Source organism: Rubrobacter sp. M3-4 (assembly GCF_059772285.1).
Genome location: NZ_JCBAJP010000011.1, coordinates 55,739 through 102,194 on the forward strand (window position 1 = coordinate 55,739; position 46,456 = coordinate 102,194).

The 46,456-nt window shown below is 68.3% G+C and carries 45 protein-coding genes (1 of these 45 only partly in view); 25 read left to right on the forward strand and 20 right to left on the reverse strand.

The annotated features are described in order from the left end of the window. Together nagA and AC6EKW_RS12130 are read left to right on the forward strand one after the other, a co-directional pair. Positions 1-30, forward strand: partial view of an N-acetylglucosamine-6-phosphate deacetylase gene (gene nagA, locus AC6EKW_RS12125; protein WP_273888331.1) — the 3' end only. It extends 1,179 nt beyond the left edge of the window; the window shows 30 of its 1,209 coding nt (coding positions 1,180-1,209); its start codon lies off the left edge, out of view; its stop codon occupies positions 28-30. Then, positions 27-557, forward strand: a complete 531-nt coding sequence (locus tag AC6EKW_RS12130; RefSeq protein ID WP_273888332.1) for a macro domain-containing protein — start codon at positions 27-29, stop codon at positions 555-557. Before nagA ends, AC6EKW_RS12130 begins: the two co-directional genes overlap by 4 nt. A 127-nt stretch (positions 558-684) precedes the next feature. Here the strand turns inward: AC6EKW_RS12130 and AC6EKW_RS12135 are convergent, their stop codons facing one another. From AC6EKW_RS12135 to AC6EKW_RS12155, 5 genes are all read right to left on the reverse strand, one after another. Continuing rightward, complete coding sequence (locus AC6EKW_RS12135; RefSeq protein WP_273888333.1) at positions 685-1,863, reverse strand: CaiB/BaiF CoA transferase family protein; 1,179 nt, start codon at positions 1,861-1,863, stop codon at positions 685-687. A gap of 1 nt (position 1,864) precedes the next feature. Next, positions 1,865-3,010 (reverse strand): acyl-CoA dehydrogenase family protein, encoded by a 1,146-nt coding sequence (locus tag AC6EKW_RS12140; RefSeq protein WP_498514516.1) that lies wholly within the window; start codon positions 3,008-3,010, stop codon positions 1,865-1,867. Next, complete coding sequence (locus tag AC6EKW_RS12145; protein WP_498514537.1) at positions 3,007-4,371, reverse strand: MmgE/PrpD family protein; 1,365 nt, start codon at positions 4,369-4,371, stop codon at positions 3,007-3,009. Before AC6EKW_RS12145 ends, AC6EKW_RS12140 begins: the two co-directional genes overlap by 4 nt. 14 nt (positions 4,372-4,385) lie before the next feature. After that, complete coding sequence (locus AC6EKW_RS12150; protein ID WP_273889258.1) at positions 4,386-4,898, reverse strand: MaoC family dehydratase; 513 nt, start codon at positions 4,896-4,898, stop codon at positions 4,386-4,388. Positions 4,899-4,970: 72 nt separating this feature from the next. Beyond that, positions 4,971-5,711 (reverse strand): GntR family transcriptional regulator, encoded by a 741-nt coding sequence (locus tag AC6EKW_RS12155; RefSeq protein WP_498514517.1) that lies wholly within the window; start codon positions 5,709-5,711, stop codon positions 4,971-4,973. A gap of 161 nt (positions 5,712-5,872) precedes the next feature. Here AC6EKW_RS12155 and AC6EKW_RS12160 point away from each other — a divergent pair, with 161 nt between their 5' ends. From AC6EKW_RS12160 to AC6EKW_RS12170, 3 genes are all read left to right on the forward strand, one after another. Next, positions 5,873-6,727 (forward strand): thermonuclease family protein, encoded by an 855-nt coding sequence (locus AC6EKW_RS12160; RefSeq protein ID WP_498514518.1) that lies wholly within the window; start codon positions 5,873-5,875, stop codon positions 6,725-6,727. Between the two features lie 244 nt (positions 6,728-6,971). Next, the gene (locus AC6EKW_RS12165) at positions 6,972-8,351 is read left to right on the forward strand and encodes an MFS transporter (protein WP_273889255.1); all 1,380 of its coding nucleotides are present in this window, start codon (positions 6,972-6,974) and stop codon (positions 8,349-8,351) included. Positions 8,352-8,418: 67 nt separating this feature from the next. Next, complete coding sequence (locus AC6EKW_RS12170) at positions 8,419-9,165, forward strand: SDR family NAD(P)-dependent oxidoreductase (RefSeq protein ID WP_273889254.1); 747 nt, start codon at positions 8,419-8,421, stop codon at positions 9,163-9,165. On the opposite strand, the gene AC6EKW_RS12175 is transcribed toward AC6EKW_RS12170, so the two are convergent. Further along, positions 9,162-10,148: an asparaginase gene (locus AC6EKW_RS12175; RefSeq protein WP_273889253.1), complete on the reverse strand. Its 987-nt coding sequence runs from the start codon at positions 10,146-10,148 to the stop codon at positions 9,162-9,164. The genes AC6EKW_RS12170 and AC6EKW_RS12175 overlap by 4 nt on opposite strands. A gap of 145 nt (positions 10,149-10,293) precedes the next feature. Here AC6EKW_RS12175 and AC6EKW_RS12180 point away from each other — a divergent pair, with 145 nt between their 5' ends. The 9 genes from AC6EKW_RS12180 to msrB are packed head-to-tail and all read left to right on the forward strand — an operon-like array spanning position 10,294 to position 18,524. Then, the gene (locus AC6EKW_RS12180; protein ID WP_498514519.1) at positions 10,294-11,232 is read left to right on the forward strand and encodes a polysaccharide deacetylase family protein; all 939 of its coding nucleotides are present in this window, start codon (positions 10,294-10,296) and stop codon (positions 11,230-11,232) included. A 19-nt stretch (positions 11,233-11,251) separates the two neighbouring features. Next, positions 11,252-11,599 carry a hypothetical protein gene (locus AC6EKW_RS12185; RefSeq protein ID WP_273889251.1) on the forward strand — a complete coding sequence of 116 codons (348 nt, stop codon included), beginning with the start codon at positions 11,252-11,254 and terminating at the stop codon, positions 11,597-11,599. Between the two features lie 3 nt (positions 11,600-11,602). Then, positions 11,603-12,607 (forward strand): CobW family GTP-binding protein, encoded by a 1,005-nt coding sequence (locus AC6EKW_RS12190; protein ID WP_273889250.1) that lies wholly within the window; start codon positions 11,603-11,605, stop codon positions 12,605-12,607. Between the two features lie 3 nt (positions 12,608-12,610). Beyond that, entirely contained in the window at positions 12,611-13,309 is a 699-nt protein-coding gene (locus AC6EKW_RS12195) for a cyclase family protein (protein ID WP_273889249.1), read from the forward strand. 8 nt (positions 13,310-13,317) lie between these two features. Then, positions 13,318-14,721: an amidase gene (locus AC6EKW_RS12200; protein ID WP_273889248.1), complete on the forward strand. Its 1,404-nt coding sequence runs from the start codon at positions 13,318-13,320 to the stop codon at positions 14,719-14,721. A gap of 15 nt (positions 14,722-14,736) precedes the next feature. Continuing rightward, on the forward strand, positions 14,737-15,996 hold the full coding sequence (locus tag AC6EKW_RS12205) for a Zn-dependent hydrolase (RefSeq protein WP_273889247.1): 1,260 nt from the start codon (positions 14,737-14,739) through the stop codon (positions 15,994-15,996). Between the two features lie 37 nt (positions 15,997-16,033). Then, on the forward strand, positions 16,034-17,461 hold the full coding sequence (gene hydA, locus AC6EKW_RS12210) for a dihydropyrimidinase (RefSeq protein ID WP_273889246.1): 1,428 nt from the start codon (positions 16,034-16,036) through the stop codon (positions 17,459-17,461). Between the two features lie 5 nt (positions 17,462-17,466). Further along, positions 17,467-18,120, forward strand: a complete 654-nt coding sequence (locus tag AC6EKW_RS12215) for an isochorismatase family protein (protein WP_498514520.1) — start codon at positions 17,467-17,469, stop codon at positions 18,118-18,120. Further along, positions 18,117-18,524 (forward strand): peptide-methionine (R)-S-oxide reductase MsrB, encoded by a 408-nt coding sequence (gene msrB, locus AC6EKW_RS12220; protein WP_273889244.1) that lies wholly within the window; start codon positions 18,117-18,119, stop codon positions 18,522-18,524. Before AC6EKW_RS12215 ends, msrB begins: the two co-directional genes overlap by 4 nt. Positions 18,525-18,589: 65 nt before the next feature. Here the strand turns inward: msrB and AC6EKW_RS12225 are convergent, their stop codons facing one another. From AC6EKW_RS12225 to AC6EKW_RS12235, 3 genes are all read right to left on the reverse strand, one after another. After that, positions 18,590-19,078, reverse strand: coding sequence for a hypothetical protein (locus tag AC6EKW_RS12225; RefSeq protein WP_273889243.1), 489 nt, complete (start codon positions 19,076-19,078; stop codon positions 18,590-18,592). 136 nt (positions 19,079-19,214) lie between these two features. Next, positions 19,215-19,760: a Fe-S-containing hydro-lyase gene (locus tag AC6EKW_RS12230; protein ID WP_498514521.1), complete on the reverse strand. Its 546-nt coding sequence runs from the start codon at positions 19,758-19,760 to the stop codon at positions 19,215-19,217. A gap of 8 nt (positions 19,761-19,768) precedes the next feature. Further along, a complete protein-coding gene (locus AC6EKW_RS12235) occupies positions 19,769-20,611 on the reverse strand; it encodes a fumarate hydratase (RefSeq protein ID WP_498514522.1) in 843 nt (280 codons plus the stop codon). Between the two features lie 155 nt (positions 20,612-20,766). On the opposite strand from AC6EKW_RS12235, the gene pckA reads away from it, so the two are divergent. Further along, positions 20,767-22,362: a phosphoenolpyruvate carboxykinase (ATP) gene (pckA, locus tag AC6EKW_RS12240; RefSeq protein ID WP_498514523.1), complete on the forward strand. Its 1,596-nt coding sequence runs from the start codon at positions 20,767-20,769 to the stop codon at positions 22,360-22,362. Here pckA and AC6EKW_RS12245 read toward each other — a convergent pair. The 5 genes from AC6EKW_RS12245 to AC6EKW_RS12265 form a co-directional block, all read right to left on the reverse strand. Beyond that, positions 22,359-22,859, reverse strand: a complete 501-nt coding sequence (locus AC6EKW_RS12245) for a VOC family protein (RefSeq protein ID WP_498514524.1) — start codon at positions 22,857-22,859, stop codon at positions 22,359-22,361. The genes pckA and AC6EKW_RS12245 overlap by 4 nt on opposite strands. 73 nt (positions 22,860-22,932) lie before the next feature. Next, positions 22,933-23,535 (reverse strand): hypothetical protein, encoded by a 603-nt coding sequence (locus tag AC6EKW_RS12250; protein ID WP_498514525.1) that lies wholly within the window; start codon positions 23,533-23,535, stop codon positions 22,933-22,935. A gap of 99 nt (positions 23,536-23,634) precedes the next feature. Then, positions 23,635-25,395 (reverse strand): ABC transporter ATP-binding protein, encoded by a 1,761-nt coding sequence (locus tag AC6EKW_RS12255; protein ID WP_498514538.1) that lies wholly within the window; start codon positions 25,393-25,395, stop codon positions 23,635-23,637. Next, complete coding sequence (locus tag AC6EKW_RS12260; RefSeq protein WP_498514526.1) at positions 25,395-27,149, reverse strand: ABC transporter ATP-binding protein; 1,755 nt, start codon at positions 27,147-27,149, stop codon at positions 25,395-25,397. The genes AC6EKW_RS12255 and AC6EKW_RS12260 overlap by 1 nt, the downstream gene beginning before the upstream one ends. A gap of 116 nt (positions 27,150-27,265) precedes the next feature. After that, the gene (locus AC6EKW_RS12265; protein ID WP_498514527.1) at positions 27,266-28,159 is read right to left on the reverse strand and encodes a LysR family transcriptional regulator; all 894 of its coding nucleotides are present in this window, start codon (positions 28,157-28,159) and stop codon (positions 27,266-27,268) included. A gap of 130 nt (positions 28,160-28,289) precedes the next feature. On the opposite strand from AC6EKW_RS12265, the gene AC6EKW_RS12270 reads away from it, so the two are divergent. From AC6EKW_RS12270 to AC6EKW_RS12280, 3 genes are read left to right on the forward strand one after another with little or no spacing between them, the layout of a single operon-like run. Next, positions 28,290-29,699: a cytochrome ubiquinol oxidase subunit I gene (locus AC6EKW_RS12270; protein ID WP_273889235.1), complete on the forward strand. Its 1,410-nt coding sequence runs from the start codon at positions 28,290-28,292 to the stop codon at positions 29,697-29,699. 1 nt (position 29,700) lies between these two features. Continuing rightward, positions 29,701-30,735: a cytochrome d ubiquinol oxidase subunit II gene (gene cydB / locus AC6EKW_RS12275; protein WP_273889234.1), complete on the forward strand. Its 1,035-nt coding sequence runs from the start codon at positions 29,701-29,703 to the stop codon at positions 30,733-30,735. Positions 30,736-30,740: 5 nt separating this feature from the next. After that, positions 30,741-31,274: a hypothetical protein gene (locus AC6EKW_RS12280; RefSeq protein WP_273889233.1), complete on the forward strand. Its 534-nt coding sequence runs from the start codon at positions 30,741-30,743 to the stop codon at positions 31,272-31,274. On the opposite strand, the gene AC6EKW_RS12285 is transcribed toward AC6EKW_RS12280, so the two are convergent. Continuing rightward, a complete protein-coding gene (locus AC6EKW_RS12285) occupies positions 31,271-32,173 on the reverse strand; it encodes a DMT family transporter (protein ID WP_273889232.1) in 903 nt (300 codons plus the stop codon). The genes AC6EKW_RS12280 and AC6EKW_RS12285 overlap by 4 nt on opposite strands. Before the next feature lie 12 nt (positions 32,174-32,185). Next, positions 32,186-33,160 carry an aldo/keto reductase gene (locus AC6EKW_RS12290; RefSeq protein WP_498514528.1) on the reverse strand — a complete coding sequence of 325 codons (975 nt, stop codon included), beginning with the start codon at positions 33,158-33,160 and terminating at the stop codon, positions 32,186-32,188. Positions 33,161-33,371: 211 nt separating this feature from the next. Between AC6EKW_RS12290 and AC6EKW_RS12295 the strand changes: the two genes are divergently transcribed. From AC6EKW_RS12295 to AC6EKW_RS12320, 6 genes are all read left to right on the forward strand, one after another. Next, on the forward strand, positions 33,372-34,652 hold the full coding sequence (locus tag AC6EKW_RS12295) for a nickel pincer cofactor-dependent isomerase, group 22 (protein WP_273889230.1): 1,281 nt from the start codon (positions 33,372-33,374) through the stop codon (positions 34,650-34,652). Between the two features lie 159 nt (positions 34,653-34,811). After that, positions 34,812-36,131, forward strand: a complete 1,320-nt coding sequence (aroA, locus tag AC6EKW_RS12300) for a 3-phosphoshikimate 1-carboxyvinyltransferase (protein WP_273889229.1) — start codon at positions 34,812-34,814, stop codon at positions 36,129-36,131. Positions 36,132-36,144: 13 nt separating this feature from the next. Next, entirely contained in the window at positions 36,145-37,752 is a 1,608-nt protein-coding gene (locus AC6EKW_RS12305; protein ID WP_498514529.1) for an AMP-binding protein, read from the forward strand. After that, complete coding sequence (locus AC6EKW_RS12310) at positions 37,749-38,885, forward strand: acyl-CoA dehydrogenase family protein (protein ID WP_498514530.1); 1,137 nt, start codon at positions 37,749-37,751, stop codon at positions 38,883-38,885. The genes AC6EKW_RS12305 and AC6EKW_RS12310 overlap by 4 nt, the downstream gene beginning before the upstream one ends. After that, positions 38,885-39,676, forward strand: coding sequence for an SDR family oxidoreductase (locus AC6EKW_RS12315; RefSeq protein ID WP_498514531.1), 792 nt, complete (start codon positions 38,885-38,887; stop codon positions 39,674-39,676). Before AC6EKW_RS12310 ends, AC6EKW_RS12315 begins: the two co-directional genes overlap by 1 nt. Positions 39,677-39,720: 44 nt before the next feature. Next, on the forward strand, positions 39,721-41,586 hold the full coding sequence (locus tag AC6EKW_RS12320; RefSeq protein ID WP_498514532.1) for an MFS transporter: 1,866 nt from the start codon (positions 39,721-39,723) through the stop codon (positions 41,584-41,586). A gap of 6 nt (positions 41,587-41,592) precedes the next feature. Here the strand turns inward: AC6EKW_RS12320 and egtD are convergent, their stop codons facing one another. From egtD to AC6EKW_RS12340, 4 genes are read right to left on the reverse strand one after another with little or no spacing between them, the layout of a single operon-like run. Beyond that, positions 41,593-42,570, reverse strand: coding sequence for an L-histidine N(alpha)-methyltransferase (egtD, locus tag AC6EKW_RS12325; RefSeq protein ID WP_498514533.1), 978 nt, complete (start codon positions 42,568-42,570; stop codon positions 41,593-41,595). Then, on the reverse strand, positions 42,567-43,355 hold the full coding sequence (egtC, locus tag AC6EKW_RS12330; protein WP_498514534.1) for an ergothioneine biosynthesis protein EgtC: 789 nt from the start codon (positions 43,353-43,355) through the stop codon (positions 42,567-42,569). Before egtC ends, egtD begins: the two co-directional genes overlap by 4 nt. 2 nt (positions 43,356-43,357) lie before the next feature. Next, positions 43,358-44,668 (reverse strand): ergothioneine biosynthesis protein EgtB, encoded by a 1,311-nt coding sequence (egtB, locus tag AC6EKW_RS12335; protein ID WP_498514535.1) that lies wholly within the window; start codon positions 44,666-44,668, stop codon positions 43,358-43,360. Positions 44,669-44,697: 29 nt separating this feature from the next. Further along, positions 44,698-45,654 carry a zinc-dependent alcohol dehydrogenase family protein gene (locus AC6EKW_RS12340; protein ID WP_273889221.1) on the reverse strand — a complete coding sequence of 319 codons (957 nt, stop codon included), beginning with the start codon at positions 45,652-45,654 and terminating at the stop codon, positions 44,698-44,700. Between the two features lie 113 nt (positions 45,655-45,767). Between AC6EKW_RS12340 and AC6EKW_RS12345 the strand changes: the two genes are divergently transcribed. Continuing rightward, positions 45,768-46,310 (forward strand): hypothetical protein, encoded by a 543-nt coding sequence (locus tag AC6EKW_RS12345; protein ID WP_273889220.1) that lies wholly within the window; start codon positions 45,768-45,770, stop codon positions 46,308-46,310. Positions 46,311-46,456: the final 146 nt, after the last annotated feature.

Consider the following 46,456-nt stretch of genomic DNA (forward strand, 5'->3'; position numbering starts at 1 on the left):
CTCGGGAACGGAGGAGGTGAGGGATTTTGAAACGCGAGGTCGACGGCGTGACGATAGAGTGCGTCCGGGGAGATATCACGCGGCAGCCGGACGTGGAGGCCATAGTGAACGCGGCCAACGCCCGGCTCACCACCGGTGGCGGGGTGGCCGGGGCGATCCACCGCGCCGCCGGCCCGGGCCTCGAGGAAGAATGCCGCCCCCTCGCCCCGATAAGCCCCGGCGAGGCGGTCATCACCGGCGGCCACGACCTCCCCAACGCCCACGTCATCCACACTCTGGGCCCGGTCTACGGCTCGGACCACCCGGAGGCTGAGCTTCTCGCGAACTGCTACCGCAACGCTTTACGCCTCGCCGACGAGCACGGCGTCACTTCCATAGCCTTCCCCGCCATCTCGACCGGCGTCTTCGGCTACCCGGTCGAGGAGGCGGCCCGGGTGGCCATCGGGACCGTGCTCGATGAGGCCCCCAGGCTCCAGAACGTACGCCTCATACGCTTCGTCCTCTTTGGCGAGCGGGACCTCGAGGTCCACGAGCGAATTCTCGCCGCGGGAGGTTGAGCGCCAGGGCCATTGTGCCGGCGGCAGAGACCGGGAGATCCATTCGCGGTCCGAGCATGGACACGCTCACCGCCCTCCCGGGCGCCTCACGGGGGGCGCCCCCGCTCCTCTCCTCACGGTGTGTTGCTCAGAGCGCGCCCTCGCGGCGCAACGCTTCCACCTCATCCTCGTCGTAACCGAGCTCCTCGAGGATGGCCTCGGTGTGCTCCCCGACCTCCGGGATCGGACCCATCACCGGCTCCTCTGCGTTCGGGACGGCGGGCGGCAGGAGAGCGTCGAGCGCCCCGACCGGGGAGTCGACCTTCCGCCAGCGCTTCCGGGCCTCGTGCTGCGGGTGGTCGAGAAACTCCCGCACGCTGCGCAGCCGGGCGTTGGCTATCTTGGCGGCGTCGAGCCTCCCTATGACCTCCTCGGAGGAGAGGGCGCCGAAGACCCGTCCGATCTCCTCATGCAGCTCGTCTCTGTTCTCCACCCTCCTGGGGTTCGAGGAGAACCGGGGATCTCCGGCGAGCTCCGGGCGTTGCAGCACCTCCCGGCAGAAGCGCTCCCACTCCCTCTCGTTCTGGATCCCCAGGAACACCGTCCTGCCGTCGCCGCAGGGGAACGGTCCGTAGGGGGCGATGGCGGCATGGCTCGCCCCGGTGCGCGGCGGCTGCTCCTCAGAGTACATCGTGTAGTATGCGGGGAAACCCATCCACTCGGAGAGGGCCTCGAAGAGCGAAACCTCTATATGCGAGCCCTCCCCGGTGCGCTCCCGCTTCAACAGCGCGGTGAGGATCCCGCTGAAGGCGTACATCCCGGCGGCTATGTCCGCGACGGAGATGCCGACCTTCGAGGGGGTCTCGGGCGTGCCGGTCACCGAGACGAGGCCGGTCTCGCACTGCACCAGCAGGTCGTAGGCCTTCTTCTCGCGGTAAGGGCCGCTCTCCCCGTAGCCGGAGACGGAGCAGGTGACGAGATGGGGCTGCTCCCTTCTGAGCTGCTTCGCGCCGAAGCCGAGCCGCCCGGCGGCGCCGGGGGCCAGGTTCTGCACGAAGACGTCGGCGCGGGAGATCAGACGCCGCAAGACCTCCTTTGACCCTTCCTTCTTGAGGTCCAGCGCGATCGACTCCTTCGAGCGGTTGAGCCAGACGAAGTGGCTCGAGAGCCCGCGGGCCTTCTCGTCGTAGTGGCGGGCGAAGTCCCCCACCCCGGGACGTTCGACCTTTATGACCCTCGCGCCGAGGTCGGCGAGCTGGCGGGTGGCGAAGGGGGCGGCGACCGCCTGCTCCAAAGAGACGACCGTCATGCCTTCGAGCGGCAGCATCCTAGAACGACCTCGGCAGCCCGAGCACGTGCTCGGCGACGTAGGAGAGGATGAGGTTGGTGGAGATGGGGGCGATCTGGAAGAGCCGGGTCTCGCGGAACTTCCGCTCGACGTGGTATGCGGTGTCGAAGCCGTAGCCCCCGAAGGTCTGCAGCGCGACGTTCGCGGCCTCCCAGGCAGCGTCGGCCGCGAGCAGGAGCGACATGTTGGCCTCGGCCCCGCAGGGCTCTCCCCGGTCGAAGAGCTCCGCGGCCCTAAAGCGCATCAGGTCCGCCGCCTCCACGTCGACGTGGGCGCGGGCTATGGGGAACTGCACCCCCTGGTTTTCGCCGATGGGCCGCCCGAAGACCACGCGCTCTTTCGCCCTCCCGGTGGCCTTCTCGACGAACCAGCGGCCGTTGCCGATGCACTCGGCGGAGATCAGGATACGCTCGGCGTTCATCCCGTCGAGGATGTAGCGGAAGCCTTTGCCCTCCTCGCCGAGGAGGTTCTGCGCCGGGACCTCGAGGTCTTCGAAGACGAGCTCGTTGGTCTCGTTGTTGATCATCACCCGGCGGGGCTTCACGGTGAGGCCGTTGCCCACGGCTTCGCGCAGGTCCACGAGGAAGACCGAGAGCCCCTCGGACTTCTTCCTCACCTGCTCGCGCGGGGTGGTGCGGGCGAGGAGGACCATCATGTCCGAGTGCTGGACGCGGGAGATGTAGATCTTGCGCCCGTTTATGACGTAGCGGTCGCCTTCTTTGCGGGCGAAGGTCTCTATGGAGGTGGTGTCGGTGCCGGCCCCGGGCTCGGTGACCCCGAAGGCCTGAAGCCGGATCTCCCCGGAAGCTATCTTCGGCAGGTACTCCCTCTTCTGCTCCTCGGAGCCGTGCCGGAGCAGCGTCCCCATCACGTACATCTGGGCGTGGGCGGGCTGGGCGTTGCCCCCGCTCCGGTTGACCTCCTCCAGGATCACGGAGGCCTCGGCGAGCGTCGTCCCGAGCCCCCCGTACTCCTCGGGGATGAGCGCCGCGAGCAGCCTGCTCTCGGTCATCGCCCGCACGAACTCCTCGGGGTACTCGCGCCGCTCGTCCAGCTCGCGCCAGTACTCTTCGCCGAAGCGCGCGCAGACCTCTCGCACGCTCTGCCGCAGCTTCTCGTGGCTCAAGATCTCACCTCCCCGGCTCCTTCGGCGAGCAGCGGGCCCACCCCGTCTTCTTCGTGCAGGTTCCAGGCGAAGCGGACGAGCCGCCCCGCCGCCTCTTCTCTCGCCCCGCCGTGGGCGGCGAGGCGGCGCACCTTCTCCTCTATCTCCGCGCGGCTCAGGGGGTTGCCGGGATCGCCCTTGGGTACGTCGACGCGCGAGGTGACCTCCCGCCCGTCCTTCGTCCTTATGTCCACCAGCCCGATCCAACGCCCCGGATAGGCCTCGTCGACCTCGGGGTCGAAGACCATCTCCACCCGGCGGGCGAAGCTCAAAACCTCCTCGTCGTGCAGCGACTCCTCGGTGAAGTCCTCGAGCCCCGCGCGGCCCCTCAGCGCGACGAGCGCGAGCACGAAGCCCATCGAGAACTTGGCCTGGTGCACGCTCGCGGGCTCGACGACGTCCCCGAGGACCTCTATCGCCCCGGCGTGCACCCTCGCCCGCACCGCCTCTATGTCCTCCGCGGCGAGCCCGTGCTCCCGCATCCCGGCGAGCAGGGCGTCGGCCGCCGGGTGCGAGTGCCGGCAGGAGGCGTAATGCTTGAACGAGGTCTCGAGCACGGCCCACCGCTCCCCGAGGTCCGCCGTGAGCCTCCCCGCGTCGGCGTCGGAGGACATCCCGGCGGCCATTCCCTTCTCCCCCTCCAGGATGCCCCGCGCACCCCGGAGACCCTCCCGCGCGAGGTACGCCGAGAGGAGCCCGCTGCTCGCGGCCCGGGCGGTGTGCAGCTGCTTGGAGTCGGCCCCCTCGGAGAGGAACTGCCAGAGCCCCGCCGCCTGGGTCCCGGCCGAGCCCAGGGCGTCGGCCATCTCCGCCTCGTCCGCCCCGAGAACGTGCGCCGCGGCGGCCGCCGCCGCGAGCGTCCCGGCCGTGCCCGTGGTGTGGAAGACCCTGTAGTGCGAGCGGCCGAGGAACTCCCCGACCCGCACCCCGGCCTCGTACCCGGCGACGGCGGCCGTGATGAGTTCCCTCCCCGATGCTCCCTCCTCCTGCGCCGCCGCGAGCGCCGCCGGGAAGACGACCGCCCCCGGATGCAGCACGGAGGCGTTGTGTACGTCGTCCTGCTCGACGGCGTGCGAGGAGGCGGCGTTCACCAGCGCCGCGAAGAGGGGAGAGGTGCGCCACCCGAATGCCAGAACCTCACACGACCCCTCCCGCGGCCCCAGCGCCCGCGCCACGCGCTCTATCGCCCCGACCGGCCGCTCCCGCCCCCCGGCGAGCGCCGAGCCCGCCCAGTCCAGGAAGAGCTCCTCGCTCCGGAGCACGGCCTCCTCCGGGAGATCCTCGTACCGGAGCCCCGCGAGGAAGGAGGCGAGCTCCTCCATCCTCCACCCGCCTTTCACCCCTCCCCCCTTTCCTGCGGGCGCGGGCGCACCCTCTTCGGCCCCCGCCCCCGCTTGTAGACCATGATGGTCCTCCTGAACTCGATGACGACGGTCCCATCCTGCTTATACCCCTCCGTCCTCACCTCCACGATCCCCACATCGGGGCGGCTGCGCGACTCCCGCTTGGAGAGCACCTCCGAGCGCGAGTAGATCGTATCCCCCTCGAAGACCGGCGCCGGAAGCCTAACCTCGTCCCACCCCAGATTGGCGAACACGTTCTGCGAGACGTCGGTGACGCTCTGCCCCGTCACCAGCGCCAGCGTGAAGGTGGAGTCAACAAGGGGCCTCCCGAACTCGGTCTGCGCCGCGTAGTGCGCGTCGAAGTGGATGGGGGCCGTGTTCTGCGTCAAAAGGGTGAACCAGATGTTGTCCGTCTGCGTCACCGTCCGGCCCAGGGGGTGCTCGTAGACGTCCCCCACCTCGAAGTCCTCGTAGAAACGTCCCCTCCAGCCCTCTTTCACTGCCATGCGAACACCCTCCCGCAGACGCCATTTTTCTCTCAATTATGTACGTACAAATGTCGTGTGTCAAACGGCGGGTCAGTGGACGCCGCCGCGGCGCAGTTCGAGGCGGTAGGAGTAGCGGCTGGGGTTGTAGTAGGAGATGGCGAGTTCTACGGGGGTACCGTCCTCCAGGTAGTAGAGGCGTTCGACGTAGAGGAGGGGCTCACCTGGGCTGCGGTCGATGTGGCGGGAGACGTGATGGGGGGTGGGGATGGCGGTGAGCTCCTGGCTGGCTCCTACGATGGGTGAGGGGAGCACGCTCTCCACGGTCCCGATGACGGTTCCGGGGCCGTCTTTGGGGAGCTTCTTCTTCTGCAGGCGTTCTCCGGCGTCGGGGGTGAGGTAGACGTGGGTGAGGACGAAGGGGTTGCCCTCGTAGAGGCGACGGACGGTGAGGGTGGCGACCTCGTCCGTGGAGAGCTCGAGGCGGGTTGCGTGCTCCTCGTCGTGGATGATCTCGACCGGGTTCAGCACCTCCATCTCGGTGCCGGTCCAGGACATCATCTCCTCCAGGGTGCCGATGGAGCGCAGATACTTGCCGCGTCTGGAGAGGCTGGTGACGAAGGTGCCCCGTCCGGGGACGCGGTAGACGAGGCCGTCGGCGACCAGCGACTGGAAGGCCTGGCGCACGGTGTGGCGGCTGACGCCGTAGCGTTCGCAGAGCTCGGCTTCGGTAGGCATCTGGGTACCCTCTTCGAACTCACCGCTCTCTATCGCCTCCCGCAGCTCATCCGACAGCCTGCGATAGGTGGCGGGCTTGCGTCGCTGGCCTTCCATGTACGATCTCCCTTCGTACGCCTCTGGGAATGCTAGTATGCTCTCGCACTACCGAGTATAGTTTTGCAAATCGTCCCGCGCCAAAGCTGCGGTCCCAGCGTGTCTCGGATGCAGGAACCCTCGGCCCGGGGATGGACCTTTTGTCGGGAGAACTGGAAGAGATGGGGAAGAAAAGGGTACTTCGTCCGTTCAACCGTCCGGCGGCCTGGTTCCTGCTCCCCGTTCTGCTCGTCCTGGCCGGCTGCGGCGGGGATGGGGGGCTGGATGTGGGGGGAGTGCCGTCATCCACCGCCTCCACCACTTCCGCGGGCGTCCGGGTCGTCGTGAGCCGGGTGGTCGACGGCGACACCCTGGAGATCTCTCCCCCGGTGGGAGGTGAGAGCACCGTGCGGATCATAGGAGCCGACACCCCCGAGGACGTGCGTCCCGGCTATCCCGTCCAGCCCCTCGCGATCCGGGCGGCCTCCTTCACCCGCTCGAGGCTGGAGGGCCGCCGGGTGCGCCTGACCTTCGACGAGGAGCGAAAGGACCGCTACGGCAGGTTGCTCGCCTACGTGTGGGTGGACCGGAAGACCATGCTGGAGGACGAACTGTTGCGGAGGGGACTCGCCCAGCTTCTCATCATCCCGCCCAACGACCGCTACGCCGCACGGTTCGCGGCGGACCAGCGGCAGGCCAGGCGCGCGCACCGCGGGATCTGGGGCCTCCCCCGCGCCGAACGCTGCCGGGAGACCAACCGGGGTAACGGGATAGGCGAGGGCTCCCCCGGTTGTGGCCCCGGCCCCGACTCCAGAGGCTCCGCCGGAAGATCCCCGGGCGTGGCCCCCTCATCCGAGGAGTCCTGTCCCCGGAGCTACCCGGTGAAGGGCAACATCACCCGTGACGGACAGAAGATCTACCACCTCCCCAAAGGCGACCCCTACTACCAGGCCACCCACCCCGAGCGCTGCTTCGCCTCCGCCCGGCAGGCACGCGCCGCCGGATACCGGCCTCCGATCCTCCCACACAACAGGTGAGCCGGCTGGACGCACCGTCCACGGGTCTAAACATCCCGCCCCGCCGCCACGGGAATTTTCTTCCCTCGGCCGAAGTGTAAAGGACCGGATATTTTCTATGGTGTTCCCGGCATGGATCCCGACCCGCACATGTCGGACTTGACACAAATATTGTGCGTACATATCATATTAGTACGGACAAATGCAGGCGAGGCCGGGCCCGGCTTTAGGATCGTCTGCCAGGGCGAAAGGAGAAGGAGGAGAGATGGCGACTGGTGAGTCAGAAGTCTCCCGTGGGACCGGGGATGGGAGGATCGATGATGCTCCGCGCATAGAGACGAACCTTCCGCAGCGGGCGCTGGTCTACTCTTCGATCGTAGCGTTTCTCGCGTGGGTGTTTTCGGTCTACGACTACACGCTCTTTGGGACGCTTCTGCCGAAGATGGCGCAGGATCTCGGGTGGTCGACGGCGACGAGCACGGCGATAGCCACCTGGGTTGCGGTGGCGGTGTTTCTGGTTTCGCTTTCGGTAGGGCCGATGCTCGACCGGCTGGGGCGCAAACCTTCGCTCATCCTCACGACGGTGGGGGCGGCGATAAGCTCCGGGCTGACCTCGCTGGCTTTCGCCGCGTGGTACGTGATCGTCGTGCGGGCGTTCTCCGGGCTTGGGTACTCGGAGCAGGCGGTGAACGCAGCCTACCTCAACGAGATCTACGGGAGCCGCAGGCGGCGGGGGCTCATCTACAGCATGGTGCAGGGCGGATGGCCGATCGGGGTTCTGGTCGGTGCTGCGCTGGCGGCTGTCCTGGTTCCCAGCGTCGGCTGGCGCGGGACGTTTTTGGTCGCGACCGCCCCGGCGATCATAATCGCCGTTTTGGGGCTCAAGCTCCGGGAGTCTCCGCGGTTCCAGGCCATGAAACACGCGAGGAAGCTCGAGCAGGAGGGGCGGCACGAGGAGGCGGTACGCTTCGGCAGGCAGTACGGCATCGACGTACGCCACAGCGACCGCAACACCTACCGTCAGATCTTCGAGCCCGGCATAAGGAAGCACACGATCTTCCTGGCGCTGGCGTTCCTGACCAACTGGATCGGGATCCAGGTCCTGGTCGTTCTGGGGACCACGATCCTCACCCAGGGCAAGGGGGTCTCCTTCAGCAGCGCCCTGATCTTCCTCGTCGTCTCCAACGCGGCGGCATATATTGGATACCTCTCCCACGGGTTCGTCGGCGACATCGTCGGACGCCGCCGGACGATCGCGATAGGCTGGCTCATCGCCGGGGTGGCCTACTCGGCGATGCTCTTCGGCCCGAGCAGCGGTGCGTTCGTTCTCGCCACCTACACGATAGGGCTTTTCTTCATCATCGGGCCGTATGCGGCCTTGCTGTTCTACATGGGTGAGTCCTTCCCCACCAGGATGCGCGGTACGGGGACCACGGTAGTGAACGCCATGGGGCCGATCGGCGCGATCGTCGGCTCGGCGCTTTTGACGGCCTTCCTCGAAGCCGGGCTGAGCGTGACCACCGCCGCGTTCCTCTCCGGGGCTCTGGCGGTCATAGTCTCCGGGTTCCTGATGTTCGGCACCCGCGAGGTCAAGGACGCGACCCAGGCCGAGCTCGAGCTCCTCGAGGAACCCTCTTCGGTCTGAGGGTTTTCGGCAAGCCGGTTTTGGGGGCCGCCTCCCGCAGGCGGCCCTCGTCTGAAAGGAGGTGCCGTTGACAGCGAACCGCATCAGGGTCGCCCTCGTCACCGGGGCGGGGAGCGGGATCGGACGCGCCGTGGCGCTTCGGCTGGCGGAGGAGGGCTACGCCGTGGCCGTAAACGATCTGAAGCCCGATACCGCGGAAGGTGCCGCCTCGGCGATACGCGAAGCCGGGGGCGCCGCCGAGGCCGTCCCCGGCGACGTCTCCGACCCCGAGAGCGTCCACGCCTTCTTCGAGAGGGCGCGCGAAGTTTTCGGTGCGCCGGAGGTCCTGGTCAACAACGCGGGGTTTTTGCAGCAGAAGCCCTTCGTCGAACTCACCATCGAGGACTTCGACCGCATGATCTCCGTGCACCTGCGGGGGACTTTCCTGTGCATAAAGGAGGCGTTGCCCGAGATGCTCTCCCGCGGGCGCGGGGTGATCGTCAACGTGGCCTCCCAGCTCGGACAGATCGGGGGCATCGAGCTGTGTCACTACAGCGCCGCGAAGGCGGGGATCATCGGGCTGACCAAGGCGCTCGCCCGCGAGGTCTCTGCACGAGGAGTGCGGGTTAACGCCGTCGCCCCCGGCCCCATCAACACCGAGCTCGTGCAAGGCCTCTCCGAGGAGTGGCGCCGCGCCAAGGCCGCGGAGCTCCCGCTGGGGCGCTTCGGCGAGCCGGAGGAGGTCGCGGAGACGGTCGCGTTTCTGGTCTCGGATAGGGCTTCGCTCTACGTGGGACAGACGCTCGGTCCCAATTCGGGCGACGTGATGCTCTAGATGTACCACCCCTCGAAGGCGGCTTCTATCTCGTCCGGCCCCTCTCCCCGGCGCAACAGGATGGTGAGCAGGAGCCTGGCCTTGAGCCCGTCGAGCACCCCACCCCAGATGAGCCCGCGCGAGAGCAAATCCATCTCGGAGCCGGAAAACCCGTACGTGTTCCGGAGCACGTCGCCGCTCCCGGTGCGGGAGGTGAGGACGACCGGCATCTCGGAGGCGAGCCGCTCGACCTCCGCGACCATCCTAGACGGGACGTGCCCGCCGCCGAAGGCCTCGATGACGAGCCCGGCGTACCCGGCCTCCCTCACCGCCGAAAGCAGCCTCCCGTCGTCGCCGACGGCGAGCTTGAGCAGCGCGACCTGCTGCCCGGCTCCCGCCGGAGGGGGCTCCACCGTGTGCCGAGCCGGAATCCGCCAGGCGATCCTCACCACGCCCTCCGAGAGCCAGCCCAGAGGCCCCGCCACCGGTGACTGGAAGGTCGAGGGGCTCTGGGTGTGCGTCTTCCTGACGAAACGGGCGGCGTGGATCTCGTCGTTCATCACCACCAGCGCCCCAAGCCCCCTCACCTCATCGCTGGCCGCGACGCGCACCGCACCGAGCAGGTTCGCCGGACCGTCGGCCCCTGGGAGGGTGGGGTTGCGCATCGCCCCGGTTATGACCACGGGCGCATCCCCCTCGACGAGCAGGTCCATCGCGAAGGCGGTCTCCTCGATCGAGTCGGTCCCCTGCGTGATCACCACCCCGTGCGCCCCCCCGGCGATCCTCCGCCGCGCCTCCTCGGCCACCTCGATGAGATCCTCTACGGTAAGGTCCGAGCTCGGCATCTGCCTCAGCGATTCCGCCTCGACCTCCGCCACCCCGGAGATCTGCGGTACGCTCTCCACCAGATCCTTCCCCGTCAGCCTCGGTACCACCCCGGGCCCCGAACCCCGTACGGAAGAGATCGTCCCACCCAGCGAGAGAACCGCTACCTTCGGGAGCATCCTTTCCCTCCTTGATTTCGACGATATTTGTACGTACAATACTAACGCCATGGCCGGGGCTGGTGCAAGGCTCTGGGGGCGGGCGCCGCCGGTCGTGGTGTGGTAAGGGGTGTTTTGGGTGATCGTTTCGAGGAAAGGAGGAAAGGTGCCGGAGAAAGAGATCTTCTGCTCCATCGGGGTGGACATAGACGCGGTGGCCGGGTGGCTCGGCTCCTACGGGGGTGAGGACTCTCCGGACGACATCTCGCGCGGGATGTTCGCGGGGGAGATAGGCGTACCGCGGTTGCTCAAGCTCTTCGAGCGGTATGGGATGAGGACCACGTGGTTCATCCCCGGGCATTCGATCGAGACCTTCCCGGATCAGGTGAAGATGGTGGTCGATGCGGGGCACGAGGTCGGGAGCCACGGCTACTCGCACGAGAACCCGGTGGCGATGACGCCGCAGCAGGAGCGGGAGGTGCTCGAGTACTGCATCGGGCTCATCGAGAAGGTGACCGGGCGTCGTCCGGTCGGGAACGTCGCCCCGTGGTGGGAGGTCTCCAACGCGACCAACGAGCTGTTGCTCGAGTTCGGGTACAAGTACGACCACTCGCTTCAGCATAGGGACTTCACCCCCTACTACGCCCGGGTCGGCGACACGTGGACCAAGATCGACTACTCCAGGCCCGCCCGGGAATGGATGAAGCCGCTCGAGCGCGGGGAAGAGATAGACCTGGTCAAGATCGGGGGCAACTGGTACCTGGACGACCTGCCGCCGATGATGTTCATCAAGGCCTCTCCCAATAGCCACGGCTTCGTCAACCCGCGCGACATAGAGCAGCTCTGGCGGGATCAGTTCGACTGGGTCTACCGGGAGATGGACTACGCGACCTACTGCCTGACGATCCACCCGGACGTCAGCGGAAGGCCGCAGGTGTTGCTGATGCTCGAGCGCCTCATCGACTACATAAACGGGCATCCCGGGACGAAGTGGGTGACGATGGAGGAGATCGCCGACGACTTCGTCAGGCGCTTCCCGCGCAACCAGCCCAACCACGACCCGGGGCTGAACATGTACGGGATCGACACGCCGGCGACGAAGTAGCGGGCGGGGGGAGCACCTCGTGTGTGTGCTGTGCGGGCAGGACTTCGTCGGGCGGCTCCACTGGACCGACAGGCACGTCACCGACCGGGCGCTCGCGGCCGGTCCGGGTTCCGACCCGGGCGAGCACCAGCGGGACCGGCGCCGGGACAGGGCCCACAGGGTGGCACTGCTCAACGGGGTGCTCCCCCATTACGGCCTGAAGGTCGAGGACTGGAGCGGGAGCAAGTACCTGCTGCGTGACCGCAAGGGCAGATCGGAGCTGGTGCAGGACTTGGGCGCTCTGTGGCCCGCGGCGCAGAGGCTCTCGGGCAGGGTGCCGGACCCGCTCGATGCGGCGCTGCTCGAGAGCCTGAAAGAAGGGGGGTAGACGGTGGCGATCCCGGTGACGGTCGTGACCGGCTTTCTCGGGAGCGGCAAGACCACGCTGCTCTCGCGTGTGCTGCGGGAGCCGGAGCTCGAGAACACCGCCGTCATCGTCAACGAGTTCGGCGAGGTCGGGCTCGACCACCACCTGCTCAGGCCCGTCGCCGAGAGGACGCTCCTTCTGGGGAGCGGGTGCGTCTGCTGCAGCGAGCGCGAGGATCTGGTGGCGGCGCTCGGGGAGCTTCTGGACCTTTACCAGCGGGGTGAGATCCCCGCGCTCGACCGCGTGGTCATAGAGACGACCGGGCTCGCCGACCCCGCTCCCATCCTCCACACCGTCTTCTCCCACCCCGTGCTCTCCCACCACTTCACGGTCGACCTCGTCATAACCACCGTGGACGCGGTGAACGGCGCGATGCAGCTCTCCGGGAGCCCCGAGGCGACGAAGCAGGTCGCCGCGGCGGACGAGATCGTCATCACCAAGACCGACCTCGCCGGTCCGGGGGCGAAGGAGGAGCTCGAGGCGCGCATCGGGGCGATAAACCCCTCGGTGCGCATCGTCGAGGCATCCTTCGGAGAGGTGGACGTGAGGGAGCTCCTCTCCCCCGTGGTGCGGGTGGGGGAGCGGGATCTCCCGCGGCTGCAGGAGCACGACACCGCCTCGACCCACACCGTCTCGGTCACCTTCGACGGGCCGGTGGACTGGACGGCCTTCGGGATCTGGCTGTCGATGCTCCTGCACGCCCGCGGCGAGAGCGTGCTGCGGGTCAAGGGGCTCCTGGACACGGGGGGGCCGGGGCCCGTCGTCCTGAACGGCGTCCAGCACGTCATCCACCCGCCGCAGCACCTCGACCGCTGGCCGGATAGGGACCACCGCTCGCGCGTCGTCTTCATCACCCGCGACATACCGGAGGAGAGCCTCCTCGCCTCGCTCGGGGGTTTCTCCGGGCTGCTCGGCGCTGCGGCGGTGCCGCTCGGTAACGCCCATCCGCCGGTGGAGCAGAAAGGATGAGAGATGCAGAGGATAGTTGATCTCACGCTCGAGATCACCGACAACATGCCGGCGCACAAGCTCTTCCAGAGCCCGGTGGTGCTGCCGGCGCTCACCCACGAGAAGACCAAGGACTTCGGTCTCGGGGTTCCCGAGGACAGGATGACCTTCGCGACGAACTACCTGGGGATGCTCGACCACGTCGGCACCCACGTCGACGCCTTCTACCACGTCAACCCTCGGGGGGACTCCGTGGACGAGATGCCGCTGGAGCTCTTCTTCGGCAAGGCGGTTTGCTTCGACCTCACCCACATCCCCGACCTCGGTAGGATAGACGTCGGGGATCTCGAGGCCGCCGAGGAGAAGAGCGGCGTCAGGGTGGATGGGCACATCGTGCTGTTGAACACCGGGCTGCACCGACGCTACTACCCTGACCGCAAGATCGTCTGGAGCAACCCGGGGTTGACCGCGGAGGCGACGCACTGGCTCGCAGACCGGGGATCGAAAGCCCACGGTGTGGAAGGGCCCTCGACCGACGTCCCGAGCGACGACCTGTTCCCGAGCCACCGGGTCTGCCGCGACCGCGGCATCTTTCACTACGAGTGGCTGGTGAACCTGGAGGAGCTCGTCGGGAAAGGCGAGTTCACTTTTTACGGGGTGCCCCTCAAGATCGAGGGCGGAAGCGGCTCTCCGGTCCGGGCCTTCGCGGTGCTCGAGGAGTAGGAGGGACGGTGGTCGAGACCGCCTACGCGACCGCGTTCGATCTGCGCGGGGCCATCGTACGCCGGGAGGTCTCCGCGGTCGAGGTCGTGAGCGCGACCCTCGAGCGCCTGGAGAAGCTCGAGCCTCACCTCAACGCCTTCGTTACCCTCACCCCGGAGCTCGCGCTCGAGGCGGCGCGGGAGGCGGACGCGGCGCTCGCGCGGGGGGAGGAGCCGGGTGCGCTGCACGGGCTCCCGCTCTCGGTGAAGGACCTCATCGACGTGGGCGGTGTGAGGACGACCTTCGGCTCGCGGCTGATGGCGGGGAACATCGCCGCGGCCGACGCTCCCTCGGTCGAGCGGGTCCGGGCCGCGGGGGCGTGCATCATCGGGAAGAGTACGACCACCGAGTTCGGCTGCAAGGCAGGAGGCGGGGACAGCCCGCTCACCGGGGTGACCCGCAACGCCTGGGACCTGGAGAGGACCACCGGGGGATCGAGCGCCGGGGCGGCGACCAGCGTCGCGGCCGGGCTCACGCCGTTCGCGCTCGGGACCGACGGCGGCGGCTCCACCCGCATCCCCGCCTCCCTCTGCGGCGTCTTCGGGATCAAGGGACAGTTCGGGCGGGTGCCGTTCTTCCCGACGAGCGCCACCCCGACGCTCGCCCACGTCGGGGTCCTCTCGCGCACGGTGCGCGACGGGGCGCTCCTGCTCGGTGTGATCTCCGGCTTCGATGCCCGCGATCCTGCGAGCGTGGCCGGACCCGTCCCGGATTTTCTCGCCGCCTGCGAGGAGCCGGTCGAGGGGATGCGGGTGGCGTGGAGTCCGACGCTCGGCTACGCTAGGCCCGAGCCGGAGGTGGTTGAACTTGCGGAGAGAGCGGCGCTCTCCTTCGAGGAGCTGGGCTGCTCGGTCGAGCTGGTCGAGGAGGTCATGAAGGACCCGGTCGACCTCTGGAGCGCCGAGTTCTACGCCGGGGTGGGGACCAGGCTCAAGGACGCGCTGCATGGTTCACCGGATCTCATGGACCCGGCTGTGGTCGAGGTCCTGGAGCCCGCCCTAGATCAGACGATAGACGAATACTACGCGAAGGTCTTCGAGCGCTATGCTCTGCGGGAGGAGGTGCGCCGCTTCTTCGAATCCTTCGACCTGCTCCTCACGCCGACCCTGCCCGTGGCTGCCTTCGGTGCCGGCGTGGACATACCCCCACAGGTGTTCGACCGCAACGTCGTATCGTGGGTCTATTACACCTACCCGTTCAACCTCACCGGCAACCCGGCGGCCTCGGTGCCCTGCGGGTTTACCGCGGAGGGGCTTCCGGTCGGGTTGCAGGTCGTCGGGGCGACCCACCGGGAGACCGACGTCCTGCGGGCCGCGGCGGCCTTCGAAGAGGCGCATCCGTGGGCGCGGAGGAGGCCGGATCTCCCGCTATGACCTGAGGAGGTAGCTTTGAGCGACGCTTGGATCTCCATAGACCGCGAGAGGAGCGCCCGCAGGATGGAGCGCGACATCGAGACGCTCGCCGGGCCGGATTACACCCGCTCGCGTAAGGCGATACGCCGCTACGCCTACACCCCGGAGTACCGCAACACCCTCGACTACTTCATCAAGGAATTGGAGGCCGTGGGTTTCGGGTGCACCGAGGACCCCGTCGGGAACCTCGTCGCCCGCAACCGTCCCGCCGGGGAGAGGGTCTTCGGAATAGGCTCGCACTGCGACTCCAACCGCAACGGCGGCAAGTACGACGGGACGATGGGGGTCGTGGCGGCGCTCGAGGTCTGCCGGCTGAACGAGGAGCTCGGCCTGAACCTCCCCCTGCAGGTGATCTCGTTCCTCGAGGAAGAGGGCTCGGGGTTCGGGCAGATGGTACTGGGCAGCCGCATCGTCGCCGGGCGGGTGAGCGAGGAGGAGCTCAAAAGCTTCCGGGCGATAGACGACGGGCGCACCTTCTTCGAGCACGCAAAAGAAGCCGGCTACGAGCCGGAGCGGTGGCGGGAGTGCGCCCGCATCCTCGACGACCTCGTCGGGTGGATCGAACTGCACATAGAGCAGGCCCGGGTGCTCGAGGACACCGGGAACCGCCTCGGGATCGTCGACGCGATAGCCGGCTACGTCCACGCGGACATCACCGTCCGCGGGCGCAGCGACCACGCCGGGGCCACTCCGATGTACCTCCGCAGCGACGCCGGGCTCGTCATGGCCGAGTGCATGCTCGAGCTGGAGCGCCTCGCCAGGGAGGCGCCGGGCGGCACGGTCGGGACCGTGGGCGAGGTGGAGCTGGAACCGAACCTGATCAACGCGGTCCCCGGCCGGGCCCGCTTCTCTCTAGACATCCGGGGGGTGGACGAGGAGGCCTTCCGCGGCGTGGCGCGCCGCCTGCGAGACTTCGCCGCGGAATCCGCGCGGCGGCGCGGGGCCACATCCGATTACTCGGAGCGTCAGAGCCTGTCGGTGACCCCGCTGGATGAGCGGGTGGTCGGGGCGCTCGAGGAGGCCGCCCGGGCGAGCGGCGAGCCGTACCTGCGCATGCCCTCCGGGGCCGCCCACGACACCATGTGCGTCGCGGAGCGGGTGCCGGCCGCCATGGTCTTCGTCCCCTGCGAGGAGGGGGTGAGCCACTCTCCCGAGGAGAAGGCCGACCCGGCGGACGCCGCGCTCGGGGCCGAGGTCATGCTCAACGCGATAAGGAGGCTCGTCGCCGCGGGATAGGGTATCTTGGAGGAAGCGTAACGATGGAAGGAGGAGCATGTCGATCCTGATAAAAGGTGGCCGCATCATCACCGCAGCCGACGACTACGTGGGGGACATCTTCATCGAGGACGATACGGTCTCCCTCATCGGGCGCTCGCTCGACGTGCGGGCGGAGAAGGTCATAGACGCGAGCGGCAAGTACGTCATCCCCGGCTGTATCGACCCGCACACCCACATGGAGATGCCCTTCGGCGGGACCGTGAGCTGCGACGATTTCACCTCCGGCACGATCTCGGCGGCCTTCGGCGGGACGACGACGATCGTCGACTTCTGCCTGCAGCAGGCCGGGCAGACGCTCCCGGAGGCGCTCGAAACCTGGCACGAGAAGATAGAGCGCGCAAAGCCGGTCATCGACGTCGGCTTCCACCTCGCCGTCACCGATCTCCAGGAAAAGGGTACGCTCGAGGACCTCGCGAAGGCCCCCGAAGAGGGCGTCACCAGCTACAAGCTCTTCATGGCGTACAAGGGCGCGATCATGGTGGACGACGAGACGCTCTTTAAGGTGATGCAGGTGGCCTCCGAGACGGGCGCTCTCGTCATGGTGCACGCCGAGCACGGCGACTCGATAGACGTGCTCGTCAAGCAGGCGCTCGCCGAGGGGAAGACCGAGCCCAAATGGCACGCCGCGACCCGCCCCCCGATAACCGAGGGCGAGGCGACCAACCGCGCCATCCAGCTCGCCCACCTCGCCGACGCCCCGCTCTACGTCGTCCACGTCTCGTGCAGGGAGGCCATAGAACCGGTGGCCCGCGCCCGGGAGGCCGACTGGCGGGCCTGGGGTGAGACCTGCACCCAGTACCTCTTCATCGACGAGAGCTACCTGGACAAGCCAGACTTCGAGGGCGCCAAGTACGTCTACACCCCGCCGCCGCGCCCCAAGGAGAACCAGGAGCACCTCTGGCACGCGCTCTCCACGGGCGTGCTCTCTGTGATCTCGACCGACCACTGCCCGTTCAAGTTCGACGGCCAGAAGACCCTCGGCAAAGACGACTTCTCCAAGATCCCCAACGGAGGCCCCGGCGTCGAGGATCGGCTGATGATGATCCACAACTTCGGCGTGCGGGAGGGACGCATCTCGCTCAACAGGATGGTCGAGCTGCTCTCGACCGCCCCGGCGCGCTTCTTCGGGCTCTACCCGCGCAAGGGGACCATAGCCGTGGGTTCCGACGCGGACATCGTCGTCTTCGACCCGAACAGGAAGAAGACCATCTCCGCCTCGACCCACCACTCGAACATCGACTACAACCTCTACGAGGGCACCGAGGTCACCGGGGTTCCGGAGACGGTCCTGCTGCGGGGGCAGGTCCTGGTGGAGAACGACGAACTGGTCGCGAGCCCCGGCGCCGGGCGCTTCGTGAAGCGGGCACGCTTCGGCGAGGAGCTTCCCGGGGCGGCCGGAGAGCGGCCCATCCAGGTGGGGTGATCCGGATGACCGACGAGCAGACCCGCCGCGTCTACGAGCGGGCCCGGATGGGCGGGCGGCTGGGGCTGGGGGAGCGCCCGGCCGTCCTGGTCGTGGACTTCAGCTGCGGCTTCACCGACCCCGAGTGTCCCCTCGGGGCGGACATGACCGCCGAGGTGGAGGCCACGCGGCGCCTGCTCGACGCCGCCCGCGGGCGCGGCCTCCCCGTCATCTTCACCACCATCGGCTTCGAGGAGAACCTCGTCGACGGTGCACTCTGGGTCAGGAAGGTCCCTTCTCTGGGTGAGTTGCGGCTCGGGAGCCGCTGGGTCGAGCTGGACCCCCGCCTCGGGCGCCGCGAGGACGAGACCCTCATCGTCAAGAAGGGGGCGTCGGCCTTCTTCGGGACGAACCTCGCCGCCATCCTGACCTCCCTCGGGGTGGACTCGGTGGTGCTCTGCGGCGCGACGACGAGCGGCTGCGTGCGGGCGACGGCGGTCGACCTCCTGCAGCACGGTTATCCGGCGCTCGTGCCGCGCGAATGCGTCGGCGACCGGGCCGCCCCGCCCCACGAGGCCAACCTCTTCGACATCCAGGCCAAGTACGCCGACGTGGTCTCTCTGGAGGAGGCGCTCTCGTTCCTGGAGCGCGCCGGAGGTGGTGCTAGAATCGGGGTATGAGCGAGAAAACAGGGAAGACCGACGAACAGTTGCGCCGGGAGCTCTCCCCGGAGGAGTACGCGGTGACCCGCCAGAAGGCGACCGAGCCGCCCTTCACCGGGCGCTACTGGGACAACCATGAGGAAGGGGTCTACCGCTGCGTGGTCTGCGGCACGCCCCTCTTCAGCTCGGAGACCAAGTACGACTCCGGGACCGGTTGGCCGAGCTTCTGGGCCCCGATCGACGAGAAGAACATCGGAACCGAGGTCGACGACAGCCTCTTCATGCGCCGCATCGAGGTCCACTGTGCGAACTGCGGGGCGCACCAGGGTCACCTCTTCGACGACGGCCCCGCCCCCACGGGCAAGCGCTACTGCATAAACTCGGCCGCGCTGCGCTTCGAGCCGAAGGGCGAGTCCGGGTAGTCCGGGGATCGCTTCTCGGCGGAAGGGGGGCGGGCAAAGCCCGCCCCCCTTCCGTATCTCTTTCGTCAGTGGCTCTTCGAGGTCTGAGAGACCGAGAGGCTGCCGTCCCTGTAGGTGATCTCGAGCGTACCGTTCGGGGAGTTCATCCGCTGGGTGGCGTGGCTTCCTGGGGCTTCGAAGGTGACCTCCAGGGTGCCGCCGGTGCTTTGCCTGTGGATCTGGCACTCAAGCTGGCGTCCGCCGAGTTCGTAGGTGTAGACGGCGGGCGTCTTGCCTTCGAGGGTCTCCGTCCTGCTCCCTACGGTGCAGCGTCCCGAGAACGCCACCCCCGGGGTTCCGGAGAGCCTCAGGGTCGCCTGCTGACCGCTGGTCCCACCCGTGGAGGAGCCCTGCCTTACAGAGGATGCTCCCGACGAGACGCCCGCGGTGAAACCGCCCGTGGCCCCCGCGGAGGCCGAGGTCCCGCCGGTGGAGGCCCCTCCACCGGCAGAGCAGCCCGCGAGCAGCGCGCTGAGCAGCAGTACCACGGCCGAAAGGATGCTCTCCGATCTCAATGCTCCATCTCCCTGCGTCTCGAACCAGAGAGGCCGGGCCTGAAGGGAGGGGGGATGATGGGTGGCGGCCCGGCCTGCTCTGTCACAACTCTACGCACCGGGAGCCTCAGGGTTTCAACCCGCGCAACTTTTTTCTTCAGCGCCTGCGCCACCGCTCCCGGCCCTCGCGGTAGAGGTCGCCGCCGTGGAGGTCGTTTATCACCACGGCGGGGAAGTCTTCGACGAGGAGGCGGCGGACCGCTTCGGCCCCGAGGTCTTCGTAGGCGACGACCTCCGCCTCCCTCACGCACTTCGCCAGGAGCGCCGCCGTGCCCTCCACCGCCCCGAAGTACACGCAGCCGTGTCTGCGCATCGCCTCCACGACCTCCCGCGAGCGTACGCCCTTGCCGACCATCCCGCGCAGGCCCCGCTCTATCAGCAGCGGCGCGTAGGGGTCCATCCGGGAGGCGGTCGTCGGCCCGGCGGGGCCTATCGGATGGCCGGGCTTCGCCGGGGCCGGGCCGGTGTAATAGACGACCTGTCCCTCCGGGTCGAACGGCAGGGGCTCTCCGCGCTCCAGCGCCTGTTTCATCCGGGCGTGGGCGGCGTCGCGGGCGGTGTAGAGCACCCCGTGCAGGCGCACCACGTCCCCCGAACGCAGCGGCTCGACGTCCTCCCGCGAGAGCGGAATCCTGAGTTCCATCGTCCCGCTCACAGCTCGAACGAGAGGGTCCGGTGGGAGTGGCAGTCCAGGTTCACCGCCACGGGGAAGGCGGCGATGTGGGTCGGGGCGCTCTCGATGTGCACCGCGAGCGCCGTCTCGGTACCGCCGTAGCCGGCAGGGCCTATTCCGGTCGCGTTGATCTCCTCGAGGATCTCACGCTCCAGCCCTGCCATCGCCGGGTCCGGGTTCGGCTCGCCCGAGCGTCGGGTGAGCGCCTTCTTGGCCAGGAGCGCCGCGCGTTCGAACGGTCCCCCGATCCCCACCCCGACCGTCACCGGCGGGCTCGCGTTCGGCCCGGCCCGCTCGACCGTCTCCACCACGAAGCGCTTCATCCCCTCGACCCCCTCGGCCGGCGTAAGCATCCTGAGGGCACTCATGTTGTCGCATCCGGCACCTTTTATCAGGACGGTGAAGCGGAGCGCCTCCCCCGGCACGATCTCGTAGTAGACGGTCGCCGGGGTGTTGTCGCCGGTGTTGATCCTCTCCACCGGGCTCTTCACGATCGACTTTCTCAGGTACCCCTCCCGGTAGCCCCTCCGGACGCCCTCGTCTATCGCCTCCGGGAGGCTCCCGCCGGTGAAGTGCACCTCCTGCCCGACCTCGACGAAGAAGACCGCATACCCGGTGTCCTGACAGAAGGCGACCCGTTCCTCCCGGGCCACCCGCGCGTTCTCGAGCAGCTTCTCGAGCACCTCCCGGCCCTGGGGCGAGCGCTCCCGCTCGAGCGCCCGGCGCAGCGCCGCGAGGTGATCCACCCCGAGCGAGACGTTCGCCTCGATGCAGGCGTCGCGTACCGCGGCGGTCACCTCCTCGACCCTTACCTCGCGCAAAGCTCTCCCTCCTCGCAGAGAAGTGAACCCGTTTACCACCGGCCGGTCTTGTGTGCGAGCCGGTTGAGTATGCCAAATGTTAAACTTCCGGGGCAGGTCTTTGCGCTTCCGCAGAGGGTGTGGGGCGCACTCAGAGGGTGAGAGGGAGAGCATCTATGGACATGCTGGTACGCAAGGCGACGCTCGAACGCTTCGGGGTCGAGAAACCCGGGACGCTGCACGAGAACCTGCCTCCCGCGCGGCTCATCGAGGCCGCCGTGAGGAGGCGCGAGGGGATGCTTTCCGGTTCCGGGGCCCTGGTCGCCAGGACCGGCAAGCGCACCGGGCGTTCGCCGAAGGACAAGTTCATCGTGCGCGACGAGAACACCGAGTCGCGGGTGGCGTGGGGACCGAACCAGCCCTTCGACCCCGAAGACTTCGAGCGGTTGCTCAAGAAGGCCGCGGCGTACGTGGATGGGCTGGAGGAGGTCTGGATCGCCGACGTCTACGCCGGCGCCGACCCCCGCTACCGCCTCAACGTGCAGGTGATAGCCGAGCAGGCCTGGCAGGCTCTCTTCGCCTACCAGCTCTTCCGTCGGCCGACGCTCGAAGAGCTCGACGACTTCGAGCCCGACTGGACGGTCATCTCGCTCCCCGGGTTCCTCGCCGAACCCGAGGAGGACGGCACCAACTCCGAGACCTTCGTCGGGCTGGATTTCACCCGCAGGGTCGTCCTGATCCTCGGTACCGGCTACGCCGGGGAGATCAAGAAGAGCATCTTCAGCGTCCTCAACTACGTCCTGCCGGTCGAGCACGGGGTCCTGCCGATGCACTGCTCGGCGAACATGGGCGACGAGGGGGACGTGGCGCTCTTCTTCGGCCTCTCCGGGACCGGCAAGACCACCCTCTCCGCCGACCCCGAGCGGCACCTCATCGGCGACGACGAGCACGGCTGGTCCGACCGGGGGATCTTCAATTTCGAGGGCGGCTGCTACGCCAAGACCATAGACCTCTCCCCCGAGAAGGAACCCCAGATCTTCGGCGCGATACGCTTCGGAACCATCCTGGAGAACGTCGTCGTGGACCGCAGGACCCGCAAGGAGGACTACTCCGACGCCTCGATCACCGAGAACACCCGCGCCGCCTACCCGCTCGAGTACATAGAAGGTGTCGTCCCGGACGGGATGGGCGGACACCCGAAGGCCATCCTCTTCCTGACGGCCGACGCCTTCGGCGTCCTCCCCCCGATAAGCATCCTCTCCCCGGAGCAGGCCGCCTACTACTTCCTCAGCGGCTACACCGCCAAGCTCGCCGGGACCGAGGCGGACATGGAATCCGAGGTCGAGGCAACCTTCTCCGAGTGCTTCGGTGCCCCCTTCCTGCCGCTCCCGGCGACGACCTACGCCGAGATGCTCTCCGGCAGGATCAGAGAACACGGCTCGCGCTGCTATCTGGTCAACACCGGCTGGTCCGGCGGACCCTACGGGGTCGGAAGCCGCGTCGAGCTCGCCTACACCCGCAGGATGGTCCGCGCCGCGGTCTCCGGGGAGCTCGACGGCGTCTCCACCCACACCCATCCGGTCTTCGGGCTGGAGGTGCCGGAGCGGGTACCGGACGTGCCCGCCTCGATCCTGGACCCGCGCGAGACCTGGGCCGACAAAGAGGCCTACGACCGGCAGGCGAAGAAGCTCGCCACGCTCTTCGAGAAGAACTTCGAGAAGTTCGGCGAGGCGGTCCCCCGCGAGGTGCGCGAGGCAGGCCCCAGGGCCTAGCCGGTCACCGGGGACTCCAGCTCGGCGAGGAGCCCGTCGAAATCCAGGGGACGCCTGGTGAAGGTGGGTCTCCCGCCGAGCCTCGGCCACTCTCCCGGGTCCCGGTCCCAGGCGAGCTCGATGCCGTTGTGGTCCGGATCGTGGAGGTAGATCGCCTCGTGGGTGCCGTGGTCCGAGGCCCCGTCGATCGGCCAGCCGGCATCCAGAAGCCGCTTCAGGGCCCGGGCCAGGTCCCTGCGCTCCGGATAGTTTATGGCGAAGTGGTAGAGCCCCGTGGAACCGGGCGGGGGCGGTGAGCCGCCCCTGCTCTCCCAGACGTTGAGCCCGATGTGGTGGTGGTAGCCACCCGCCGAGAGGAACGCCGCCTCCTCCCCGAAGCGCGTCACCAGCTCGAAGCCCAGCAGGTCGCGGTAGAAGCCGATGGCACGGTCGAGGTCGGAGACCTTGAGGTGTACGTGACCGATCCTGGTCCCCGCGGGGACGGATTCGTGGGGCATGGCCGGCTCCTTCCCGTTATCTGGACTACGGTCCATTATACTCCGGGGGCGTTCGAGGTTACCGAAAGAGCACTCAACGGCGGCGGGATAGAGGGACCAGAGAGTTCATCTCGGCCAGGAGCTTGTCTCCGTTGTCTGGTCGGTAGACACCTGCACCGTTCGAGGCCAGCAGGCATCCGGAGAGTCTGATGTCTACGATGACCCTCCGCGAGCCTCCGGGGTAGGAAAAGGCGGCGAGCGCCGTGTCGGGCCTGCGCTCCGCCGGGCACGAGAGGGACCGGTTTTTCTTTACCGGAGCGAAGGAGTCGAGGAGTCTCTGCAGGTGTTCGATCTCGACCTGTGAACTGGTCGCCATGGAGCTCGCCAGGGGAGGAGGGACCGGCTTGTGATCCTGTTCAGGAGGTGCCACCACGTAGCGGCAGACCCTGAGATGGTTGGCTCCTGGCGGCACCAGCTCCTTGGATAGACCGGGGCCTTCGTTCTCAAACGCTTTCGCTCCACTTACTATCGCTATCGGTACGGACTTCGGACACCTCTTATCCATCGCCAGCCTGACGTTGGTCAGAGAGGATTTGGTCGCGCTGCGGTGACCGGATGGGGTGCGTACCGGCGAGCAGGAGGGCACCAGGAGGGCCACGGTCATAAATCCAGTCAGCACGCAAAATAACCTGGACATCTACGGGCCCCCTTTCGATGGTCCCGGGCTATGGTGATTTTTGTAACACCTCCTGCCCGGAACGTCTTGCCCTGCAGGCTGCGGGCCGCGCCGGGGATCTCAGGCGGCGGCGAACTGGGACTCGTAGAGCCGGCGGTAGGCGGAGGGGCGGGAGATGAGCTCCTCGTGGGTTCCCTGCTCCACGACGCGCCCGCCGCTCACGACGATGATCCTGTCGGCCCCGCGCACGGTCGAGAGTCGGTGGGCTATGACGACCGAGGTACGCCCGGCGAGGAGCCTCGCGAGGGCTCTCTCGATGCGGGCCTCGGTCGCCAGATCCACGCTCGAGGTCGCCTCGTCCAGGAGCAGGATGCGCGGGTTCGCCAGAAGTGCCCGGGCGAAGGCGATGAGCTGGCGCTCGCCGACCGAGAGCCTGCCGCCGCGCTCGCGCACCTCTGTCTCGTAGCCCTCCGGGAAAGCGCGGATGAAGTCGTCCGCTCCCACGGCCTTCGCCGCCGCGACGACCTCCGCGTGGGTGGCGTCCGGGCGTCCGTAGCGGATGTTCTCCTCGATGGTGCCGGTGAACAAAAACGTGTCCTGCAGGACAACGCCCATGTGCGAGCGCAGCGAGGAACCGCGGATCTTTCGCAGATCGGTGCCGTCTATGCGCACCGTCCCCGAGGTCGGGTCGTAGAGGCGGGAGAGGAGCTTGGCTATCGTGCTCTTGCCGGCGCCGGTCTCGCCGACGATCGCGAGCGTCTCGCCGGGTTCGATGCGGAAGCTCACGTCTTTGAGCACCGGTTCGCCGTCCGGGTAGGAGAAGCTCACGCGGTCGAACTCCACCCGCCCCTCCAGACGTACGATCTCCCTCGCCTCTGGGCTGTCCGCGCGGTCCGGCTCGGTGTCGAGCACCGAGAAGACCTTCTCGAGCGAGGCCATCGTGCTCTGCAGGTCCGAGTAGAGCTGCGAGAGACCCTGGATGGGCTGGAAGAACATGTTGATGAGCCCGATGAACGCGACCAGGTGACCGACGGTCATCGCGCCGGAGATCACCCGGAAGCCGCCGTAGAGCAGGACTATCGCGAGCGCGAGGGCGCCCATGAGCTCCACGGCCGGGAAGTAGACCGAGGAGAGTCGGGTCGAGCGGACGTTGGCCCGGCGGTAGGCCAGGTTCCTGGGTTCGAAGTCGGCGAGGGCGCGCCGCTCCCGGGTGAACGCCTGCACGACGCGCATCCCGGAGACGTTCTCCTGCAGGAAGGCCGCGACCTCGGCTATCGCCTCGCGGGCCCGGCGGAACGCCTGCATGCTCGAGCGGCGGTAGAAGACGGTTGCCGTGGCCATGAGCGGGCTTATGGACATCACGGCGAGCGCGAGCCTCCAGTCCAGGACGAAGGTCGCGACCAGCACGCCCACGAGGGTGAGGGTGTTCTTGATCAGGTTCTGCACCCCGTCGTTGAGGAGGTTGGTGAAGTTCTCGATGTCGTTGGTGAGCCGCGAGATGATCCAGCCGGCCCGCTGTTCGGAGAAGTACTGCAGCGAGAGCGACTGCAGGTGTCCGAAGAGCGTGTTCCTGAGGTCGAGGATGACGTGCTGGCCGACCCAGCCCATCCCGTAGGTCTGCACGTATCCCATCGCCCACGAGGCGGCGCTCACCCCCAGGTAGAGGGCGGCCGTCGCGTAGATCACGCCCATGCTGGCATGCCCGCTCTTGGCCCCGAGTCCGTAGTCTATCGCGTAGCCGACGATGAGCGGCCCGGCGAGGTCCGCCCCGGCCGAGAGCGCGGTGATGGACGCGAGCGCGAGGAGACGCCCCTTGTAGGGCCGGGCGAAGGCGAGCAACCGGAAGAGCGGGAAGCCGAGCAGGTAGCGCTTCAGCCTCATCACGCCGAGGCCCTCTCCGCGTCGGAGCCGTACATCCTCGCGTAGATCCCGCCCCGTCCGAGCAGCTCCTCGTGGGTTCCGCTCTCGGCGATGCGCCCGCCCTCTACGACGAGTATCCGGTCGGCGAGCAGGATCGTCGAGAGCCGGTGGGCGACGACGAACGTCGTCAGCCCCGCCGCCTCCCTCAAGGTGTCGCGCAGGGCCTCCTGGATCTGACGCTCCGTCTCGGCGTCCACGCTCGAGGTGGCATCGTCCAGGATGAGGATGCGCGGGTGCTTGACGAGCGCGCGGGCTATCGCGACGCGCTGCTTCTGGCCGCCGGAGAGCGTGATGCCCCACTCCCCGACCCGGGTGTCGTAGCCTTCGGGGAAGCGGGAGATCTGGTCGTGCACCCCGGCCGCCTTCGCGGCGGCCACGATCTCTTCGTCGGTCGCCTCCGGGTTGCCGAAGGCGATGTTCTCTCGCACGCTCTCGGAGAACAGGAACGTCTCCTGCGGCACGATCCCGACGGCCCGCCGCAGCTGCGTGAGGTCCAGCTTCCTCACGTCGATCCCGCCGACGAGGACCTCGCCCTCCCCGGGGTCGTAGAAGCGGGGGATGAGCGAGAGGAGCGTGCTCTTGCCCGCGCCCGTGGCCCCGACGAGCGCGACCGTCTCGCCCGGCTCGACCTTCAGGGCGACCCCGCGCAGCACGGGGGTGCCGCCGGCGTAGGAGAAGCCGACGTCGTGCATCTCGACGGAGAGCGGTCCGCTCTCGGGCAGGGGCCTGGGATGCTCAGGGCTCTCTATCTCCGGCGTGACGTCGAGCACCTCGAAGACCCGCTCCGAGGCGGCGAGCGCCCGCTGGCCCTGGTCCACGACCATCCCGAAGCTCTGCATCGGGGAGACGAGCTGCATCAGGAAGAGCTGGAAGAGGACGAAGTCCCCTAAAGATATGCTGCCCGCGGCGTACGCGCGTCCGCCGAAGAAGATCAGGAGCACTACCGAGACCGCCGGAAGGAAGCTCATCCCCGGGATGTAGAAGGCCCGCAATCCCCTCGCGGCCATCGTCTCGCTGAAGACGCCCTCCGCCCGCTCGCCGAAGCGCTCCCGCTCGAAGGGCTCGCGGGCGAAGCTCTTGACCACCCGGATGCCGGAGACGTTCTCCTGCACGGCCGCGGTCACGCCGGCGAGGCGCCGCTGCACGGAGCGGAAGATCGGGTGTACCCGGCTCGCGAACCGCCAGGCCGCGAGCGCCAGGACCGGCATCGGGAGCAGCGCCACCGCGGCGAGGGCGGGCTCGAGGTAGAAGAGCACCGACGCCACCACGACCAGCGTGACCGCGCTGATGAAAAGCTGGAACATCCCCCAGCCGACGAAGAACCTTATGACGCGCAGGTCGTTGGTGGCCCGGGAGACGAGCTCCCCGGTCGGGGCGTGATCGTAGAGGCCGTGCGAGAAGCCGACCATCTTCTCGAAGAGCGCCCGCCGCATGCGGTACTCGACCGCGTGCCCTACGTAGTTCGTCGAGTACCTCCGGGTGCCGTTGAAGAGGAATCGCAGGACGGCGAGCGCCACGAGCTCCCCGGCCAGCTTCCAGAGCGCCCCCGGATCGCCGCTCCCGGAGCCGTGCGGCAGCGCCCGGTCTATCCCGACCTTGACCAGCCACGAGATGGCGAGCGTGCTCACCGTGTAGCCGACCGCGCAGAAGATCCCGAGGAGCAGGAGCAACCTGAGCCCCCGGGTGAACGACATCAGCCTGAAGAACGTCTTCAAAAACGCCGCCTCTTCTTTGCGTTTACAAACGTGCGCTGCAAAACGTTGCGAGGATCGTCCTCCGCGATCAAAGCCAGTACAAGTCTATACCCGCTGGCGGTGGCTACAACGGTGGCTCAGAGCACCGGACGCCCGCTCACCTCGGAGACGACGTTGAGGAATCCTCTGAGCACGGCTCCCGGTGCTCTCTTCGCCGACCAGATCACGGACACCTCCGCCTCGAGTCCCGCCTCCGCGAGGGGCCTGTACTCTATGCCCCTCCCGCGCAGCCTCTGCAGCGAGACGGGGACGAGGGAGAGCCCGAGCCCGCCCGCCACCAGGTTCGCTACCGTGTGCAGGTGGGTGGCCTCCTGCACGACACGAGGTCTGAAGCCCGCCCGTCCACACCCGGCCATTATCCGGTCGTGGAGCATCGGCGCCACCGCCCTCGGGAACAGCACGAAGGGTTCTCGCTCCAGGCTGGCCAGCGTGACCTCCGTCTCGCGGCAGAGGGGATGGCGCTCGGGGAGCGCCAGCACGATCGGCTCCCGGTATACGACCCTCGCCTCGACCGTCGGGCTCGCGGGAGGGTGGGCGAAGCCGACCGCGATCCTGCCTTCCCGCAGCGCTTCGAGCTGGGCCGGGGTGGTCAGCTCCTGGAGCGTCAGACTGACACCGGGGAAGCGCTCCCCGTACCGCCGCAGTACCGCCGGCAGCAGCTCGTCGGTGGCCGATGGCACGACACCTACCTCCAGATGCCCCCGCTCCCCGCGTCCCGCGCGCCGGGCCGCCTCCGCCGCCCGGTGTGCCCCCTCCAGCACGGCCTCCGCCTCCTCCAGCAGCGCCTCCCCCGCTTCGGTGAGCTCTACCCGGTGGTTGCTCCTCTCGAAGAGCCGTACCCCCAGCTCGCCCTCGAGCCGGGAGATCTGCTGGCTGAGCGAGGGCTGGGCTATATGGAGCGAGGCCGCCGCCCGACCGAAGTGTAGCTCCCTGGCCACCGCCACGAAGTATCTGAGATGCCTCAGCTCCATCCTTCGCATTGTAATAGGAAGCTTCTATCGAGGGATAGAGAGGCGATACCGTCCGCTCTCACGGAGGATGGTATCGCTTGAGGTGAGGGGGCGGAGCCTCCGTAGAAGAGGCGAGAAGTCGGGAGCGGAGATGATCCTTTCCGGTTCGGGTGTGGTGGTCGGGTTGCTGCAGGGCAACTCGGAGGCCTGGGTTTTGGACCGCTGGCAGTTCGGGGGCAACCTGCTCTACCACTACCTCTACCCACAGTTCAACATGGGGATCATCCTGCTCATCTTCATCATAGAGACCCTCCATCTGCGCACCAGGAAGGACTTCTACAGGAAGGCGGCGGACTTCTGGGTCAAGATCTTCGCACCGGCGTTCGTCATCGGGGCCGTGACGGGAATCCCGCTCGAGTTCGGCTTCGGGACCAACTGGGCGATCTTCTCCAAGGTCTCCGGAGGGGTGATCGGGCAGACGCTGGCGATGGAAGGGGTCTTCGCCTTCTTTCTCGAGTCGGCCTTCCTCGCGATCTACATCTACGGGCAGGACATGTTCGGGGCCTGGGGCCGCTGGGTATCCGCTCTGGCGATCCTGGTGGGCAGCTGGGGATCGGCGTACTTCATCCTCTCGGTGAACGCCTGGATGCAACACCCGGTCGGCTACGAGAAGCTCCCCGACGGACAGCTCGCGCTCAAGCACTTCTGGGAGTTTCTGCTCAACCCCTGGCTCTACTCCCACCAGCTCGAGCACGTCTTGAACGGTGCGGTGATCACCGGGTGTTTCGCGATGGCGGGGCTCGGGGCTTTCTACGTGCTCTCCGGCCGGGACGTGGAATACGGCAGGTTTTTCGTCACCCTCGGCGTCGTCGTCGGGGTGTTCGCCTCGCTCATGCAGGTGTGGCCCTTCGGCGACGCCGAGAGCCGGGCGGTCTCCGAGCAGCAGCCCATAAAACTCGCCGCGCAAGAGGGCGTCTTCGACACCGAGCGGGGGGCGCCGTGGGTTTTGATCGGCCAGATCAGCATGGAGCAACAGAAGATCGTGAACCCGGTCGAGATCCCGCGGTTTTTGAGCTTCCTCGCCTACCGGGACTGGAACTCCAGGGTTGAGGGGCTTGACGCCTTTCCGAAGAAGCTCTGGCCCGACAACGTACCCTTCGTCTACTACGGGTTCAGGAGCATGGTGTTGCTGGGGTTCCTCTTCGCCGGGATGATGGTGCTGGCTGCGCTGCTCCTCCTCTGGGGAGGCCGGCTCTTCAGGGCGCGGTGGATGCTCTGGGTGCTGATGCTCTCCCCGCCGCTGCCGTTCGTCGCGAACTCGGTCGGCTGGATCACGGCCGAGACCGGACGGCAGCCCTGGATCGCCTACGGGTTGCTGCGCACCAGCCAGAGCGCCTCGCCGCTGGTCGGGGTGGGCAGCCTCTACTTCACGCTGGCCGGCATGCTCGGCGTCTTCGCCCTGCTGAGCCTGCTCTACGCCGTGATAGTCCTCGGTTTGATCCGGGGCGGACCAGAAGAGGAGCAGGAGCTCGAAGGCGAGGAGCTGAAGGTGGGAGGTTGAGGTGGAGACCATCTGGTTCATCGTCGTCTGCTTCCTGCTCATCTCCTACGTCGTACTCGACGGCTTCGACCTCGGGGCGGGTACCCTGCATCTGCTCGTCGCGCGTGAAGACCGGGAGCGCCGGGCCGTCCTGATGGCGGTGGGGCCGGTGTGGGACGGCAACGAGGTCGCTCTGGTGGCCTCCGGAGGAGCGCTCATCCTCGCCTTTCCCTCCCTCTACGCCTCGGCCCTGAGCGGCTTCTACCTGCCGATGTTCATCGTGTTCTGGCTGCTCGTGCTGCGAGGCGTCTCGATAGAGGTGCGCCAGACCATGAACGATCCGCTCTGGCACTCGTTCTGGGACTTCACGTTCTTCCTGGGGAGCGCCCTCTTGCCGTTCGCCTTCGGCACCGCCCTCGCCAACGTCATGCGCGGTCTGCCGCTGCACGAGAACGGCTTCTTCTTCATGCCACTCTGGACCGACTTCGATCCCCTCTCCTCCCACCCCGGCATCCTGGACTGGTACACGACCATCATCGGGTTCCTGGCCTTCTTCGCCCTCGCGACCCACGGGGCGAACTTCCTGGCGGTGAGGACCCGGGGGGAGGTGCGCGCGCGGGCCCGGATATTCTCGATCTCCGGCTGGGTGGCCACGCTCGTCCTCACGGTGCTCGGCACCGTCTCGACGTTCTACCTGTTCCCCCGGCGTCTGGACAACTTCTTCGGCATGCCGTGGGGACTGGCCTTCCCGCTCGCCGCGCTCGGCGGGCTCGCCGGGATGGGCTACTTCGCCCTGAGGGGCAGGGACTGGCCCGCCTTCGCCTCGTCCGCGCTCTACGTCGCGGGCATGCTCGCGAGCACCGCCTTCTCGCTCTTCCCCGATGTCCTCCCCGCCACGAACCCCGCGAACAGCCTGACGGTCCATAACGCCTCCACCACCACCCACGGCCTCGTGGTGGGGATGATCTCGTGGCTGGTGGGGATGGTGCTGGCCGCGGCGTGGTTCTTCATCACCTACGGGCTCTTCTTCCGGGAGCGCATAGAGGAAGAGGGGTAGGGTCTTTGCTCGGATCAGAGGACATCCACCCCAAGCTCCACCCGGGGACCATGAGGGAGCTCGCGGCCGGAATCCTGCGCGGAGCCCTCGCCGGGGCGGTCTTCCTCGCCTTCGAGGTGGTCGTGAGCGGGCTCGCCGGAGCCGGATACACCTGGCCGCTGCGCCTCGTCGCCGGGATCCTGCTCGGATGGGGGGCTCTTCCCCCGAGGCCCGAGTTCTCGATCGGCGTCGTGATCTTCGTGGCCCTCGTGGTCCACTTTGCTCTCTCCTCGGCCTTCGGAGCCCTGTTCAGCGCGCTCTTCCACAACTTCGGAGGGCGCATGGGCGCTTCGTGGGGGCGGAACGCAGTGCTTTCGGGCCTGGCGTTCGGGTTTCTGCTGTGGGGCGTGGACGTATACGTGCTCGCCGTCTTCTTCGACGCCTTTCCCTGGTTCGAGCAGGCGAACCCTCCGGTCGCCGCGATCGGTCACGTCTTCTTCTACGGCGGGGTGCTAGGGCTGCTGGTGGCCCGGAGGTTCGCCGGACGCAGGCCGGGCTAGGATGTTCTCTGCGCACCCTTCGGGGTGCGGTTGACCAGGTAGATGCCAGTTACGATGAGGAGCGCCCCCACGACGAGCGTGGCGGTGAAGGGCTCGCCGAGGAAGATCACGCCGATCGCGACCGAGGTGAGCGGGACGACGAAGATGTACGCCGAAGCCCGGCTGGCCTCCCCCGCGCTCACCAGCCCGAGCCAGAGTATCCAGGCGAGCGTTATCGCGGCGAGCGAGATGAAGAGCAGACTCCACCAGAACTCGCCCGAGGACCACCGGATCGCCCCCCACGACTCGGTGAGGCTCCCGACCACCGTGAGGCCGACCCCGCCGAAGAGGAACGAGAGCGCGATGAACCACAGCGTCGAGACCACGCCCTGCACCCGCTTGAAGTACACCGTGCCGATGGACCAGCTGATCCCTCCCACCACCCCGGCGAGGAGCCCGGGGAGCTCGAAGTGTCCCCCGAGGTCCCCGAAGCTCACCGCAACCACCCCGAGGAAGCCGAGCGTGAGCCCGACGATCTTCGCCACGCCGAGCGATTCCCCGAGGAAGAAGGACGCGAGCAGCCCGGTGACGATCGGCTGCAGGTAGACCAGCACCGCCGCGAGCCCGGAGGGGAGGTCCAGCACCGCTATCGTCTGCAGTCCGACGAAGAGCCCGGAGTTGAAGACGCCCGAGATGACGTAGGTGTGCCAGACCCCACGCAGCTTCGGGAGCCCGTCTCGGAAGACCGCCACCGCCGCGAGCCCGAAACCCCCGATCAGAACCCTTATCCCGGCGAAGAGCAGCGGCGGGGCGTCCCTGAGCCCGATCTTGACGAAGGGGAACGAAGCCCCCCAGATGAGCGCCAGCGCGACGAAAGCGAGCGCGGCGTTTCTGGGGGAGGAGAGGAGCCTGTCGTTCAACCGCGGCTCTCCCTACATCCCCTCCGGGGCGGGTCCGCCGACCGGGACCGCACCCCGCATGATCTCGTCTATCTCTCGCAGCTCCTCTTCGGAGAGGTCTATCTCGGCCGCCGGTGCAGTCCCTTCGATGTGATCCGGCCTCCTGGCCCCGACTATCGCGGCGTCGACAGCCGGGTTGGCGAGCGTCCAGGCCACGGCGAGCTGCGGGAGGGTGTAGCCCCGCTCGCCGGCGAAGCGCTTGAGCTCTTCCACCTTCTCGAGGTTCTTCTCGAAGGCCTCTCCCTGGAACATCGGGCTCTTCGAGCGCCAGTCGTCTTCCGGGAAGCGCGTCTGCTTCGTCATCCTTCCGGAGAGCAGCCCGTGGGCGAGCGGTCCGTAGACCAGCACCCCGATCCCGTGCCCGGCGCAGTAGGGGAGGATGCGCTCCTCGATCTCGCGCCGGAAGAGGTGGTAGGGTGGCTGCAGCGCGTCCAGCTTCCTTACCTTCTCGAAGGCGGCCATCTGCTCCTCGTCGAAGTTGGAGACGCCGACGTAGCGGATCTTGCCCTCCCTGACCATCTCATCCAGCGCCCCGGCGCTCTCCTCGACGGGGACGTCGGGGTCGGGCCAGTGTAGCTGGTAGAGGTCGACGTAGTCCGTGCCGAGGAAGCGCAGCGAGTCCTCGACGCCCTTGCGCAGCCAGCCCGGGCTCGCATCCCTCAGAAGGGCATCCCCCTCCATCCTGAGCCCGCCTTTGGTGGCGAGGACGACCTCATCGCGCCGGCTCTTCAGTTCCGGGGCGAGGGCCTCCCCGAGCAGCCGCTCTGCTTCTCCGAACCCGTAGGCCTGCGCGGTGTCGAAGAAGTTTACGCCGAGGTCGAGCGCCCGGCGGATGGCGGACTTTATCTCGTTCTTCTGCGGGGCACCCCAGTCACCCCCGGCCTGCCAGGTTCCGAAGGCGATCCTGGAGACGTTCAGGTTCGTCCGTCCGAAACGGGTGTATCTCATCGAAATGCCTCCTCGAAACGACTCTCTTCGAACACGGGCACTCTTCCCGCAAACGCGAAAAGGTAAACGGAGTTCTCCGTGCCAGGCAGAGTCTACAACCATCGTGCCCGTAGTACGACCTTGGAGACGGCAGCCAGACGGCTCCTTGGTGCTGGACCTTGCTCTGCTGCTATCCTTCTTCGAGAGAGATGTGTTCGTGGGGGTAAGAGGCATGCAGAGAATCGTCCACGGCGAGATAGAGGAACTGCTCTCGCGGGTCGAGCCGCCGCGGGTCGCGCTCGTCGAACAGGAGCTCGAGAGTCCGCCCGCCATAAGGGACGTCCGGTCCGCGGTGCGGGAGGCTCTCGGAGAGGTGGAGCTCCCGAGGGGTTCGGTCGCGGTCGGCGTCGGCAGCCGGGGCGTGGGGCGTGTGGCGGAGATCGCCTCCGCGCTCGTCGAGGCGCTCAAAGACGCCGGGGCCGATCCCTTCATCGTGCCTGCGATGGGGAGCCACGGGGCCTCCACCGCCGAGGGGCAGGCGGAGGTGTTGCGGCACCTGGGGGTGAGCGAGGAGCGGGTCGGTTGCCCGATCCGGGCGACGATGGAGGCCGTCGAGGTGGGGAGAACCCCCGCGGGCGTCCCGGTCTACATGGACCGATACGCCTTCGAGGCCGATGCGGTCGTGGTCATGAACCGTGTGAAGCCGCACACCGCCTTCCGCGGGGAGGTGGAGAGCGGGCCTACCAAGATGCTCGCGATCGGGCTCGGCAAGCAGAAGGGGGCGCACGCGGTGCACGCCGCCGGCTGGGGAGCCATACACCGCACCATCCCCGAGGCCGCCCGCGTCGCCATCGAGACCGGCAGGGTCGCCTTCGGGCTCGCCGTGCTCGAGAACGCCGACGAGGAGCCCTGCCGCATCGTCGCGATCCCGGCGGAAGAGCTCCCCGAGAGGGAGATCCCGCTCCTCGAGGAAGCCAAGAGCAACCTCCCGCGGATACCCTTCTCCGAGCTCGACGTGCTCGTCGTGGACGAGATCGGCAAGAACGTCTCCGGAGACGGTGCGGACCCGAACGTCACCGGACGCTACCCGACACCCTACGCTTCCGGCGGCACCTCCGTGGAGAGGATGGTCTTCCTCTCCCTCACCAGGGAGACCGGCGGAAACGCCAACGGCGTCGGGATGGCCGACGTCGTCACCCGGCGCCTCGAGGAGCAGATGGACCGCGAGGCCACCTACATGAACGCCCTCACCTCTACCACCCCGGCGCCCGTGCGGCTGCCGATGGTCATGCCGAACGATCGGCTCGCGGTCGCCGCCGCCCTCGAGATGTGCGCCGGGGTCCGCCCGGAGGAGGCCCGCCTCGTTCGGATAACGAACACCCTCCGGCTGCACCGGATGTGGGTCTCGGAAGCACTGCTCGACGAGGTGGGGGAGAACCCCCGGTTGCACCTCGTCGAGGAACCCATCCCCATGCGCTTCGACGAGGAAGGGAACCTCGAAAGGGTGGACTGACCCTCCCGGAGGGAGTATCTTTTCTGGCCGGCGGAGAACTTGTTGAGGCGTTGGCCCGGCCGCGGGAATATACTCCTTTTAATGACGAGAGACCGCCAGAACCGGCGAGGCGGCCCGCGCGGTTTTGCCGGGTGCCGGGAAGAGAGGGGGTAGAGAGACATGGGCTACCTGTGCGTACGCGGCGTCGATGGTCCGCTGCGCGGGACGATCGGCGTCCCACCCTCCAAATACCATGCCCACCGGGCTCTGATCCTGGGCTCGCTCGCCCCGGGCACCACGCGGATAGTCGGGCGCAGCGAGGCGAAGCACGTCTGGCACACCGTGCGGGCGCTGCGCCTGCTCGGGGCCGAGGTCGAGGAGACCGAAGAGGGCTACGCGGTGCGCGGCGGGTCCTACCGCCCGCAGAGGGAGCGCATCCCGCTCGGGAGCTGCGGGAGCCTCGCGTACTTCATAATCGGGCTCGGGTGCCTCTCCGAATCGCCCGTCACCTTCGACGCCGAGAAACAGCTTCGCAACCGCCCCATCGGGGGACTGCTCGAGGGGCTGAGGAGGATCGGCGTGCACCTCGAGGCCTCCGGGGGCGGACGCCTGCCGGTCACGGTCTACCCCGGGCGCCCGAAGGGCGGACGCGTCGAGATCGAGGGTACGCTCTCGCAGTGGATCTCGGGGCTCCTCATGGTCGCCCCGCTCGCGACCGGCGACACCGTCATCGACGTGGTCGGTGAGATCAACGAGCGCCACTACCTCGACCTCACGGTGCGCATGCTCGAGAGGTTCGGCATCGAGGTCGGGGTCTCCCCGGACCACCGGCGTTTCGAGGTGCCCGGCGACCAGACCTACCGCCACCGGCCCCGGCTCGTCCTCTCCTCGGACGTCTCCTCCGCGGCCTACGGGCTCGCCGCCGCCTCGATGCACCCCTCCGACCTGCTGTTCACCGCTACGAGAAGCTGCGACGACCACCCCGAGCGGGCAATCTTCGACGTGCTCGCGGAGATGGGGCTGCCGATGGACTTCGCCGACGACCGCAGGGAGCTGCGGGTGGTGCACGACGGGAGCCCGCTGCGCGGGATGGAGATAGACTGCACCGACTTCCCGGACGCGCTGCCCGCCCTGTGCGCGGTCGCCGCGCTCGCCGAGGGCCGGACGGTCTTCGAGAACGTCGCCCACGCCCGCAAGAAGGAGTCCGACCGGGTCAGGGCCTCGCTGCAGCTCACCAGGATGGGCGCGAGGATGAGCGCGACCGAAGACACGATCGTCGTCGAGGGCGTGCGCGGCCTCCGGGGGCAGGCTCTGAGTTCGTTCAACGACCACCGCATCCTGATGTCGCTCGCGGTGGCCGGCGGGGCGGCGGAGGGCGAGACGCGACTGACCTTCCCGAACGCCTACCGCATCTCCTACCCGCGCTTTCTGGAGGACATGAACGGCATCGGTCTAAGTATGCGCGTCGAGCAGCGCACCCGCGCCACGACCCATGCCTGAGCCGAAGGACCTCATGGCACCGGTCTACCCGCACCTCCTGGAGGGGGAGTGGCCGGAGCGCCTCATAACAGATTTCCTGCACGAGCACGCGCGGAGAAAACCGGAGAAACCCGCCCTCGTCGACGAGAGCCGGGGCCGGAGGGTGGTGCTCGGCTTCGCCGGGCTCGCAGACCGGGTGGACCGCATCGCCACCGCGCTGCTCGGGCTGAGCGTGAGGCCCGGGGAGGTGGTCTGCTTCCAGCTGCCGAACTACTGGGAGTTCGTCGCGCTGCAGCTCGCGCTTTCGCGCATCGGCGCGGTAAGCTGCCCGCTCATCCCGGTCTTCCGCGAGCGGGAGCTCAGGCTGATGGTCGGCCAGTCGGAGAGCCGCATCCTCGTCGTCCCGGACCGCTTCCGGAACTTCGACTACCCGCGGATGGTCGAGGGACTGCGGGGGGACCTGCCGCAGCTCGAACGCGTCTTCGTCGTGGGGGATGATGTTCCTGCCTGGGCCGAGCCTTTCGAGGAGCTGCTCGAGGCCGAACCCGACCGGAAGGCGCTCGAGGCGGTCCGCCCCTCGCCCTCCGACCCGACGCAGCTTCTGTACACCTCCGGGACCTCCGGGGAGCCCAAGGGCGTCGTGCACGTGCACAACGCGCTCATCCTGGCCGACCTCTTGCACATCGAGCACTTCGGGCTCGGGGAGGAGGATACCGTCTTCGTCCCCTCCCCCTGCGCCCACCAGACGGGTTTTTTGTACGGGATGTGGCTCGCGATGGTGCTCGGGGCGACAGCGGTCTACCAGGATGTCTGGGACGGGAGGCGGGGCCTCGAGCTGGTGCGCAGGTACGGGGTGCGCTTCGTGCAGGCTGCGACGCCGTTTCTGGTCGATCTGGTCGAGGCGGTCAACGAGACCGGAAAGAGCCCGGAGGATCTGCGCATCTTCGTCGCCACCGGCGCCTCGGTACCCAGGAAGCTCGCGCAGGAGGCGCGCGAGGTGCTCGGGGCGAGCGTGTGCGGGGCGTGGGGGACGACGGAGGGGTGTCTGGTCACCGCCGGCACCCCCGACGACCCGCCGGAGAAGACCTGGCAGACCGACGGGCGGCTGCTGCCCCGGATGGAGATGCGCGTCGTCGACGATGGGGGCAATCCCTTGCCCGCCGGCAGGGAGGGACGCTTCCAGGTGAGGACGCCCTGCCTGTTCACCACCTACCTGCACCACCCGGAGTGGTACCGGACGGCGGTGAGCCCGGACGGCTGGTTCGACACCGGGGACCTCGCGGTCGTGGACGACGAGGGGTACATGAGCATCACCGGGCGGGTGAAGGACATCATCAACCGGGGTGGGGAGAAGGTGCCGGTCGCGGAGGTCGAGCAGCTCCTCTACGAGCACCCGGCGGTCTCGGACGTGGCGATCGTCGCGATGCCCGACCCGAGGCTCGGGGAGCGGGCCTGCGCCTACGTGGTCCTGCGCAAAGGGGCCACCCTCACGCTCGAGGACGTGCGAGGGTACCTGCTCGCACGCGGGATGGCCAAGCAGTACTGGCCCGAGAGGATCGAGGTCGTCGAGGAGATGCCCCGGACGGCGAGCGGCAAGATCCAGAAGTACGTCCTGCGCGAGCGGGCGGCGAGGCTCGTATGAGTGCGGGGGACTTCCGGCGGCTCGAGGAGGAGATCTCCGCCTTCGTGGAAGGGAGGGCCGAGGAGATCGCCGCCGCCCTCGAGGAGGGTGAAACGGACTCGGGAGAGGTGCGCGAGGAGCTGCGCCGGCGGGGATACCTGAACCTCGCCGCGCCGCGGGAGCTCGGCGGGGCGGGGGTGCCCTTCTCGCGCTACGTGGAGCTCGTCGAGCTCTTCGGCCGCACCCACGGCACGATCAGGACGATCGTGCACGTCGCCAACGGCATCTGGCGGGCGGTGGACGGGCGGGCGACCGGGGAGCAGCGCGAGCGGTTCGTGCGGCCGCTGGTCGCCGGCGAGGTGACGGCGGCCTTCACGATGAGCGAGCCCGACTCCGGGGCCGGGGCGGACCTGAAGACGAGCGTGCGGCGGGACGGAGAGGTGTATCTGCTCTCGGGGGAGAAGCACATGATCACCTTCGGCCTCACCGCCGACTACCTGCTCACCTTCGCCCGGCTCGAGGGCACGGCCGGCGCGGAGGGGACCGTGGCGCTCATGGTCCCCCGCGATGCGCCGGGCGTCGAGGCGCGCCCAATGCCGCCCGCGATGGGGCTGCGCGGGACCGACTACGCCCGCGTGAGCTTCCGCGAGGTCCCAATCCCGCTCGAGAACCGGCTCGGGGAGGAGGGCGAGGGGCTCGCGGTGGCCTTCGAGGGTTTTCTCGCCCCGAGCCGCATCGCGGTCGCCGCGAGCTGCGTCGGGCTCGCGGAGAGGGCGCTCGAGCTGTCAGCGGATCACGCGAGGGGACGCGTCACCTTCGGCCGGCCCCTCGCCGCCCGGCAGGCGGTGCAGCATACGCTCGCGGAGATGGCGACCGAGGTCGAGGCGGCGCGCCACCTCGTGCGGTGGGCCGCCTCCAGATGGGAGACGGGGGAGGGCGGGCTCGTCGCCTCCTCCAAGGCGAAACTGTTCGCCACCGGGATGCTGCAGCGGGTGACCGACGGGGCGCTTCAGGTGCACGGCGGGGTCGGTTACTTCGCCTCGCCGATCGAGAGGATCTACCGGGACGCGCGGGTGCAGCGCTTCGAGGAGGGGACGGCCGAGGTGCAGAAGGCGCTCATCGCGCGGGAGTTGTTGGGCAAGGAGGGATCTTAGTGTCTTTCGAAGGAAAGCGGGCTCTCATCACCGGAGGATCGCGCGGCATCGGCCGGGCGATAGCCGTCGCCCTGGGAAAGCGCGGCGCGGAGGTCGCCGTCCACTACAAGGAGCGGAAGGAGGCGGCCGAGGAGACCGCCCGGGAGATAGAGCGGGCCGGGGGGAAGGCGATCACGCTCTCCGCCGACCTCGAGGACCCGCGGGCGAACGACGAGCTCTTCGACGAGCTCACCGCGCGCTGGGGCGGGCTGGACATCTTCGTCTCGAGCGCCGGAGCGAGCGCCTTCAAGAAGGTCGGCCAGTACGGGCCGCACCACCTCGGGCGCACCTTCGCGCTCAACGTCCAGGCCTTCGTCCTCGGGGCGCAGCGGGCCGCGGAGATGATGGCCGGCGGCGGCAGGATCCTCGCGCTCTCCAGCTACGGCAGCCAGCGCACCTTCGCCACCTACGCCAACATGGGGGCGGCGAAGGCCGCGATCGAGTCCTGGGTCCGCTCGATGGCCGCCGAGTACGGCCCGCGCGGGATAACGGTGAACGCCCTGAGCGGCGGCCTGATCGACACCGACTCGCTCCACTACTTCTACGGGATGCCCCAGATCCCGCCGATGGAGAGCGTCGTCTCGCGCATCCCGCGCCGCCGGGTCGGGACCGCCGCCGAGATGGCCGCGGCCGCCCTCTTCCTGCTCTCCGAGGAGGCGGACTACATCACCGGGACGACCCTCGTCGTCGACGGGGGCCTGAGCGTCGTCTCGCCGCCGTTCGTCGGGGAGGAGCCCGACCGGGGTTCCTGAAGGGAGGGGTTTAAACACCCCTCTTCCGGAGGTAGATTCATGGGGTGTCCGCGTCTCGGAGGATAGCCGGTCCCTCGCCCGGGCGTCGCAGATGGTGGGCGCTCGCCGCCTGCTGCTTCGGGCTGTTCATGGTCCTGCTCGACGTCACCGTGGTCAACGTGGCCCTGCCGGTGATACAGAAGGACCTCGGGGCGAGCTTCTCCGATCTGCAGTGGGTTATAGACGCTTACACGCTGGCGCTCGCGGTCTTCGTGGTGACCTCCGGGCGGGTCGGGGACATCTTCGGGCGCAAGAAGGTGTTCATGACCGGGCTCGCGGTCTTCACCATCGGCTCCTTCCTGTGCGGGCTCTCCGGGCACCTCTCCTTCGCCGGGCTCTCGCACGTGGATCTTCTGCTCGTCGCGCGCGGGATACAGGGGGTGGGCGGATCGGTGATGCTCCCGGTCTCCCTCGCGATAGTCTCCGCGACCTTCGAGGGGCCTCAGCGGGCGACGGCGATCGGGATCTGGGGCGGGGTGAGCGGGCTCGCCACCGCCGTCGGACCGGTCGTCGGGGGCTTTCTTGTCGAGAAGGTCAGCTGGGAGTCGATCTTCTACATCAACATACCCGTAGGGGCCGCGGGTATCCTGCTCTCCGCCTGGGCGATCCGGGAGACGAGAGACGAGCGGGCCCCGAGGTCCATAGACCTCTTCGGGCTCGCCACGGTCACGGCAGGGCTCTTCTGTCTGGTCCTGGCCCTGATCCGGGGCCAGGACCGGGGGTGGACCTCTTCCTACATCGTTTCGCTCTTCGTCGTCGCGGCGATCGCGCTCGTCGCCTTCGTCGCGGGTGAACTGCGGATGAAGCACCCGATGGTCGACCCGAGGCTGTTCCGCAACCGCAGCTTCACCGGTGCGGCGATAGCCGCCTTCACCCTGAGCGCCGGGCTCTACTCGCTGTTTCTCTACCTGACGCTCTATCTGCAGAACGCTTTGGGCTTCAGCGCGCTCGAGACGGGGCTGAGGCTCCTGCCGCTGAGCGGGCTCGTGCTGTTCACCGCGCCGCTCGCCGGGAATTTGAGCGGTCGCTTCAGCCCGCGGCCCGTGCTCTTCTGCGGGATGGCGCTGCTCGCGGTCGCGGCGTTCCTGATGACGCGCATCTCGCCGCGGGATACGGCGTCCGACTGGGTCGTGCTGCTGCCGGCCTTCGTCGTCGCCGGGCTCGGCAACGGGCTGGTGAACGCCCCGATCTCGACGACCGCGGTCGGGACCGTCCCCCGGAGGCTCTCCGGGATGGCCTCCGGGGTGAACAACGTCTGCCGGCAGGTCGGGACCGCCTTCGGCGTGGCGCTCTGGGGGGCGATCCTAACCAACCGCTACGACGACTACGTGCGCCAGAAGATACAGAACCTGAACGCCCCTCACCTGACCGGGCAGGTCAAACAGAGGATCATCCAGGGCGTCCAGGATGCCGGGACCACCGCCGGGAGCACCGGCCTGAAAGGGGCCCCGCCGCGCTTCGAGCAGCTCCCGTTCTTCGGCGAGGTGCAGCGGATAGCCCGCGCCTCGTTCATAGACGGGACCGTGGACATCTTCCGGCTCGCCGCTTTCATGCTCGCGCTCGGGGCGATCGCCTCGGTGCTGCTGGTCCACGGTTCGGATCTCGAGGGACAGACCCGGGGCGAAAAACGGCGGGGCGGCCTCGATCCGCTGCTCGGCGGGGTCGCGCTCGCCTACCTGAGCCACCGGCTCGAGAGCGCCGACGGGAACTCGCCGCAGCTCGTCTCGGCTGCGGCGCGGCTCGTCCCGGAATCCGAGGGCTCCGAGGAGGAGCGGGCCAGGATCGCCGGAAGGGACCTCGTGCGGCCGCTGGCGGTGCGGATGCTGCTCGAGGCGTTGCGCCGCCGGCAGGGTCCCGGCGGAACCGGCTGAGCCTTCTCACCCCACCCCGGCGAGGGCGAGCGCGAAATACCCGCGCCCGTCGGTGTAGAGCTCGACGAGGGAGAGCCCGGCCTCCCGGAGAACCTCCTCGACCGAGTGTGGGGAGAACTTCGCGCTGATCTCGGTGCGCATCCCCTCGCCCGCCTCGAAGTGCACGAGCTCCTCTTCTCCCACCCACACGCCCTGCTCCATTCTGGCGTCGAGCCACATCTCCACGCGGCTCTCCTCTGCGTCGTAGAAGGCGCGGTGCTCGAAGCGATGCGGGTCGAGGTCCGTCCCGAGGTGGCGGTTCACGACGTGTAGCAGGTTCCTGTTGAACCGGGCCGTCACACCCGCGGCGTCGTCGTACGCCGCCTCGATGACGTCGGGGTCCTTGACCAGGTCCACGCCGAGCAGCAGGTGGTCCCCGGCTTCCATCCCCGCGCGCAGCTTCGAGAGGAACACCCTCCTTCTCTCGGGGGTGAAGTTGCCGACCGTGCCGCCGAGGAAGAGGATGAGCCTCTCCCCGGAGGCGGGCTCGGCCAGGAGATCGCCCAACGAGGCGTGGAAGTCCCCGACGTAACCCCTCACCTCCAGGCCCGGGTACTCCTTCGAGAGCCTCGTCCCGCTCGCGCGCAGGGCGCTCTCGCTCACGTCCAGCGGCACGTAGCGTACCGGACCGCCGTCGTGGGAGAGCATCGCCTCGATCAGGACCCGGGTCTTGCTCGCAGATCCGGAGCCGAGCTCGACGAGCTCCCGACTGCCGGTCCTGCGCAGGATGTCCTCGGCCCGCTCGCGCAGGATGGAGAGCTCGGTGCGGGTCTGGTAGTACTCGGGCTGGCGGGTTATCTCCTCGAAGAGCGCCGAGCCGCGCTCGTCGTAGAAGTACTTGGGCCAGGGCGAGAAGTCCTTCGCCACGAGCCCCGCCCGCAGCTCCTCCGACGGGCTCGCCGTCCCCCGCCTCAGGACGCTCACGCGGACCGCATCCCCGCTCACGACAGCGGCCTCAGGGTGATGCCCGCCCCCGAGACCGAGAGCAGGTGCCCCTCGGGGACCTCGCGCCATTTCGGGTCGCCGTCGAGCCTCTCGGAGGCGACGACGGTCGCCTGCGGAAAGGCGGCCCCATCCTCGAGGACGTAGAGCGAGTCCGCCCTCCCCCGGCTCGCGAGGCGGGTGAAGGCCATCGTCTCGCCGTCGGTCACCGCCAGGTTGAGCCGGGCCGCCGCGCCCCGCTCCTCGCAGAGCTCCACGACCCTGCGGGTGGTCCCGGCGAGCGCGGCGCCGGGGTCCTCGTTCTCCCGCAGGAGGTCCAGCAGGAGGGCGAAGACTGTCTCCGAATCCGTTGCGCCGGAGAGCGCGGCGTAGGACTCGTCGCTCAGGGAGTGGCGCAGCCGTCGCATGACCTTTCGCTGGAAGCCTTCTATGGCGCCGTTGTGCGCGAAGAGGTACCTGCCCGAGGAGAACGGCGGGGTCCCGCTCTCCTCCGCCACGAGCGGCGGGGTGGCGCTGCGCACGGCGGCGAGGATGCAGCGGGAGCGGGTCCTCGGGGCGATGCTCGCGAAGCTGCGGTCGGACCAGATGGGACGCGTCGAGCGGTAGAGCGCGGGCTCCTCTCCGGCCCACGGCACGTACCACCCGGCCCCGAAGCCGTCGGCGTTCACCGTGCCGGAGAGCATCTCCCGCGGGGCGTGGCTCTGGACGAGCAGCGAGTGGGGCGGCTCGAGCACGAGCGAGGAGACGGTCGCCTCGGGGCCTCCGAGGTAGGCGGCCAGGCGGCACATCCCTACTCGCTGCGGGCGCAGCGGAACCCGGCGAAGAGCTGGCGCCTTATCGGGAAGTCCCAGTTGCGAAAGGTGTTGCGGATGGCGCAGGGCCGGGTCGCCCAGGAGCCGCCGCGCAGCACCATGTACCCGTCGTCGAAGAAGACCTCGGAGTACTCCCGGTAGGGGAAGCTCTCGAAGCCGGGGTAGCCGGAGAACTCGGTCGCGGTCCACTCCCAGACGTCCCCGATCAGGCCCAAAACGCCGTAGGGGCTGGCGCCTTCGGGGAAGGCGCCCACCCCGGCCGGGCGGAAGGCGAGCTGGTCGAGGTTCGCCCTCTCGGGCGTCGGGAGATCGTCCCCCCAGGGGAAGAGGCGCCTGGTCTCGTTCTCGGGGTCCCAGGAGGCCGCCTTTTCCCACTCGGCCTCGGTCGGGAGCCGTTTGCCGGCCCAGCGGGCGTACGCGTCGGCCTCGTACCAGGAGACGTGCATGACCGGTGCCTCGGGGTCGAGCGGCTCCTCGAAGCCGAAACGCCGGATGCGCCACCCGCCGGCCGCGCTCCGGTGCCAGGACATGGGGTGGGTGATCTCCTCTTCGCGGATCCAAGCCCACCCCTCCGGCTCCCAGAGTTCCTTTCTCCGGTAGCCCCCGTCCTCGACGAACTCGAGGAAGGCGGCGTTGGTGACGGGTACTTTGTCTATGTAGAAGCCGGGCAGATCGACCTCGTGCGCCGGGCGCTCGTTGTCGAGCGCCCACGCGGTATCGTCGGTCCCCATGAGAAACGCCCCGGCCGGGACGTGGACCATCTCCTCCTCGGGTGGGTTCGCCGGGGGGAGATGCCTGCGGGGTTCGGGCCGGTAGCCCTCTCCCCGCATGAGCTGCAGCGTCTGGAGCATGGTCTCGTTGTGCTGGGCCTCGTGCTGGAGGACCATGTTGTAGACGAAGCCGCCCTCGAGCAGGGGGCCGCCGTCCTCGAGGTCGACCTCACGCAGCACCTCGAGCGCGGCGGCGCGCACGGTGTCCAGGTAGCGGTCGGCCTGCTCCCGGTCGAGCATCTCCAGCGAGGGGCGCTCGCTGCGCGGGGTGAGCATGGCGTTGTAGATGTCGAAGAGCTCCCGGTCGGAGAGTTCCCTCCCCGCCACCTCTTTCAGGAGCCAGAGCTCCTCGTAGTTGCCGATGTGGCCGTAGTCCCAGATGAGGGGGCTCATGATGGTGCTGTGCTGGGCGTAGAGGTCCTCGTCGGAGACGGTGGAGAGCAACATCCGGGTGCGCTCCCGGCCCTCCTCCATCCTGCGGGCTATCTCTCGTTTGAGGGTGCCGCTTCTGGTGTCCATGGTCCTTACACCTTCGCCTTCCTTCGTTCTCAGGAGGAGACGCGCAGCACGACCTTACCGCGTCCGTGACCAGAATCGAGGCGCGCGTGGGCTTTGGCGACCTGGGTGAGGTCGAGCACCTCGTCGAGCAGCGGTCTCATCTGCCCCCGCTCGATGAGCCGGGTCATCTCTTCCAGGCGTCGCCTCTCGCGGGTGAGGAAGACGCCGTAGAGCGTCTGGTTCTTCAGGTAGAGCTGCGTGAGGTCGCCCTGAGCCCCGAGGATCGTCGCGAGCCTGCCGAAGGGCCGGGTGCAGGCGGCGCTCTGCGCGCAGGTCTCGCCGCCGACGGTGTCGAAGACCGCGTCCACGCCTGCTCCGCCGGTCTCGGCGAGCGCGACCTCGGAGACGTCCTGGCTGCGGTAGTCTATGGCGACGTCGGCGCCGAGGTCTTCGAGGGTCTTCTGGTTGTCCGGGCCCGCGGTCGCGAGCACCCGGGCTCCCGCGGCCTTCGCTATCTGGACCGCGAACGATCCGACCCCGCCGGCGCCGCCGTGGATCAGGACGGTCTCCCCGACCTTCACGTCGAGCCGGCGCACGATCGCCTCGTAGGCGGTGCCCCCGGCGAGCGGGACCGCCGCGGCCTCCTCGTGCGAGAGCGAGGGCGGCTTGGGGGCGACGATGGCCGCCGGGACCGCGCTGTACTCGGCGTAGCTCCCGTTGGACTTCTCGCCGAAGATCTCGGGTGTGTAGTAGACCTCCTCTCCAGGGGAGAACTCCGTCACGCCGGGGCCCACCTCCTCGACGACCCCAGAGACGTCCGCGCCGAGGACCAGCGGGGCCTCGAGGCCGAAGGCGGTGCCGTTGGCCCGGATCTTGGCGTCCACCGGGTTGGTGCCGGCGGCGACGACCCTGACCAGTATCTCGCCCGGACCCGGCTCCGGGCGGGGTACGTCTCGCTCCTCGAAGAGCTCCGGTGGTCCGAACTCTGGAGTCACCATCGCGCGCATCTTTACACGCTCCTTTCGCCTGAGATTCTTTCCAAGGTCTCTCTGTGCCCGGCGGGGCACCTTCTCAAACGACTACAATACGGTTCGTACGGGGGAGAAGGAGGTCGTAGAAGGTGGTGGAGAGGGAACCGGAGGCGGGACGGGAGATCGCGGCGGCGCTGGGAGACTCCTACAGGGCGTTCGCGGAGAGCTTCATCGAGGCTCAGAAGAGGAACACCGGCCTCGTCGAAGGGTGGGCGAAGAGCCTGCAGGGGCTCCTCGAGAGCCAGGCGGAGGCCAACCGGGCGCTCGCCCGGGCGATGGAGTCCTACGTGAGGGTCGTGGACGAGGCGCTCGAGGGCCAGCGGCGGACCGGCGAGGCTCTCAGGGAGAGCCTGGAGGCCTACCGTGGGGTGCTCGAGCAGACGAACGCCGTGCAGGAGCGCAGCGCGCGGCTTCTGGAGGACTTTTTCGGGAGCCTGCAGAGGGAGCTCGCGGAGCAGGCCGAGAGCGGGGAGCGCGTCGCCCGGCAGCTCTCGGAGAACACCAGGGAGCAGCTCGAAGCGTTCGAGCGGCTGATGCGGGGGGCCTCAGACGCTTACCTGGAGATGTTGAACGCTCCCTACGAGTTCTACCGGCAGGCGATGCGGTACGGCAGGAAGCAGGACGAGCGGTAAGAGAAAAAGGAGAGCTATGCAGAAGACGCAGTGGAAGGTGCGCAACCTCATCGGGGGGGAGTGGCAGAAGAGGGAAGATCTGCCGACAGAGCCCGTCTACAACCCTGCTACGGCAGAGGTCATAGCCCAAACCCCGCTTTCCACAG

Coding starts and splice junctions, on each gene's coding strand:
- AC6EKW_RS12135 (WP_273888333.1), bottom strand. CDS start 1,863: ATGCTGCCGCTCGAAGGCATGACGGTCGTCTCTTTGGAGCAGGCGGTC.
- AC6EKW_RS12145 (WP_498514537.1), bottom strand. CDS start 4,371: ATGGAGGAGCTCGCCTCCTTCCTCGCGGGGCTCCGGTACGAGGATCTC.
- AC6EKW_RS12150 (WP_273889258.1), bottom strand. CDS start 4,898: ATGGCAGTGAAAGAGGGCTGGAGGGGACGTTTCTACGAGGACTTCGAG.
- AC6EKW_RS12155 (WP_498514517.1), bottom strand. CDS start 5,711: ATGGAAGGCCAGCGACGCAAGCCCGCCACCTATCGCAGGCTGTCGGAT.
- AC6EKW_RS12160 (WP_498514518.1), top strand. CDS start 5,873: ATGGGGAAGAAAAGGGTACTTCGTCCGTTCAACCGTCCGGCGGCCTGG.
- AC6EKW_RS12165 (WP_273889255.1), top strand. CDS start 6,972: ATGGCGACTGGTGAGTCAGAAGTCTCCCGTGGGACCGGGGATGGGAGG.
- AC6EKW_RS12175 (WP_273889253.1), bottom strand. CDS start 10,148: ATGCTCCCGAAGGTAGCGGTTCTCTCGCTGGGTGGGACGATCTCTTCC.
- AC6EKW_RS12195 (WP_273889249.1), top strand. CDS start 12,611: ATGCAGAGGATAGTTGATCTCACGCTCGAGATCACCGACAACATGCCG.
- hydA (WP_273889246.1), top strand. CDS start 16,034: ATGTCGATCCTGATAAAAGGTGGCCGCATCATCACCGCAGCCGACGAC.
- AC6EKW_RS12215 (WP_498514520.1), top strand. CDS start 17,467: ATGACCGACGAGCAGACCCGCCGCGTCTACGAGCGGGCCCGGATGGGC.
- msrB (WP_273889244.1), top strand. CDS start 18,117: ATGAGCGAGAAAACAGGGAAGACCGACGAACAGTTGCGCCGGGAGCTC.
- AC6EKW_RS12230 (WP_498514521.1), bottom strand. CDS start 19,760: ATGGAACTCAGGATTCCGCTCTCGCGGGAGGACGTCGAGCCGCTGCGT.
- pckA (WP_498514523.1), top strand. CDS start 20,767: ATGGACATGCTGGTACGCAAGGCGACGCTCGAACGCTTCGGGGTCGAG.
- AC6EKW_RS12245 (WP_498514524.1), bottom strand. CDS start 22,859: ATGCCCCACGAATCCGTCCCCGCGGGGACCAGGATCGGTCACGTACAC.
- AC6EKW_RS12250 (WP_498514525.1), bottom strand. CDS start 23,535: ATGTCCAGGTTATTTTGCGTGCTGACTGGATTTATGACCGTGGCCCTC.
- AC6EKW_RS12255 (WP_498514538.1), bottom strand. CDS start 25,395: ATGAGGCTGAAGCGCTACCTGCTCGGCTTCCCGCTCTTCCGGTTGCTC.
- AC6EKW_RS12265 (WP_498514527.1), bottom strand. CDS start 28,159: ATGGAGCTGAGGCATCTCAGATACTTCGTGGCGGTGGCCAGGGAGCTA.
- AC6EKW_RS12270 (WP_273889235.1), top strand. CDS start 28,290: ATGATCCTTTCCGGTTCGGGTGTGGTGGTCGGGTTGCTGCAGGGCAAC.
- AC6EKW_RS12290 (WP_498514528.1), bottom strand. CDS start 33,160: ATGAGATACACCCGTTTCGGACGGACGAACCTGAACGTCTCCAGGATC.
- AC6EKW_RS12295 (WP_273889230.1), top strand. CDS start 33,372: ATGCAGAGAATCGTCCACGGCGAGATAGAGGAACTGCTCTCGCGGGTC.
- aroA (WP_273889229.1), top strand. CDS start 34,812: ATGGGCTACCTGTGCGTACGCGGCGTCGATGGTCCGCTGCGCGGGACG.
- AC6EKW_RS12305 (WP_498514529.1), top strand. CDS start 36,145: ATGGCACCGGTCTACCCGCACCTCCTGGAGGGGGAGTGGCCGGAGCGC.
- AC6EKW_RS12310 (WP_498514530.1), top strand. CDS start 37,749: ATGAGTGCGGGGGACTTCCGGCGGCTCGAGGAGGAGATCTCCGCCTTC.
- egtC (WP_498514534.1), bottom strand. CDS start 43,355: ATGTGCCGCCTGGCCGCCTACCTCGGAGGCCCCGAGGCGACCGTCTCC.
- egtB (WP_498514535.1), bottom strand. CDS start 44,668: ATGGACACCAGAAGCGGCACCCTCAAACGAGAGATAGCCCGCAGGATG.
- AC6EKW_RS12340 (WP_273889221.1), bottom strand. CDS start 45,654: ATGCGCGCGATGGTGACTCCAGAGTTCGGACCACCGGAGCTCTTCGAG.